At 75.8% G+C, this 57,671-nt stretch carries 43 protein-coding genes (1 of these 43 running past the window's edge); 9 read left to right on the top strand and 34 right to left on the bottom strand.

Annotated elements, in window-relative coordinates; translation table 11 throughout:
* The 10 genes from PUR56_RS30380 to PUR56_RS30335 form a co-directional block, all read right to left on the bottom strand.
* Positions 1–390: the 5' end (the start) of a N,N-dimethylformamidase beta subunit family domain-containing protein gene (locus PUR56_RS30380; protein ID WP_329951320.1), read on the bottom strand. 1,602 nt of this gene lie to the left of the window's left edge; the window shows 390 of its 1,992 coding nt (coding positions 1–390); its start codon is at positions 388–390; its stop codon lies beyond the left edge, outside the window.
* A complete protein-coding gene (locus PUR56_RS30375; protein WP_329951319.1) occupies positions 387–1,877 on the bottom strand; it encodes a condensation domain-containing protein in 1,491 nt (496 codons plus the stop codon). Before PUR56_RS30375 ends, PUR56_RS30380 begins: the two co-directional genes overlap by 4 nt.
* On the bottom strand, positions 1,874–2,155 hold the full coding sequence (locus PUR56_RS30370) for an acyl carrier protein (RefSeq protein WP_329951318.1): 282 nt from the start codon (positions 2,153–2,155) through the stop codon (positions 1,874–1,876). The genes PUR56_RS30375 and PUR56_RS30370 overlap by 4 nt, the downstream gene beginning before the upstream one ends.
* On the bottom strand, positions 2,152–2,376 hold the full coding sequence (locus PUR56_RS30365) for an MbtH family protein (RefSeq protein WP_329951317.1): 225 nt from the start codon (positions 2,374–2,376) through the stop codon (positions 2,152–2,154). The genes PUR56_RS30370 and PUR56_RS30365 overlap by 4 nt, the downstream gene beginning before the upstream one ends.
* A 3-nt stretch (positions 2,377–2,379) precedes the next feature.
* Positions 2,380–5,448, bottom strand: coding sequence for a non-ribosomal peptide synthetase (locus PUR56_RS30360; protein ID WP_329951316.1), 3,069 nt, complete (start codon positions 5,446–5,448; stop codon positions 2,380–2,382).
* Positions 5,445–6,971, bottom strand: coding sequence for a class I adenylate-forming enzyme family protein (locus PUR56_RS30355; RefSeq protein WP_329951315.1), 1,527 nt, complete (start codon positions 6,969–6,971; stop codon positions 5,445–5,447). Before PUR56_RS30355 ends, PUR56_RS30360 begins: the two co-directional genes overlap by 4 nt.
* Positions 6,968–12,682 (bottom strand): non-ribosomal peptide synthetase/MFS transporter, encoded by a 5,715-nt coding sequence (locus PUR56_RS30350; RefSeq protein WP_329951314.1) that lies wholly within the window; start codon positions 12,680–12,682, stop codon positions 6,968–6,970. The genes PUR56_RS30355 and PUR56_RS30350 overlap by 4 nt, the downstream gene beginning before the upstream one ends.
* Positions 12,679–16,044: an amino acid adenylation domain-containing protein gene (locus PUR56_RS30345; protein WP_329951313.1), complete on the bottom strand. Its 3,366-nt coding sequence runs from the start codon at positions 16,042–16,044 to the stop codon at positions 12,679–12,681. The genes PUR56_RS30350 and PUR56_RS30345 overlap by 4 nt, the downstream gene beginning before the upstream one ends.
* Positions 16,045–16,482: 438 nt before the next feature.
* On the bottom strand, positions 16,483–20,685 hold the full coding sequence (locus PUR56_RS30340; RefSeq protein WP_329951312.1) for a CHAT domain-containing protein: 4,203 nt from the start codon (positions 20,683–20,685) through the stop codon (positions 16,483–16,485).
* A 129-nt stretch (positions 20,686–20,814) separates the two neighbouring features.
* On the bottom strand, positions 20,815–20,946 hold the full coding sequence (locus tag PUR56_RS30335; protein WP_443034590.1) for a DUF397 domain-containing protein: 132 nt from the start codon (positions 20,944–20,946) through the stop codon (positions 20,815–20,817).
* Between the two features lie 245 nt (positions 20,947–21,191).
* On the opposite strand from PUR56_RS30335, the gene PUR56_RS30330 reads away from it, so the two are divergent.
* The 4 genes from PUR56_RS30330 to PUR56_RS30315 all read left to right on the top strand — a co-directional run bounded on the left by PUR56_RS30330 (position 21,192) and on the right by PUR56_RS30315 (position 23,988).
* Positions 21,192–21,437 (top strand): hypothetical protein, encoded by a 246-nt coding sequence (locus PUR56_RS30330; protein ID WP_329951311.1) that lies wholly within the window; start codon positions 21,192–21,194, stop codon positions 21,435–21,437.
* Positions 21,406–21,930: a DUF6879 family protein gene (locus PUR56_RS30325; protein WP_329951310.1), complete on the top strand. Its 525-nt coding sequence runs from the start codon at positions 21,406–21,408 to the stop codon at positions 21,928–21,930. Before PUR56_RS30330 ends, PUR56_RS30325 begins: the two co-directional genes overlap by 32 nt.
* A 27-nt stretch (positions 21,931–21,957) precedes the next feature.
* Positions 21,958–22,806: a helix-turn-helix domain-containing protein gene (locus tag PUR56_RS30320; protein WP_329951309.1), complete on the top strand. Its 849-nt coding sequence runs from the start codon at positions 21,958–21,960 to the stop codon at positions 22,804–22,806.
* Between the two features lie 621 nt (positions 22,807–23,427).
* Entirely contained in the window at positions 23,428–23,988 is a 561-nt protein-coding gene (locus PUR56_RS30315) for a hypothetical protein (protein ID WP_329951308.1), read from the top strand.
* Between the two features lie 91 nt (positions 23,989–24,079).
* Here the strand turns inward: PUR56_RS30315 and PUR56_RS30310 are convergent, their stop codons facing one another.
* From PUR56_RS30310 to PUR56_RS30285, 6 genes are all read right to left on the bottom strand, one after another.
* Positions 24,080–24,205, bottom strand: coding sequence for a hypothetical protein (locus PUR56_RS30310; RefSeq protein WP_329951307.1), 126 nt, complete (start codon positions 24,203–24,205; stop codon positions 24,080–24,082).
* 160 nt (positions 24,206–24,365) lie between these two features.
* Positions 24,366–27,893 (bottom strand): protein kinase domain-containing protein, encoded by a 3,528-nt coding sequence (locus PUR56_RS30305; protein ID WP_329951306.1) that lies wholly within the window; start codon positions 27,891–27,893, stop codon positions 24,366–24,368.
* Between the two features lie 29 nt (positions 27,894–27,922).
* On the bottom strand, positions 27,923–28,540 hold the full coding sequence (locus PUR56_RS30300; protein WP_329951305.1) for an FHA domain-containing protein: 618 nt from the start codon (positions 28,538–28,540) through the stop codon (positions 27,923–27,925).
* Positions 28,528–29,283, bottom strand: coding sequence for a 4Fe-4S single cluster domain-containing protein (locus PUR56_RS30295; protein WP_329951304.1), 756 nt, complete (start codon positions 29,281–29,283; stop codon positions 28,528–28,530). The genes PUR56_RS30300 and PUR56_RS30295 overlap by 13 nt, the downstream gene beginning before the upstream one ends.
* Positions 29,280–31,445 (bottom strand): AAA family ATPase, encoded by a 2,166-nt coding sequence (locus PUR56_RS30290; protein ID WP_329951303.1) that lies wholly within the window; start codon positions 31,443–31,445, stop codon positions 29,280–29,282. Before PUR56_RS30290 ends, PUR56_RS30295 begins: the two co-directional genes overlap by 4 nt.
* 4 nt (positions 31,446–31,449) lie before the next feature.
* Positions 31,450–32,931, bottom strand: a complete 1,482-nt coding sequence (locus tag PUR56_RS30285) for a hypothetical protein (RefSeq protein ID WP_329951302.1) — start codon at positions 32,929–32,931, stop codon at positions 31,450–31,452.
* Between the two features lie 299 nt (positions 32,932–33,230).
* Here PUR56_RS30285 and PUR56_RS30280 point away from each other — a divergent pair, with 299 nt between their 5' ends.
* Positions 33,231–33,875 carry a hypothetical protein gene (locus tag PUR56_RS30280; protein WP_329951301.1) on the top strand — a complete coding sequence of 215 codons (645 nt, stop codon included), beginning with the start codon at positions 33,231–33,233 and terminating at the stop codon, positions 33,873–33,875.
* A 4-nt stretch (positions 33,876–33,879) separates the two neighbouring features.
* The gene (locus PUR56_RS30275; protein WP_329951300.1) at positions 33,880–34,545 is read left to right on the top strand and encodes an RES family NAD+ phosphorylase; all 666 of its coding nucleotides are present in this window, start codon (positions 33,880–33,882) and stop codon (positions 34,543–34,545) included.
* 65 nt (positions 34,546–34,610) lie between these two features.
* Here the strand turns inward: PUR56_RS30275 and PUR56_RS30270 are convergent, their stop codons facing one another.
* A complete protein-coding gene (locus PUR56_RS30270) occupies positions 34,611–35,243 on the bottom strand; it encodes a hypothetical protein (RefSeq protein ID WP_329951299.1) in 633 nt (210 codons plus the stop codon).
* 109 nt (positions 35,244–35,352) lie between these two features.
* Between PUR56_RS30270 and PUR56_RS30265 the strand changes: the two genes are divergently transcribed.
* Positions 35,353–35,637 (top strand): hypothetical protein, encoded by a 285-nt coding sequence (locus PUR56_RS30265; RefSeq protein ID WP_329951298.1) that lies wholly within the window; start codon positions 35,353–35,355, stop codon positions 35,635–35,637.
* A gap of 73 nt (positions 35,638–35,710) precedes the next feature.
* Here PUR56_RS30265 and PUR56_RS30260 read toward each other — a convergent pair whose 3' ends face one another.
* Together PUR56_RS30260 and PUR56_RS30255 are read right to left on the bottom strand one after the other, a co-directional pair.
* Positions 35,711–36,595 (bottom strand): siderophore-interacting protein, encoded by an 885-nt coding sequence (locus tag PUR56_RS30260; RefSeq protein WP_329876901.1) that lies wholly within the window; start codon positions 36,593–36,595, stop codon positions 35,711–35,713.
* Between the two features lie 150 nt (positions 36,596–36,745).
* The gene (locus PUR56_RS30255) at positions 36,746–37,288 is read right to left on the bottom strand and encodes an MOSC domain-containing protein (protein WP_329951297.1); all 543 of its coding nucleotides are present in this window, start codon (positions 37,286–37,288) and stop codon (positions 36,746–36,748) included.
* 488 nt (positions 37,289–37,776) lie between these two features.
* Here PUR56_RS30255 and PUR56_RS30250 point away from each other — a divergent pair, with 488 nt between their 5' ends.
* Positions 37,777–39,015, top strand: a complete 1,239-nt coding sequence (locus tag PUR56_RS30250) for a glycosyltransferase (RefSeq protein ID WP_329951296.1) — start codon at positions 37,777–37,779, stop codon at positions 39,013–39,015.
* Between the two features lie 80 nt (positions 39,016–39,095).
* Here the strand turns inward: PUR56_RS30250 and PUR56_RS30245 are convergent, their stop codons facing one another.
* Both PUR56_RS30245 and PUR56_RS30240 read right to left on the bottom strand, forming a co-directional pair.
* Positions 39,096–40,061, bottom strand: a complete 966-nt coding sequence (locus tag PUR56_RS30245) for a metallophosphoesterase (protein ID WP_329951295.1) — start codon at positions 40,059–40,061, stop codon at positions 39,096–39,098.
* A gap of 141 nt (positions 40,062–40,202) precedes the next feature.
* The gene (locus PUR56_RS30240) at positions 40,203–41,450 is read right to left on the bottom strand and encodes an MFS transporter (RefSeq protein WP_329951294.1); all 1,248 of its coding nucleotides are present in this window, start codon (positions 41,448–41,450) and stop codon (positions 40,203–40,205) included.
* Positions 41,451–41,578: 128 nt separating this feature from the next.
* Between PUR56_RS30240 and PUR56_RS30235 the strand changes: the two genes are divergently transcribed.
* Positions 41,579–42,568, top strand: coding sequence for a LysR family transcriptional regulator (locus PUR56_RS30235; protein ID WP_329951293.1), 990 nt, complete (start codon positions 41,579–41,581; stop codon positions 42,566–42,568).
* 96 nt (positions 42,569–42,664) lie between these two features.
* On the opposite strand, the gene PUR56_RS30230 is transcribed toward PUR56_RS30235, so the two are convergent.
* The 13 genes from PUR56_RS30230 to PUR56_RS30170 form a co-directional block, all read right to left on the bottom strand.
* Positions 42,665–44,032, bottom strand: coding sequence for a carotenoid oxygenase family protein (locus tag PUR56_RS30230; RefSeq protein ID WP_329951292.1), 1,368 nt, complete (start codon positions 44,030–44,032; stop codon positions 42,665–42,667).
* A gap of 98 nt (positions 44,033–44,130) precedes the next feature.
* Positions 44,131–44,586, bottom strand: coding sequence for an SRPBCC family protein (locus PUR56_RS30225; protein ID WP_329951291.1), 456 nt, complete (start codon positions 44,584–44,586; stop codon positions 44,131–44,133).
* An 87-nt stretch (positions 44,587–44,673) separates the two neighbouring features.
* The gene (locus tag PUR56_RS30220) at positions 44,674–46,227 is read right to left on the bottom strand and encodes an MFS transporter (RefSeq protein WP_329951290.1); all 1,554 of its coding nucleotides are present in this window, start codon (positions 46,225–46,227) and stop codon (positions 44,674–44,676) included.
* Positions 46,228–46,381: 154 nt separating this feature from the next.
* Entirely contained in the window at positions 46,382–46,948 is a 567-nt protein-coding gene (locus PUR56_RS30215; protein WP_329951289.1) for a TetR/AcrR family transcriptional regulator, read from the bottom strand.
* A gap of 79 nt (positions 46,949–47,027) precedes the next feature.
* Positions 47,028–47,906 carry a metallophosphoesterase family protein gene (locus PUR56_RS30210; protein ID WP_329951288.1) on the bottom strand — a complete coding sequence of 293 codons (879 nt, stop codon included), beginning with the start codon at positions 47,904–47,906 and terminating at the stop codon, positions 47,028–47,030.
* Complete coding sequence (locus PUR56_RS30205; RefSeq protein WP_329951287.1) at positions 47,903–49,951, bottom strand: ABC transporter ATP-binding protein; 2,049 nt, start codon at positions 49,949–49,951, stop codon at positions 47,903–47,905. Before PUR56_RS30205 ends, PUR56_RS30210 begins: the two co-directional genes overlap by 4 nt.
* Entirely contained in the window at positions 49,948–50,919 is a 972-nt protein-coding gene (locus PUR56_RS30200; protein ID WP_329951286.1) for an ABC transporter permease, read from the bottom strand. The genes PUR56_RS30205 and PUR56_RS30200 overlap by 4 nt, the downstream gene beginning before the upstream one ends.
* A 6-nt stretch (positions 50,920–50,925) precedes the next feature.
* Entirely contained in the window at positions 50,926–51,915 is a 990-nt protein-coding gene (locus tag PUR56_RS30195; protein WP_329951285.1) for an ABC transporter permease, read from the bottom strand.
* A 110-nt stretch (positions 51,916–52,025) separates the two neighbouring features.
* Entirely contained in the window at positions 52,026–53,702 is a 1,677-nt protein-coding gene (locus PUR56_RS30190; protein ID WP_329951284.1) for an ABC transporter substrate-binding protein, read from the bottom strand.
* Positions 53,703–54,001: 299 nt separating this feature from the next.
* Complete coding sequence (locus tag PUR56_RS30185; RefSeq protein ID WP_329951283.1) at positions 54,002–54,412, bottom strand: nuclear transport factor 2 family protein; 411 nt, start codon at positions 54,410–54,412, stop codon at positions 54,002–54,004.
* Between the two features lie 127 nt (positions 54,413–54,539).
* Entirely contained in the window at positions 54,540–54,959 is a 420-nt protein-coding gene (locus tag PUR56_RS30180; RefSeq protein ID WP_329876870.1) for an ester cyclase, read from the bottom strand.
* Positions 54,960–55,039: 80 nt separating this feature from the next.
* Positions 55,040–55,807 carry an SDR family NAD(P)-dependent oxidoreductase gene (locus tag PUR56_RS30175; RefSeq protein ID WP_329951282.1) on the bottom strand — a complete coding sequence of 256 codons (768 nt, stop codon included), beginning with the start codon at positions 55,805–55,807 and terminating at the stop codon, positions 55,040–55,042.
* 141 nt (positions 55,808–55,948) lie between these two features.
* The coding region (locus PUR56_RS30170; protein ID WP_329951281.1) for an alpha/beta fold hydrolase at positions 55,949–57,671 on the bottom strand (1,723 nt) is incomplete at its 5' end.

Here is a 57,671-nt window from a genome sequence, read left to right as displayed (position 1 = left end):
GGTGGCGAACGGGATCGAGACCAGGGTGCCGGAGACGGCGCCGGGCCGGGCGGCGCGCACCACGAACCAGACCTCGTGCTCGGCGTCCCGCTCGGGAGCGGGCTGCTCCGGGCGCTCGTCGTGGAAGCTCGCCCGGTAGAGCGAACTCGGCCAGCCGACGGGCACGGTGAGGTCGAAGAGCCGCCCGGTGACGGCCGTCTTGAGCCGGACCTCGCCGGTCACCGCGTCGGTGACGACGACCCGCCCGCGCAACGGCCGGCCGCCCCGGCCGCCCTCGCCCCCGTCGTCGCCGTCGTCGCCGGGGGCGAGGTGGAAGCGGAGCCGCCCGCCCTGCACGCACGAGGTGCCCTCCGCGCGGGCGAGCGGCCTCGGGACCGGGCCCGCCGTCACGAGTCCGCGTCCCGGTACCCGGCGAGCAGCCCGGGCAGGTCGGCGAGCCGGGGCGGCCGGCCGGCGGCGGAGGCGACGACGACCTCCTCGATCGCCCGCAGATGGGCGTGGACGGCGTCCGGGGGCAGGTAGGCGGTGTCGGCGGTCAGGGTGACGGTGAGGGCCGTGTCGTCCCCGGTCAGGTGGAGGCAGTAGCGGCAGGCGACCCGCTCCTGGGTGGCCGGGAAGTCGAGGACGGTCCGCCGGCGGAGCGCGGCCAGCTCCTCCCCGGCCGGCAACGCCCCCTCGCGGAGCGGCCGTTCGACCAGTCGCATGTCGTTGAAGCAGCAGTAGGGGTGGACCTCGGTGCCGCGCTCGCGGGCGATCCCGGCGAGCAGGGCGTCCCACTCCACCGGGTCGTAGGCGGCGGCCCGGTAGCCGGCCAGCGCGGCCCGCCAGGCGGCCGGGAGCAGGTCGGTGAAGACGATCCGGCCGTCCGGGTCCGCCGGCAGGTCCAGGACGACCAGGGCGTCCTGGGAGAGCGTGCCGACGAGGTCGCGGTGGTCCCGGGCGGCCCGGTTCCCGGCGATGGGCAGGACGGCCGCGGCCGGGTGCCCCTGGTCGGCGGCGACCAGGACCGCCGAGGCGGCGAGCAGCACCGTGGAGCCGCTGACCAGGTGGGCGGCGGCCAGCGCGTCGACCGCCGGCGGAAGGGCCGCGGAGACCAGCCGGCCGGTCCAGAACCGGGGCGTGCGCGGCTCGGCGACCGGCTCGGCGAACATGGTCGGCGGCACCCGGCGCAGGTCCGCCTCCCAGCGGGCCAGCGCGGCGGCGCCCCGGCGCCGGCCGGCCGGTCCGTGCTGCTCGTGCGCGAGGTCGAACGGGGTGTCGGCGCAGGGCCGGCCCGCGGAGCCGCGCCGGACCAGCAACCGCAGGTCCCGCAGCAGCACCTCGGCGCCGTGGCCGTCGGAGGCCAGGTGGCAGAGGGCCAGCACGGCGTGGGTGATCCGGCCGCCGCTGCGGACCGCGCCGATCCGGACCGGCCACTCCTGCGTGTAGTCGAACCGCCGCCCGGCGAGCACGGCGAGCAGGTCCTCGGCGGCCTGCCCGGCTCGGGCCGGATCGGGCTCGTCGTGGACGGTCACGCCGATCTCGCCGCCGTCGAGGAGGTGCTGGCGCGGTTCGCCGTCCTCGTCCAGGACGAGTCGGGTGCGGAGCGCCTCGTGCCGGGTGAGCAGCGCGGCGACGGCCTCGGCGAACCGCGGCACGTCGACGGGGGCTCCCCGGTCGGCGAGCGGGAGCACCCGGCCCAGGTTGAAGTAGTGGTCGTTGGGCACGGTGCGGCCGATGGCGTGCCAGATGGCGCGCTGGCCCCAGGTGAGCGGGGCGAGGCCGGTGCGGGTGCCGGTGAAGGCGACGGTGAGGTCGCCCGGACCGGCCGGGGGCGGGTCGGTCACGGCCGACCCGTCCACGTCCACGGCCGGCCCGGCTTCGGCGGGTCCGCTCATCCGGTGGGCTCCACCCCGAGTCGGCGGAGGCGTTCGGCCAGGCCGTCCAGGCCCTCCGCGTGGAGCGCCGGGTCACCGAGGTCGATCAGCACCTCGTACTCCTCCTCCAGGCCGTCGGCGAGGCGCAGCAGTGCCAGCGAGGAGACCCCGAGGGCTGTCAACGAGGCTTCGGAGGCGAGGAGTTCGTCCTGTCCGAGCTGCCCGTCGGTGGCGTCGGAGAGCAACGCGGCGAGGCGGCGACGCAGGGCGTCGGCGGGGGCGGGCGCGGCGGCGTTCACCGGGCGGCCCCGCCGGTGGCGGCCGCCTGCTCGGCGAGGCGGCGGCGCAGGCTGAGCGGGCGGATGTCCGGCCAGACCCGGTCGACGTGGGCGGCGCACTCCTCCTCCGTCCCGACGAACCCCTCGGCACGCCAGCCGGCGGGCAGCGGGGCGCCGGACGGCCAGAGGGCGTGCTGCTCCTCGTCGTTGACGACCACCTGGTACGCGGTTGCGGTGCTCACGGGCTACTCCTTGCGAAGGTCGGCGACGGCGGCGACGACGCCGCGCACGGTCGGGGTGTCGAAGAAGACGTCCAGCGGGACGGTGACGCCGAGCTGTCGGCGGATCCGGGCGGCGATGGACGTCATCAGCAGCGAGTGGCCGCCGAGGTCGAAGAAGTCCTCGTCCGGCCCGAGGTCGTCCAGCCGCAGCACCTCGCGCCAGATGGCGAGCACGGCGGCGGTGGTGTCGTCGGGCTCGTCCGGCCCGGTGGCCGGGGCGGCCGGCTCCGGCCGGACGGTGACCGGTTCGGGCAGGGCCGCGCGGTCCAGCTTGCCGTTCGGGGTGAGCGGGAACGCGGCGAGCACGACGTAGGCGCTCGGCAGGACGGCGGCGGGCAGGGTGGCGGCGAGGTGGGCGCGCAGTTCGTCCGGCCCGGGCGGAGGACCGGCGGGACCGGCGGGGACGACGTAGGCGGCGAGCCTGCGGTCACCGTCGGGGCCGTACAGGGTGGCGGCGGCCCGGGCCACGGCCGGGTGTTCGGCCAGCCTGGCCTCGATCTCGCCGAGTTCGATCCGGTGGCCGCGCAGCTTGACCTGCGTGTCGGCGCGGCCGACGTACTCCAGGGCGCCGCCGGGGTGCAGCCGGACGAGGTCGCCGGTGCGGTAGAGCCGGGCGCCGGGCGGCCCGTACGGATCGGGGAGGAAGCGGGTGGCGGTGAGGCCGGGGCGGCCCCGGTAGCCGTGGGCGACGCCCGCACCGCCGAGGTACAGCTCGCCCGCCAGCCCGGAGGGGACGGGGTGCAGGCGTTCGTCCAGGACGTGGGCGCGGGTGTTGGCGAGCGGCTCGCCGATGCTGACCCGGCCGTCGGTCTCGACGGGTTCGGCGAGGGTGGACCAGACGGTGGTCTCGGTGGGGCCGTAGACGTTGACCAACCGGGCGGTGGCGGCGGCCAGTTCGGCCGCCAGCGGGGCGGGCAGCGCCTCGCCGCCGGTGAGCGCGGTCAGACCGGGCGCCGCACCCCGGAGGCCGGCGTCGAGCAGGACCCGCCAGCCGCTGGGGGTGGCCTGGACGTGGCTGATCCGCTCGCGCCCGATGAGCCGGAGCAGCGCGGGCCCGTCCCGGTGGGCGCCCTCGGGGGCGAGGACGACCCGGCCGCCGGTGGTCAGCGGGAGCAGCAGCTCGACGGTGGAGATGTCGAAGGAGAGCGAGGTGAGCCCGAGCCAGCGGTCCTCCGGGCGGCTGCCGAGCCGGTCGCGCAGGGCGGCGAGCAGGTTGGCGAGCGCGCCGTGCGGCACCTCGACGCCCTTGGGAGTGCCGGTGGAGCCGGAGGTGTAGAGGACGTAGGCGGGGTGGGCGGGCGAGGGGCCCGCGGGCAGCGCGGGCCCCTCGCCCGGTCCGGGGGCGCCCGCCGGTGCGGGGGCCAGGTCGCCGGGCGCGAGGTCGCCCGGCCCGGAGGGTTCGCCGGTGACCCGGAGGGCGAGCCCGGCGTCGGCGCGCAGGAAGGCGAGCCGCTCGGCCGGGTACTCGGGGTCGAGCGGCAGGTAGGCGGCGCCGGCGGCCAGCGTGGCGAGGACGGCGACCAGCTGGTCCCGGCCGCGCGGCAGCGCGATGCCGACCAGCGTGCCGGGGCCGGCGCCGTGCCGGGTGAGCGCGGCGGCGGCGTGCGCGACCAGGGCGGCGAGTTCGCGGTAGGAGTGCGCGACGCCGTCGGCGACTAGGGCGACGGCGTCCGGGGTGGCCGCCGCGCGGGCGGCGAACAGGGCGGGGACGGTGTCCTCGGCGAGCTCGGGACGGGGCGCCGGTGCGGCCGGCCGGACGGCCCGTTCGTCGGGGCCCAGCAGCGGCAGGTCGCCGACGGGGGTGGCGGGGTCGGCGACCACGCCGTCCAGCAGGGTGGTGAGGTGGCCCGCGATCCGTTCGGCGACACCCGGTGTGAGGGCCTCCGTCCGGTACTGCAGGCTTCCGGTCAACTCGCCCTCGGAGTCGACGAACTGGAGGTGGAGGAGGTTGCGGGCGGTGCCCGCGAAGCCGGTCCAGCGGACCGTCGCGGCGAGGTCCCCGGCCGTGGTGCCCGCGGCGGCGAAGCCGGGGCCCGCGGTGCCGGCGGGCCGGCGGCGGTAGCTGAGGGAGAGCGGGGTGAGCGCGGTGCGCGGGGTGAGGCCGCGGACGGCCCGGCCGAGCGGCACGGTGCGGTGCCGGTACAGCGTGCGCAGTTCCCCGCGCACGGCCCGGGCGAAGGCGGCGAACGGCTGCCCGGCCGACGGCTCGGTGAACAGCGGCAGTTCGTTGACCGCCAGGCCGACGGCGGTCTCCTCGCCGGGGCGTCGGACGGAGAGTTCGAGGGCGGTGGCGGGCGCCCGGTTGCCGTAGCGCAGCAGCAGGGCGTGCCAGGCGGCGGTGAGCAGCTCGAAGCGGGTGACGCCCAGCCGGTCGGCCGTGCCGGCCAGCGCGGTGTACCGGGCGCCGGTCAGTCGGAAGGGGACGGCGGCGCCGGGCCCGGGGGCGGTTCCGCCGTCCGCCGGCTGCCGCAGCCCGGGCAGGACCGGCACACCGGGCTCGCGCCAGCGGTCGGCCCAGTACGCGGTGGCGTCCGCGACGTCCTGCGGCGCCGGTTCGGCCGCGGCGGGGGCGGGCGGCGCCGATTCCCGGAGGTCACCGCGGTAGGCGGCGGCGAGGTCGGCGACCAGCCGGTCCTTGGACTCGCCGTCGAAGGCGAGGTGGTGGACGGTCACCAGCAGGACGTGCCGGCCCGGCCCGGTCCGGTACAGGCCGAACCGGGCGAGCGGCCCGGCGACCAGGTCGAAGCGGGCGGCCGTCTCGTCGGCGAGCAGTTTGTCGAGCTCGTCCTCGCCGCAGTCGGCCACCCGCAGCTCGGGCGCGGGACCGGCCAGGACGGCGGTGCCGTCGGGGGCGATCCGGCTGCCGAGCGCGGGGTGCCGGCGGGCGACCGCGGCGCAGGCGCCGGCCAGCGCCGGGACGTCGAGCGGGCCGTCGAACCCGACGGTGACGGCGAGGTGGTAGGCGGCGCTGGCGTCGAGGGTCTGCTCGGTGAGCCAGATGCCGTGCTGGGCGGGGCTGAGGGGGGTGCTCATCGGGGTGCCTCGGGGGACTCGTGGGTCGTCAGGAGCCGGCGCAGTTCGCGTTTGAGGACCTTCCCGCCCTCGTTGCGGGGCAGTGCGTCGCGGAACAGGACGGTGGCCGGAAGCTCGTGCGCGGCGAGCCGGTCGAGCAGGAAGGCGCGCAGCTCGGCGGGGGTCGGTGCCGCGTGCTCGGGCCCGGCGCCGGGGGCGAGCACGACGACGGCGGCGACCACGCTGCCCAGCACCGGGTGCGGGATGCCGAACGCGGCCGCGTCGGCGACCAGCGGGTGGCGGTGCAGGGCGTTCTCGACCTGGAGGGTGGACACCTTGTGGGCGCCGGACTTGATCACGTCCCTCTCCCGGTCGAGCAGGTGGAGGAAGCCGTCGGCGTCGATCCGGCCGAGGTCGCCCATCCGGACCCAGCGGCCCTGGAACACCGTCGTGTCCCGCTCGCCGAGGTAGCCGCGCGGGGCGGTCGGCGAACGGAGCCAGAGCTCGCCCGGTTCGCCGGGCGGCAGCGGCCGGCCGTCGGCGTCGGTGATCCGCAGGTCGGCGAGCGACGCCGGCTGCCCCGGCGACTCCGGGTGCTCCGGGTCGAAGAGCAGGGTGACCTGGGCGGGCGCGGCCTCGGTGGAGGTGTAGTAGTTGGCGATCTGGGCGTGCGGGAAGGCCCGGCCGAGGGCCAGCGCGACCGCTTGTGGGAGGGCCGCGGCGGTGGAGCCGACCAGCTTGACGCCGTCCAGCGCACCGGGGGCGTCCGCCCCTGCCTTGGCGAGGGCGGCCGAGCCGAGCAGTTCGATCGCCGTCGCGGGGACGAGGAAGACGCTGCCGACGTCGTGTTCGGCGATCAGCCGGAGGAACCGCAGCGGGGTGAACTGGGGGGCGGCGATGCAGGCGGCGTGCGCGTTGAGCGCGTTGACCAGCATGGTCTGGCCCGCGTTGGTGCCGACGGGGAAGGAGTGCAGGAACGCCGTGGAGTGCCGCAGCGGGCGGCGGCGCTCGTCCAGGGTGCAGCCGTACGCCAGGTTGGCGTGGGTGGCGGTGACGCCCTTGGGCGTGCCGGTGGTGCCGGAGGTGTAGAGGATCTGGGCGGGGGCCGCCGGATCGGCGGGCGGGAGGCCGGGATCGGCGGGGTGGCCGGCGGCGTCCGCCTCGGTGAGGGCCGTCACCCCGTCCGCGGCGGCGGGGGCGTCCGCCGCCGCGTGCACGAGGAACCGGGCCCCGGAGTCGGCGAGGGCGTGCGCGGTGACGGCCGGGGCGAGCCGGTCGGAGAGCGGGACGGCGACGCCGCCGGCCCGGAGCACGGCCAGGTGGGCGACGGCGTAGGCCGCCCAGTCGGCGGTGCCGTGGCGCAGGCCGACCCGGTCGCCGGAGCGGAGTCCGGCGGCGCGCAGCGCGCCGGCGAGCGCTCCCGAACGGGCTTGCCAGGCGCCGAAGTCGAGCCGGTCGGGGCCGTTGACGATCGCGGTCCGCCCGGCGTGGGCGGCGGCCCGGTGGGCGAGCAGCTCGGGGAGGGTGGCGGGGGCGCGGTTCACGCGGCGCCCGCCTTCGCCCGGTCCGCGGCTTCCGTCGCGGCCCGGCGGTCGGCCGCGAGGCGGGCCCGCTCGCGCAGCCCGACCAGGTCGTCCGGTTCGGCGTCGGGCACGTCCCGGTCGAAGCGGGCGAGCGCGGGCAGCCGCAGTCCGACGGCGACCAGGACGAGCATGGCGAGGCCGAACAGCACGTACATCAGGGCGATGCCGCGCCCGGGGCCGGTGCCGATCAGCGGGCCGAAGACCGGGGCGAGCCCGCCGCCCGGCTCCATCAGCGGGCCGAACACGGCCGAACCCAGCGGGGCGATGACGCCGTGACCGAGCGGCAGGGTCGACCACGCGACCAGGGTGTTGAGCGCGAAGACGCGGCCGTGGAACCGCTGCGGGACCTTGACCTGGACGATCGTCGAGTAGACGCCGTTGACCAGGGAGAGCGCGAAGGACATCCCGAACGCCCCCGCGGCGATCACCCAGAGGCCGGCGTTCAGGCCGGTGACGGCCCCGGCCAGGGCGAGCAGGGCGGCCAGGCCCAGCATCCCGCGCAGCCGGTGCCGGCGCGGTCCGCCCCAGAAGCCCATGGTGACGCCGCCGAGCAGCGCGCCCGCGCCGCCGGCCACCGCCACCCGGGCGGCGCCGTCCAGGTCGTCGAAGGCGAGCACCATGGGCGTGATGAGCAGGAACAGCGGGGAGAGGAAGACGTTCAGCCCGGCGAACCAGAGCAGCATGGCCCGGAAGCCCCGGTTGCGCCAGGACCAGCCGAAGCCCTGCTTGATCTCCGCGGTGAGGGACTCGCGCCGGGTCCAGGGCAGCGTGCGGGGGAACCGCACCGCGAGCAGGATGCCGATCGCCAGGACGTAGCTGGCCACGTCGATGATCAGGATGCCGCGCAGGCCGATCGCCGCCATCAGCGCCACGGCCACCAGCGGCACGACGAACTGCGCCGTTCCGAAGGCGAGCTGGACGATCCCGTTGGCATGGCCGAGGTACTGCTTGGGGACGATCTGCGGCACCGCGGAGGCGTAGGCGAGGCGTTGGAAGGTGAGTGCGACGGAGAGCACGCCGAGCAGGACGTACACCTCCCACGAGTGCAACTGCCCGGCGAGCAGCAGGGCGAGCATCGCGGCCTGGGTGGCCCCGGCCGCGACGTCCCCCGCGAGCATCACCTTCCGCCGGTCGAGGCGGTCGACCAGGGCGCCGGCCAGCGGGCCGACCAGGATGCCGGGGAGCATGGCGACGACGGCGTAGAGCGCGTACCGCGCCATCGAGCCGGTCTCCAGCAGGATCCAGATCGGCAGGGCGAACTCGGTGAGCGCGGAGCCGGTGATGGAGGCCAGCTGGCCGGTGGCGACGGCGAGGAAGCGGCCGAGGCCGGGCTGCGGGCCGTCGGGCTCCGCCGGGGTCGGCGCGGCCTCGGGGGCGAGCGGCGTGTCCGGGTCGACCGCGGCGTCGGGGGCGACCGGCGTGAGCGGGCCGGTCTCGCCGTGGAACCACCAGGAGTTCTCCGGCGCCCGGGCGGGCAGGTCACCGGTCTCCCCCGCCAGCACCGCGCGGTGCACGGTGGTGACCGCCTCCGCGACCTCGGCGGCCCGGTACTTGACGAAGAAGTGACCGCCCTGGTCGAGCACGGCCACGGCGGAGCGCTCGGCGAGCAGCAGCCACTCGCGGTAGCGCTCCTGGTAGAAGTCCGCGGCCGGGTCGTGGTCGCCGACCAGCGAGACCAGCGGCGCCCGCAGCCGGGGCGCGCCCGCGGCCACCTCCGCGATGGCGCGGGTGAAGTACGCCTCGGCGGCCTTGGAGTCCCGGCGCATGTTGCCGACGATGAACCGGATCTGGTCCTGGTCGAGCTCGGAGGTGTCGACGCCCATGCCGGTGAGCCAGTTGACGTAGACCCGGTCGCCGAGCAGCGGCTCCAGCGAGGCGAGTCCGCTGAGCGCGGTGAGCACGCGGCTGCGCGGCTTGGCGAACGGGAACTGGGCGCCGGCGTAGACCGCCTCCAGCTCCCGCCCGGAAGCCTCCAGCAGACGGGCGGTCGCGACGGCCAGCGCGGTGCCGACGCCGCAGTGCCCGTAGACCACGACGGGCCCGTCGACCCGTTCGCGGACCTCCGCGGCCAGTTGCTCGGCCAGTTCGTCGAAGGGCAGGTGTTCCTCGGTGACGCCGATGTCGTGGCCGGGGATGGCCACCGCCCACAGTTCGGTGTCGGCGGGCAGCAGGTCGGCGACGGGCTGGTAGACGACGGCGCTGCCGCCGCCGTACGGGACGCAGACCAGGGTGAGCCGGCGGCGGTCGGCGGGGACGGGCCGGGTGAGCCGGTGCAGCAGGCGGCGCGGGCCGCGGTCCTGCTCGTCGAGGGCGGCGAGCGCGGCGAGGTCGCGGACGGTGCGGCAGGTGAAGAGGTCCATCACGCTGACCGGGCGGGCCCCGGCCTCGGGGAGCCGCCGGCGGGCCTTGGCGACCACCTGGGTGGCGAGCAGCGAGTGGCCGCCGAGGTCGAAGAAGTCCTCGTCGGTGCCGACCTCGGGCAGGCCCAGCACCTCGGCCCAGATCTCGGCGAGCACCCGCTCGGCGGGTGTCCGGGGCGCGGTGGCGCCGGCGTCGCGGCGCAGGCGCGGCGCGGGCAGGGCCCGGCGGTCGAGCTTGCCGTTGGGGGTCAGCGGCAGCGCCGGGAGGACGGCGAAGGCGGTGGGCACCTGGTGGTCGGGGAGGGTCCGCTTGAGCGCGGCGCGCAGGGCGGCGGGGTCGGGCTCGTCGGCGCCGGGCTCGGGGACGAGGTAGCCGACGAGCCGCTTGTCGCCGGGCCGGTCCTCGCGCACGACCACGGCGGCGTCGGCGATGCCGGGCCGGGCGCGCAGGGCGGCCTCGGTCTCACCGGGTTCGATCCGCAGGCCCCGGATCTTGACCTGCTGGTCGATCCGGCCGAGGTGTTCGAGGGCTCCGTCGGGCCGGCGGCGGGCGAGGTCGCCGGTGCGGTACAGGCGGGCACCCGGCGGGCCGTAGGGGTCGGGGACGAACCGGGCGGCGGTGAGGCCGGGTCGCCGGTGGTAGCCGAGGGCGACGGCGGGGCCGCCGATGTGCAGTTCGCCCGGGGCGCCGGGCGGCACCGGCCGGAGTGCCTCGTCCAGGACGTAGAGGCGGGTGTTGTCGATCGGCAGGCCGATCGGGACGGTCTCCAGCGGGCCTTCGCACTCCCAGGCGGAGACGTCGACGGCGGCCTCGGTGGGGCCGTACAGGTTGGCGAGCGCGCAGCCGGGCAGGCGGCCGGTGAACTCCCGTGCGGTGTCGGGCGGGAGGGCCTCACCGCTGCACACGACGCGGCGCAGTGCGGTGCACTCCTCGATGCCGTCCTCGGCGAGGAAGACGGTGAGCATGGCGGGGACGAAGTGGGCGACGGTGACGCCGGCCCGCACGATCAGGTCCCGCAGGTAGCCGCTGTCCTTCTGGCCGCCGGGCTTGGCGAGGACGATCCTGGCGCCGGTGGTGAGCGGCCAGAAGAACTCCCAGACGGAGACGTCGAATCCGGCCGGGGTCTTCTGCAGGACGGCGTCCCCGGGGCCGATCCGGTAGGCGTCCTGCATCCACCGGATGCGGTTGGCGATGGCCCGGTGGGTGTTGGGGACGCCCTTGGGGCGGCCGGTGGAGCCGGAGGTGTAGATCAGGTACGCGGTGTCGTCGGGGGCCGGCCCGACGGGACCGGCGGGACCGCCGGTCCGGGTTCTCGCCCGGTGCCACTCGGCCGGGTCGTCGAGCAGCAGGACGCGCGCGGTGCAGCCGTCCGGGACGGGGAGCCCGCGCTGGGTGAGCAGGACGGGTGCGGCGCTGTCCGCGAGCAGGAAGGCGAGCCGCTCGGCCGGGTACTCCGGTTCGAGCGGGGTGTAGCCGGCGCCGGCGCGGAGCACGCCGAGCAGGCCGGCGACCAGCTCGGGCGAGCGTTCGGCGCTGACCGCGACCAGGCTGCCGGGGCCGATCCCCTCGGCGGCGAGGCGGGCGGCGATCCGGTCGGCGGCCGCGTCTAGCTGACGGTACGTCAGGACGGGCTTGCCCTCGAAGGCGACGGCGACCGCGTCCGGGGTGCGGGCGACCTGTTCGGCGACCAGGGCGGTCAACGTGGTGGCCGGGCGGTCCACGGCGGTGTCGTTGAACTCGTCGATCTCGAAGCCGCGTTCGGCCTCCGGGAGCTCGCCGAGGGCGGACAGCCGGGTGTCCGGATCGGCGGCGACGGCGGTGAGCAGCCGGCCGAGGTGTCCGGCGAGGCGGGCGATGTCGCCCTCGGCGAACAGGTCGGTGTTGTAGTTGAACGAACCGAGCAGGCCCTGCGGCCACTCCTGGAGGAAGAGTTCCAGGTCGAACCGGGTGCCGCTGGCCCGCACCCCGAACGGCTCCACCTCCACCGGCAGTCCGTCGATCCCGTCGCGCTGGGTGGCGTAGTTCTGCACCGCGAGGACGGCCTGGAAGACCGGCGGCCGGGTGACGTCGCGGGGCACCTTGAGCTCGGTGACCAGCTGGGCGAAGGGCAACTCCTGGTGGGCGTAGGCCTCCAGGCAGGTCTCCCGGGTGCGGCGGAGCAGCTCGGTGAAGGCCGGGTCGCCGTCGAGGCGGGCGGGCAGGGCCAGCACGTTGACGAACATGCCGACCAGGGCTTCGAGTTCGGGCTCGGTGCGGCCCGCGACGGGCGAGCCGACCGCGAACTCCCGCTGCCCGCTGTACCGGGCGAGCAGGGCCTGGAAGGCGGCCAGCAGCACCATGTGGACGGTGGCGTCGTGCTGCTTGCCGAGCGCGGTGAGCCGGTCGAGCAGGTCCCGGTCGACCGCGAAGCCGTAGCCGGCGCCGTCGAAGGTCTGGCGCGGCGGCCGGGGGCGGGAGAAGGCGAGCTCCAGCGGTTCGACGCCGGCCAGCTCCCGGCCCCAGTGCGCGACCTCGGCGGCGAGCCGACCGCCGCTCAGCCGCTCGCGCTGCCAGATGGCGAAATCACCGTACTGGACGGCGAGTTCCGGCAGCGGGTCGGGCCGGCCGGCCGCGTACGCGGCGTAGCCGCGGAGGATCTCGCCGAGCAGTACCTCGCTGGACCAGCCGTCGCCCACACTGTGGTGGACGACCAGCAGGAGGACGTGGTCGTCGTCGGCGAGCCGGATCAGCAGGGCACGCAGCAGCGGGCCGTTCTCCAGGTCGAACGGGACGGCGGAGGTCTCGTCGACCAGCCGTTCGGCGTGCGCCTCGCCGTCGGCGTCGGTCACCGTGAAGGCGGCCGGGCCCGCCGGGTCGACGGCCAGCAGCGGGCGGCCGTCCTCGGTGGCCGGGTACCGGGAGCGGAGGGTCTCGTGCCGGGCGACGGAGGCGTCCAGGGCGCGGCGCAGGGCTCCGGCGTCCAGCGGCCCCCGCAGCCGCCGGACCACCGGGATGTTGTAGGCCGCGGTGCCCGGTGCGAACTGCTCCATGAACCAGAGGCGTTCCTGGGCGAAGGAGAGCGGTACGGGCGCGTCGGCGGCGCGGCGCGGGATCGCCCCGCGCGGGGCGGTGCGGGCGCGCAGCCGCCGGCTGAGCAGCTCCCGCTTCGCGGCGGTGAGACCGGCGGCCGGCGGCTCGGCCGCCCGGGCCGGGACGGTGACCGCAGGGGCCTCGCCGGTGGGCGACGGGGCGGTGGGCGACGGGTCCGCCGGAGGCGCGCCCGCAGCGGGCGCGTCCGCCCCGGCGGCGGAGATGGTGATGTCGGTGCTCATTGCGGCGTTGCGGTCCCTTCCAGGGCGTCCTGCGCGGCGAGCAGTTCCTCGACGGCGTCGTCGGACAGCGCGGCGAGCTCGGCGACCAGGGCGGCTTCGACGGCGTCGGCGAAGGCGGCCACCGTGCGGTGGGTGAAGAGGGTGCGCAGCGGGACGGCGAGGTCGGCCGTCCCGCGGATCCGGGCGATGACCCGGGTGGCGAGCAGGGAGTGGCCGCCGAGATCGAAGAAGTCGTCGTGGACGCCGACCCGGTCGAGGCCGAGCACCTCCTGCCAGACCTCGGCGACCAGCTCCTCCGCCTCGGTGCGCGGGGCGAGGTAGGCGGCGCGCAGGTCGGGGCGGGTGTCGGGGGCGGGCAGGGCCCGGCGGTCGAGCTTGCCGTTGGGGGTCAGCGGCAACGCGTCGAGCGCGACCAGGGCGTTGGGCACCAGGTGGGCGGGCAGGGTGGCGGCCAGGGCGACCCGCAGCGCGGCCGGGTCGGGAGCCCCCGCGCCGGGCGCGGGCACGACGTAGCCGACCAGGCTGTCGCCGCGGGCGACCACCGCGGCCTCGCCGATGCCGGGCCGGGCGAGCAGCGCCGACTCGACCTCGCCGGGCTCGATCCGGTAGCCGCGCACCTTGACCTGCGCGTCGATCCGCCCGAGGAACTCCAGGGCGCCGTCGGCGCGGTGGCGCACCAGGTCACCGGTGCGGTAGCGGCGGGCGCCGGGCGGGCCGTCCGGGTCGGGGACGAAGGCGCGGGCGGTGGCCCCCGGCCGGCCGAGGTAGCCGTCGGTGACACCGGCCCCGCCGACGACCAGCTCGCCGGGAGTGCCGGGCGGTACGGGCGCGCCGTGGCGATCGAGCACGGCGACGGTGGTGGCGCCGATCGGCCGGCCGATCGGCGGGCGGTGTCCGGCGTCCGCGGCGGTGAGGTCGGCGGTGGTGGCGATGACGGTGGTCTCGGTGGGGCCGTAGGAGTTGACCAGCCGGACGCTGTCGCCGAAGCGGGCCCGCCAGGCGGCGACGGCCTCCGGGGCGACCTGGTCGGCCCCGAGGATCAGCAGCCGCAAGCCGGGCGGCCAGGGGGTGGCGTCGAGGTCGGCGGCCAGCCGGTGCCAGTACGGCGTGGGCAGGTCGAGGACGGTGAGGCCGGCGGCGGACGGCTCGGCGAGCTGGTCGGGCAGTGCGGCTCCGGCATCGGCGACCACCAGGGCGGCGCCCGCGGCGAGGGCCGGGAACACCTCCTCGGCGCAGGTGTCGAAGGAGAGCGAGGCGTACTGGAGCACCCGGTCGGCGGCGGTGATGCCGTAGCCCTCGCGCATCCAGGCGACCCGGGCGGCGAGCGCGCGGTGCGGGACGAGGACGCCCTTGGGGGTTCCGGTCGAACCGGAGGTGTAGACGAGGTAGGCGGTGTCGTCCGGGCCGGCGGCGGCCCCGGCCGCGAGCGGCGCGGGCGCGACGTCCGGGGCCGGTCCGCCGCGGCCGTCCGCGTCGGCGGGGAGGACCGGGCGGGCGGGGAGGACGGGGATCACCGGGACCGCGGTGGTCAGGCCGTCGACGGGCGCGCCGTCCGTGGTGACCAGCACCGCGGCGCCGCTGTCGGCGAGCATGAAGGCGAGCCGGGCGGCCGGGTACTCCGGGTCGAGCGGCAGGTAGCCGGCGCCGGCCCGCCAGGCCGCCAGCATCGCGACCACCGCGCGCGGCCCGCGCGGCAGGCAGAACGCGACCAGGTCGCCGCGCCGCACACCGTGGGCGGCCAGCCGGGCGGCCAGGGCGCGGGAGGCGTCCGCGAGCTGCGCCCGGTCGAGGGTCTCGTCGCGTCCGACCAGCGCGACGGCCGCCGGTTCCGCCGCCGCGGCGAGGTCGATCGCGTCGAGCACGGTGGCCGGGTGGTCGGGCAGCGCCGGTCCGGTGGACTCCCCCGCCCGGGCGGCGCGTTCGTCCGCGTCCAGGAGCGGCAGCCGGTGGACCGGGGTGTCCGGGTCGGCGAGCGCGGCCCGCAGCAGGGTCTCGAAGCGGCGGCCGAGCCTGACGACCCACTCCTCGTCCAGCAGGTCGGTCCGGTAGCCGAACACGGCCTGCAGGTCGGCGCCGTCCGGCCGGACGTCCAGGGCCAGTTCGAACTTGGCGGCGGTGTGGCCGCCGTCCGTCTCGGCGCAGACCAGGTCCGCGAAGGCGTGCTCGTCCAGCGCTCCGCCGCGCTGGGTGTGCACGGTCAGCAGGGTCTGGAAGAGCGGGGTCCGGCCGGGGTCGCGGTCCGGCCGGAGCTCCTCGGCGAGCTGCTCGAACGGCACCCGGCCGTGGCCGAGCGCGCCCAGCCAGTCGCTGCGGACCCGGCGCAGCAGCGCGTCGAAGGTCGGCGCGTCGGCGAGGTCCGCGCGCAGCACCAGGGCCGAGGAGAAGTAGCCGACCGTCGACTCGCTCTCGACGGTGGTGCGGGCGGCGGTGGGCACGCCGACGCAGAAGTCGTCCTGGCCGGTGCAGCGGTGCAGCAGCGCCTGGTAGGCGGCGGCCAGCACCATGAACGGGGTCATCCGGCGAGCGCGGGCGAAGGCCTCCAGTTCGGGGCCGGCGCCGCGCAGGATCCGGGTGTGGAAGGCACCCGTGCTGCCCGGCCCGGTGGGCCGGGGCCGGTCCAGCGGCAGCTCCAGGGCGGGCGCGCCGGCCAGCCGCTCGCGCCAGTACGCCACCGCTCCGGCGGCCTCCGGGCCGGCGAGCCAGGCGCGTTCGGCGGCGGCGTGGGCGGCGTAGGAGGGCGGGGCGGGCAGGTCGAGCGGCCGTCCGGCGCGGTGCGCGGCGTAACGGTCGGCGAGTTCGGTGCGGAGCAGGCCGAGTGACCAGCCGTCGGCGGCGATGTGGTGCAGGACGAGGCAGAGCACGTGCTCGCGGTCGGCGGTGCGCAGCAGGGCGGCGCGCAGCAGCGGTCCGGCGGCCAGGTCGAAGCCGCGGTTGGTGCGTCCGGCGAGCGCGGCGGCCGTCTCCTCGGTGGGGCGTCCGCGCAGGTCGATCTCGTCGAGCGGGACGGGCGCCGCCGCGTCGACCAGGGCGACCGGCCGCCCGTCCTCGGCGGGGAACCGGGTGCGCAGCGCCTCGTGGCGGGCGACCAGCCCGTCGAGGGCGGCGCGCAGCGACTCCGGGGCCAGCTCGCCGGTGAGGCGCAGCGCCAGCGGGATGTTGTACGCGGGGTCGCCCGGGTCCATCTGGTCGAGGAACCAGAGGCGTTCCTGCCCGACGGTGAGGACGGTGGACGTGGCGGTGGCGGTGGCGGTGGCGGTGGCGGTGGACGTGGCGGTGGCGTTGACGGCGTCGGTGGTGGTCGGGCTGCCGGGCGCGGACGGCTGGGCAGGCCGGTGCTCGGGCTCCTGGACGGTCCTGGACATGGTGCTCCTCGGTACCCGCCCCGCAGAGGGGACGGCGGGTCTGGGACATGGCTCGGCCGCGTGCCCTGTGTGGGTGGGAGGGAGCTGCGCGCTCGGCGAAGGCGGCGGGCCCCCGTATGGCCGCCGCAGTGCGGATCATGCTAGGGAGCCCCCAAGGGGGCGTCAATGGTCTGGACCAGCTTGACCGGTGGGACCAGTGGGACGGGTGGGACAGCCAGGGCGAAGGGGTTCGATCCGGGCGTGAACGGCGGAAAGCCGCCCGAAACACAGGTCTGGACGGCCCCGCCGCGGACGCCGCCCCGGTGCCGCGCGCCCCTCCGCCCGGCCCTTCACGCCGTCCACAGCCGCGCCCCGCCGCCGCACCCCCGGCCCTCGGAACGGGTCAGGGCCGGGCCCGCCGGGCCTGACGGGCGGTCACCGACGGGCCGTGACCGCCCGTCACGCGCCCTGGTACGCGAAGGCCGCCCACACGTCGAGGGCAGCCGTGTCGCGGCGGGCGAGCGCGACGAGCTCCGCCGGGGCTCCCGGCGGAAGCCGGCGGTCCGGTCGGAGCGCCCACAGCTGGGTGCGGCGCAGCGCCTCGGCCGGCGGATCGCCCTCCGCGAGCCGGCCGTGGAACACGTACATCAGCACGCACACCATCTCGTCGACCACCTCCCAGCGGGAGCCGATCACCCCGGTGGCCCCGGCGGCGACGAACGCGGTGGAGAGGGTGAGCGCCTCGTCGAGGTCGCCGCCGGTGTGGTCGCTGACGCAGGCGTCCAGCACCACCAGCCCGCCCGGCGAGCCCGGCGGGCGGCCCTGGGCCTGCCGCAGGATGTCGCCGACCGGCAGCCGGCCGCTCCGCGCGGGGTCCTGCCCGTCCTGGCCCGCCGCCCGCCCCGCGTCCTCCGCGCCGGACCGGACGGGCCCCGGTTCGGGCGCCAGGCCGAGGTAGGCGTCCAGCGGGGAGCCGCCCGACGGCAGTGCGTGGCAGGCGAGGTGCAGGACCGACGCCCCGGCCCGCCCCGGGGCGGGCAGCGCGGCCAGCACCTCGCGCGCCGTCCCCGCGCCCTCGGCGCCCTCGACGTAGCCGAGCAGGGTCCCGTGCGGGTAGTAGTCGGCGTGCAGGTACTCGGCCTCGACCTCGGCGAACATCAGCTCGCGGGTCGGGTCGCCGACGATCACCGGCCGCTCGCCCAGGGGCAGCCGGGGCCGCCCGACCACCTCGCAGAACTGGCGCGCCGAGGCGGCGTACGACAGCACCGCCCGCTCCAGGGCGCGGACCGGCCGGCTGCCGTCGCGCAGTCCGCTGCTCAGCAGCGCCGCGTGCCAGGGAACGCCGCCGAACTCGCCGAACGGCACCAGGACCAGCCGGGGCAGCCCGCCCGCCACCCCACCGCTGCCGGCCGATCGCAGCGCCGGGTGCCGGAGCAGCGGCCGGAGGACGGCGGTGCCCGACCAGTCGCACAGCTCCGCCAGGGTGGCCTGCCAGCGGCGCCGGGCGGCGATCCGGTCCGGGTGGCCGGCCGGGTGGTCGCCCAGGGTGGCCTGCCGCTCCACGTGTGCCCGCCGGTAGGCGGTCAGCGGACCGCGCGGGCCGAGCGCGTCCGAGCTCACCAGGCTGAGCGGCACCAGCTCGACACCGCCCGTGCCCGCCGCCGTGACCAGCAGCGCCTGACCGCTCCGGCCCTCGCCGGGCGGCAGCAGGTAGACCAGGCCGTCGGCTCCGGCCGCACGCAGGCTCCGGGCGATCTCCTCGACCGACGGTGGTGCCATGAGCAGGGTGCCGGCCGGGGAGTCGGCCAGCGCGGCGACCGCGCGGCGGCGCAGGTCGTCCGGCATCGGGACGGCAGCGCCGCCGGGCAGCGAGTCGAGCAGCGTGCCGGGAAGGCCGAGCAGGGCATCGAGCGAACCGACGGAGGCGATGTCACCGGCTTCACCGCCCACCGCCCAGGCGGCGGCGAGATCCTCGCGGCCGGCGGCCCGCAACAGGTCGGGGACGTCGGTCGTGGTGGTGGAGGCGTGCAGCACCAGGCCCCGGCCGAGCTCCAGCACCTCCACGGCGGCCCGCAGGTGGGGCGTCGCGGCGTCCGGGCCGGACGGCTCCCCTGACTCCTCTCCCGTCCCCACCGCATCGAGGTCGGCCAGGCACCAGTGGGCGATCGACAGGGCTTGGGCGGCGGCGTCCCTGGCCACCACGAGGGCCGGGGCGGCGGCGGCCTGGAGCAGCGTGGCGGCGGCCGTCTCACGCAGCGCGGCGAGGCCGAACTCGCGGCCCAGCCGGCGGTCGTCCGGGCCGAGGCGCTGCCGGTGGACGCGGGCCACCAGCATCGTCGCCGCGGCGAGCAGCTGGGTGGGACTCCCGCGCCGGAGCCGGTCACGGACGGCCCCCGCGGCGGCCAGCGCCGCGACGGCGTCGGCCGGGAGCCGCGCGTGGCGGTGCCGCATCATCAGCAGCATCGCCCGCAGCAGTTGTCCGCGCGTGCCCTCCAGGCTCGCCGGGTCGACGGCCCTGTCGAGCTCGTCGAGGTAGGTCAGGGCGCCGCCGACGCGGTGTTCCGAGTAGACCGGGTAGAGGGCCAGCAGACCGAGCGCCGACGCCGCCCGCATGGTCAGCACCGCCTTGTGCAGATGCCCGGCGGGCGTCTCCTCCGCCGCCTCCACCATCAGGCCGACGGCCTCGACGATCCGGTCCGGGGCCGTGAAGAGGGCGTGCATGAAGGTGACCGCGCCGAGGTCGCCGCGTGCGAGCAGGTACAGCGGGTCGTCCACCGGGACAGCCGCGACCAACGGCTCCAGCTCGGCCACCACCCGGCCCATCCGCCCGGTGTCCCGGCCGGTCATCGCGTCCTGGAACTCCAGCATCAGCCGGGTGCGCTGGAGGGTCGGCAGCTCACGCGCCACCAGCCGGTCCACCCCGGCGTGCTGCGAACGGGACAGGAAGGCCAGCACCTCGGCGTGGTAGCGGCGGGAGGCCTCCAGGTCCTGGTAGTCGCCGCCGAGCAGGAAGCGCTGGTAGAGGCTGACCGAGAGGTTCTCCAGGTAGACGGCCCGGTTGACGTCGTCCGGTGCGGCCCGGCGGAACGCGGCGCGCTCGTGCCGGATCGCGGCGTCCAGGTCGGCCATCTCGTTGGTCAGCGCGAAGCGCTTGCTCATGGCCGCCGCCAGCGAACCGTGCAGGTGGTCCTCCGACCACTGGGTGCCGGAGGGCTTCGCCCGCGACTCGTCCAGCAGTCCGATCACCCGGTCCACCGCGCCCAGGTCGGTCGAGAACTCGCCCTGCACGATGGAGGCGTGGGCCAGCTGCTGGAGGATGTCACTGCGGCGGATCCCGTGATCCTCCTCCTGCATCGAGTCGACGGCCACGGTGAGGTGGTGGGCGGCCTCCTCGGTGCGGTACGTCTCCGGGTCGTGCTCGCGCATCGCGTTCACCATGGTGCCGAGCATCGCGTGCGAGGCCGGCCGCACCGGGTCGTCCCCGGCCATACCGGCCAGGCCCTCGCGGAGCACCTCCACCGACTCCCGCGCCTCCTCGGTCGCCACGTAGCGGTCGAGCCGGGCCAGTCCGGCCAGCGCGCCACCGAGCAACCAGCGCACCGTGCCGCCCAGTTCGTGTTCGGGCGGGAGCAGTCGGCGCAGATCGCGCAGTCGGGCCAGCCGGTGGTCCACGTCCTCCGGCCGGATCGTGCCGTCGCAGCGCTCCCAGTACCGGTCGATCAGGCTGAGCGAGGCCCGCAACCGGTAGGGGTCGTCAGGCGCGCTGGTCGCCGCGATCAACTCCAGGTGCATGACCGCCCGTTCGACGCGCAGTTCCTGCTCGGGCGTGGCGGCGCGACGCTCGTCCCCGACCAGCAGGAGGGCGAGGCGTTCCCGGACGGCGAGTTCGAGGGGCTCGGCCAGGTCGACCGGGCCGGGCTCGGCGTCCGGGGCCGGACGGAACGGCGGGCCGTCGGCGTCCGTCCACGGCGGCGGGCGCAACCCGCCGAGGACGCCCTCCAGGACGGCGCTCGCGGCGGCGAGGTCGGCGGGGTCGAGGTCGCGGTCGTGCCGGTCGGCGAGCGCACAGCCGAGGTTGGCCAGGAAGCCCGGGTCCTGGTCGTCGTAGTCGGCCTCGTCGGACGGATCCCGTCCGGCGAGTGCCCGCCAGGGACCGGGCGGGACCGGGACGGGGCAGGCGAGCCGCAGCGCCTCGACGGCCCGGTCGAGGTCGTCCGCGCGGGCGTCCCCGTCGGCCGAGGCATCGGCCAGCACGTCCTCGTGGCGTACGTGCAGCAGCAGCCCCAGCCGACCGGCGGCCTCCGCACGCTCCGGCGCACCGGGATCGAGGAGCGCCACGGCGAGCGTCAACAGCTCGACGGCAGAAGTCCGTTCGGCCAGCACGGCGGACCTGATCTCCTGGTCCTCCGCGAAGTCCGGCTGCGCCGCGGCCCGCCAGTACCGGACGGAGAGGGTGAGCCCGAGCAGGAACCGCACCTCGGCCGACGCCTGTGTCGGCGCCGCCGCCCCGGCCCGCTCCAACAGCCCGCGCGCGGAGGCGAAGGCGGTCAGCGCACCGGAGAGAAGGACGGACTCGCGCCTCGGATCCGCCTCGGCGTCGTACTCGTCCAGCAGTCTCCGCCCGCGTGCGACCGACGCCGCGGCCTCGTCGAGCACCGTCACCGGAACATGACCTCCCCCGTCGCCCACCCGTCCACGGCAGACAACCGCACCACCCGCCCCCGGTCAACAACAAGCGGCACGGAGAGGCCCGGCCGCCCGGCACACCGGACGGCCGGGCCGGGGCACTGCTCAGATACCGCCGAACTCGCCCGCCCGGACGGCGGCGACGAAGGACCGCCAGGCATCGGCGGGGAAGCGGAGAGCGGGCCCGTCGGGGTCCTTCGAGTCACGGATCTGGAGCCGATCGTAGCTCTTGCCCACCGGAAGACTTCCTCGACGGCCATACCCTCCCCGGCGGAGCCGCCCGCAGCTTCGCCGCCCACCGCTGGGGCAACCGCATCCGACCACCCCAGCACACCAGCCCCGGCCGGCCGACGAATTGGGCGGTCGGGGCCTTCGTCGCTACTCGGCTCCCGGCTTGCTCGCGCGCCCTCTTGACGCCCTGGCCTTCAGCAGGAGTGACTGTATTGCAAGAAGACGCAACTACCTGGACGCAGGAGGGCGCGGTGGCACTACGGTTGATCTGGAAGGACGACAAGTCCCCGGATGGAAACTCCCCGACCATCTTCGTTGACGAAGAGACCAGGGATCTGGTGATCCAGGGCTACCGCCTCGATACCAGGACCGAGGAGGAGGTCCATGCTGCGGGCAACGTCCCGGACTACGAGAACGTCGTCCGGGTGCCTGCGCACGTGGTGGATGCAATCAGGAAGGCGTGCGATGTCTCGGACGGCGGTGACCAGGCCCGATGAGTTGCTGAAGGCAGCTCATCACTCGGCAGTGCACCTGGAGATGCGCGACGGGTACATGCTTGGTGATCCGGCGCTCCACGCATGGCGACAGGGTGTTCGGCATGATCCGGCAGACCGGCCGGCATGGTGGCGGCCCTGGCTCGACGTCGTCGTCGAGGCAGTCTCGCGCGGTGTGGAGATCCGTCGGGCCCGGATCGTGTCCGAGCCGGTCAGCGAGTACATCCGGTACGAGTACGACGTGACGTTCCCCAACGTCGCTGCGGGCGAGCAGGTCCGGTGGCTTCCGCGCCGCCTGGCATCCACGCTCGCCCTTCCTGGCAATGACTTCTGGTTGATCGACGGCCAGCTTGTCGTATGGGGTCACTTCGCCGGTAACGGCGACTGGCTGGAGAACGAGGCCACCGAGGACCCGGCGGCCGTCGAACTCTGCTCCCTCGCCTTCGAGGCCGTGTGGGAACGGGCCACGCCGCACGACCAGTACAAGATCACTTGATTCCAGCGGACACCGGGCAGTCAGCACATGTCGTCGTCGCCATCGTCCAGCGTTGTCGCTGCTCGAAAGGCCCTGGCCAACCGCCTCACGGAGCTCCGAAAGGATGCGGGACTCAAGGGCGAGGAGTTGTCTGCCCGGTGCGGTTGGCACCCCGCCAAGACCTCCCGGCTCCAGAGCGGCAAGGCTGCGCCGTCCGAGGACGATCTCCGGGCATGGTGCCGCGCTTGCGGCGCGGAGGGCCGGATCCCGGACCTGATCGCAGCCGCGCGGGCCGTGGACTCGCTGTACACCGAGTGGCGGCGCATGGAGCGCACCGGGTTGCGAGCCGCCCAGGAGTCGGTGTTCGACCTGTACGAGCGCACGCGGCACTTCCGGGTGTACGCCAGCAAGGTCGTCCCCGGCATGGTGCAGACCCGGGAGTACACGGCGGCCGTCCTGCGGGCGATCCAGCGTTCACGAGTCGCCATTGACGATGTGGAGGCCGCTGTTGAGGCTCGAATGGAGCGTCAGCGGATGCTGTTCTCCGGCCCGCGTCGGTTTGCCTTGGTGCTGGAGGAATCAGTCCTACGCGGGGCGGTGTGCGACGGGGATACGTTGGCTGGCCAGCTTGGGCATCTGATAGCCGTCAGCACCTCTCCGAGCATCAGCCTGGGAATCATTCCGACACGGCCGGACCGTGCGCGGTCTCCAGCCGAAGACTTCTACATGTTTGATGACGCCTTGGTCTCCGTCGAGCTGACGGTGGGCTATCTCAGGCATACGGAGCCAAGGGAGGTCAGAGACTACGCAGCCGCGTTCCTGGCCCTGTCGCAGATGGCGGTCTACGGCGGCGAAGCGCGCGCACTGCTCACCAGCGCGATAGACGCCCTGCGCTGATCCCGGCGCAATTGGGCGCAATTTCCTGGCACCGCCTGTAGCCGACTCCCTACGGTCTATCACGCACCCCCCACCGCCACGGCGAAGGAGACCCCCGGCTGCGCTGATAGACCCCTACGCCGCCCCGGTGTTCGGCATCGGCGGCCTGTGGGCGGGCCAACGCCGCGCGCGGGACGGCTTGCCGCCGCCCGTGTCCCTGGTGGGCGCAGAACCGGCCCTTGTGGGCCTCTCAGATTCCCGCTCCGGCCGCCGTCCCTGGCAGGCAGCCGGCCGAAGCGGGATCCGCAACACCGGACGGCCCGGGCACCTGCCGGTGACCGGGAACCCCGCAGTGTGAGGAGGTACCAGTATGAGCACGCCCCCGCCCGAGCGTCCGCCCGGTCCCACGACGCCGGACAGCGCCAACACCGTCCCCGCCGAGTAGGAGGAGCCCGCCCATGCCCGTCGAGATCATCGTGTCCAAGCACAAGGGCAACGAGAAGCCCCCGCCGAAGCACGCGGGCAAGCCCGCCGAGGAGAAGCCCGCGCAGCCGTCGAAGTAGTGGCTGCCGGCACACTGGCAGGCCCCTCCTGCGCGCTAGCGAGGGGCCTGCCCCCCCCCCACTGCAAGGGAGAGCACCGATGGCCGACCGTCTGGTCATCTCGTACGAGTCGCGCCACTTCGCCGACGCGGACTGGTCGAGGAACGCGGACCGGTGGCGGGCCAGCTTCTACGAGAACGGAGCCAAGATCTTCGGTACCGCCGACATCACCCGTGTCATCCCTGGTGTCACGCCGAATCCCCGCGAGGCGCTGGGGGTGGACCCGGGACTTCTCGACCGCATCCCGCGGGTGATCTTCACCGAGGACGGCGGGCTCTCTCCGTCGCTGGCCGAGCTGCGGCCGTCGCTGCTGCTCCTGCTGGAGTCGGTCGAGGTCTCGGCCGAGTGGCGGGGGAAGGGTGTCGGGATGCGCTTGGCGGTCGAGGCCCTCCGCCGCCTGGCTGTCCCGGGGACGCTCGCGCTCTGCTACCCGGCTCCGATCCACGACCACGGGCCTGACGAACCGTGCAGCTTCGAGTCCGAGGACCCCGAGGTCCGCAGGCCCGACGAGGAAGCCGTGGCCAGGCTCCGGCGCGCCTGGGAACGCCACGGGTTCGGGCCGCTCGGCGAGGGCGTGTACGTCCGTCTCATCGAGCCTTAGGACCGGTCCTCTGCCGCAGGCGGGCCGGGGGCAACCTCACCTCCGGGACCAACCATGTGGGCCAGCACCGAGCCCGACCGGCAAGCCGTGATCAGACAGTCTCGTCGCGGAGGGGGTCGAACTCCGCGCCGGCGGCGTACGCGGGCGGCGGGCCGGAGCGGAGCGCCGCCCCGGCCTGCACCGCAGCCGCGTCGCCCGGCGGCTGGAGCAGACCCAAGACCCTGGGCTTCCAACTCACCGAACCGGCGGGCCTGTTGCGGGCCACCCTCGCCCTCACCGCCTGGCGGCTGCTCGACGACCGAGGGGACGGCGGACGTCAGGCCGGGGGGCCGCCGGCGCTTCGGGACCTCACCTCACGTCGTGCGTGATCCGGTGGTTCACTCCGCCACCCGGCGGACCGTCCAGAACCCGACGTAGCAGGCGAGCGGCAGGGCGACCAGCAGGGCGGCCCAGAAGGCGGCGTGGCCCCACACCTCGGCGATCGAGGAGAACCAGCTGCCGAGCACCGGGATGCGCAGGGCCTCCAGCGGGCCGAGCGGGGGCGGCCAGGCTCCCAGGACCACCACCCCCAGGGCCGAGCCGGCCAGTATCCGGGGCGCGGTCCGGGGGACGGCCACGGCGCCGAGGAGGGCGAGGAAGGCCAGCAGCAGCAGGTAGTCCGCCTGGTAGGCGGCGCCGGCCTGGCCGGTGCCCCAGGACTCCGGGGTGGGGTGGTGGGGCTGCCCGACGACGAGCCGGACCTCGACGGCCGCCCAGAGCAGCAGTGTCAGCACGAGGGTGCCGCCGAGGGCGAAGAGCAGCCGGTCGCGGAGGCCGGCGCGGCCGGTCCGCCAGCGGTTCGGGCTGCCGCCGCGGGCCCGGCGGCGGGCGGCGAGCCGACGGCGGTCGCCCGCGGCCCGTTCCTCGGCCTCGTTGGCGGGGTTGAGCAGCCAGCGGTTGGAGCGGCCGTTGAGGACCAGGGCGAGGACGACCCCGGCCGCCGCCCCGACACCCGCCCAGCTGCCGAGGCCGCCTTCGAACATCACCACCCGCTCGACCACCGCGGCCGGCGGCCTGAGCACCGTCATGGGCGGCCCGAGCCGCAGGTAGCCGACGGCGAAGGCCGCGGCGACGACCAGGAGGAGCACCCGCCGGCCGATCCGGGCCGGGAACGCGGCCACCGCGACGGCGGCGACCAGGGCGGCGCCCAGCTGTCCGACGGTCTCCCGGGCCGCCGTGTCCCCCGCGGTCCGCAGCGGGCCGCCGAACGCGCCGTCGGGCAGGAAGGCTCCGCCCGCTCCGGCGTCGACGGCGATCCGCCAGACCGCGCCCGCCCAGAGCGTCACGGCGAGGCCGAGGAGCAGCAGCACGGCCGCGGCCGCGCGCCGGGGAACTGCGCTCCGGGCGCCCCGTCCCCAGGCGCGCGCCGTCGTCTTCCAGGCGCCCCGGTCGGCTCCGCGCCGCGCCCCCTCGGCGCGGACCCTCCGCACGTGCAGCACGGCGGCGGCGGCCAGCAGCGCCCGGCCCTCGGCCGTGGTCGGGGAGGCGGCCAGCGCGCGGCGGCGCAGCTCCGACCAGGCGCGCCGGAACCGGTCCCGCTCGCCCCTCAGCACGGCCGCACGGGCGGTGCCGGCCGTGTCGGCAACGACGGTGGCGGCCGTGTGCGCGGGCGCCGGCAGCCTGCGCAGCGGGCCCGGCAGTGCGGAGACCCGCCGCACCACCGCGAGACGCTGCGCATCGGGCTGGACGGTGAGCAGCAGGGCCCAGCGGTGGGCCGTCGCCAGCTCGTCGGCGGTGAGGCGTCCGTCGCGGCCTCCGCCGCCGCGGCCACCGCCGCGACCGCCGAGGTCCCGGGCCTCCCGCCCGACGGCCTCCAGCACGGCGGGCAGTTCGGTCAGCGCCAGCAGCCGGCGGCAGGCCCCGTCCGGGCAGGCTTCGTGCCCGCAGCGGAAGCGGGCGGCCAGCGCCGGCAGCCCGGCGGCGATCAGCTCGTCGACGAAGGCGGCCGTGCCGTCCTCGCCGGCCGTCCGGGCCAGCCCCGTCGCGTCCACCCGGCGGTCCCGGACGTGCGGGACCGCCTCCGGCGCGAACACCGCGCCCAGCGCCAGCACCGCGCGCGAGGCCGCGCGCGACCTGTCCGCCGGGGTGCCGCGGTCGACGTCCTTCAGGTAGTGGAGGTCGAGGGCCGTGTCCTTGACCTCGTCGCGCAGCCAGTCGCGCAGCCGGCGCGCGCCTCCGCTCATCAGCCAGGCCGCCGCGTCGCCCGATTCCGCGAGCATCCGCACCGCCAGCGCCGTCGGGTCGTGGAAGTCGGCGCCCCGGTAGGCGATCGGGCGGTACGCGGGCCCGGTCTCGACCTGGGGGGCCTCCGGGGCGACCCGGGTGCGTACCACCTCCGGGCTGCCGCCGGCCAACCAGTCGCGGACCTGCGGCGCGGTCCAGCGGTCGGCCGGCTCCTTGGTGAACAGCCCCTGGAGCAGCAGCCTCCGGCGCTCGTCGGTGACGGCGGCGAGGTCCACCACGTCCTCCATCACCAGCCGGTACTGGAGGGCCTCGTCGCTGACCAGCCCGCCGTCCGCCCGCCGGTAGCGGGTCCCGCCGGTGAACACCTCGTACAGGATGGTGCCCAGGGCCCACCACGGGCCGGCCCGGTGGTTGTGGCCGGCGAGTTGCTCGGGCGCCATGAAGGCGACGGTGACCTGCATGTCGGCGGAGAACCGGCGGCTGGCGGTGAGTTTGGCGACGCCGCCGAAGTCCGCCACCACGAACTGGGGCGCGGCCGGACCGCCGCGGCCGGACCGGCCGCCCTCGCGGACCAGGATGTTGGCCGGCTTGAAGTCCACCGGGTTGCGGTCCACCGTGGTCTGCCAGAAGTCCAGCAGCGCGACCAGTTCGCGGATGATCCGCTCGGTCTCGCCGGGCCGGTCGAGCCTGCCCCGGCGGCGCAGCTCGGCGACGTGGTCGGCCAGGGTGACCGGCAGGTACTCCATCGCCATCCAGTCGCAGAGCGCGCCCGCGTGCTCGATCCGCCCGTGGCCGAGGATCTCGGGGACGTGGCGGCGGAAGGCGGCATCGCCGAGGTGGGTGAGGAGTTCGGTGTCGGCCTGGACGCCGGGGTTGCCGACCTTGACGGCCGCGTCGCCGCCGCCGTCGGCGCGGCGGACGTGCCACACGGTGCCCTCGCTACCGGAACCGGCCGGGCCGACGGGGTGGTAGCGGTCGGTCAGGGCGGTGGGGAAGGCTCCCGCCTGGTCGGCGGAGGGACCTGCGGAGGGGGCGGCCGTCGGGCTCGCCGACCCGCCGGGGGCCGGCGGGGGCTGGGTCGCGCCGGGGCGCTGGACGCGGGTGGGCGCACCGGGCGCGGGGGTCCGCGCCGGGGCGGGAGCGGGGGGCTTGCCGCGCTGGAGCCGGGTGGCCGGCGAGGGGACGGCGCTCCCGGCGGCCGGGGTGCCCCCGCCGGTGGGCGCGCCGTCGGTCGAACCGGTGGTCGCGCCGGTGGTGCCTCCGGTGCCGTTCCCGGTCCGCCGGGGACGGCTGCCGCCCTGGACCCGGGTGGGCGGGCTCGCGGCCGGGGCTCCCTGCGGGGTGCCGGACCGGGGGTTGGTCGGGGTGCCCGTCGGGGTGTCGGACCGGTGGCCGGCCGGTGCCCCGCCGCCCTCGGTGCCGGTCCGGCCGTCGTTCGCGGGCCCACCGGAGCGCTGGACCCGGGTGGGCGGGCTCGCAGCGGTCGGGCCGTCGCCCGACCGGCCCTGCGCGGGCGTCCGGCCCTGGCCCTGGCCCTGATTCCGGCCCTGATTCTGGCCCTGGCTCTGGTTTCGGCCGCCGCCCCGGGCCTGGTTCGCCCCCTGTCCCGTGCCCTGCCCCGTCCCCTGCCCCCGGCCCTGCTTGCGGGTGGGCGGACTCGGTTCCGGTGGTGTGTCGGCCATCGCGCCGTTCTCCTCCTCGCGCCCCCGGGTCACCGGGGAGCGCCGAACTCGTCGATCTCGATCACCTGGACGTCGATGTCCTGCGCGAACCGCAGCCGGTGCCCCGGCCAGACCACGGTCGGCCCGGTGACCGGGCGGTCGTCGACGAAGGTGCCGTTGGTCGACCCCACGTCCCTGACGTGCAGCACCCCGTCGATCCAGCTCAGCTCCGCATGGTGCCGGGAGAGCTGGTTGAGGTCCGCCAGGCCGGGGATCGCGGCGCAGTCGCGGTCGTCGCGGCCGATGGCCAACCCGCAGCCCCCGCGCCGGCGTTCACCCCGGATCGGCAGCAGCGCCCCGGCGATCACCAGCGCCAGCCGGACCACCGGACGGGCGGCCGGCTCCGGCCGCCGCCCCTGCTGTGCGGGTGCGGCGCGGGCCGGCCGCGTCGCCGCCTCGGGTGCGGCGGCCGGTACGGTCGCGGGCGACCCGGCGGCCGACGCGGTACCGGGCGCGGACGGCGCGGGCCCGGGGGGCGGGGGCGCGTCCTGCTCCGGGTCGTACCGTTCGAGCTCCACGAAGAAGTGCACCTGGCAGTACCCCCGGGTACCGGAGGTCGGGCACTCCCCCGGCGCTCCCACCGGGCAGCAGTAGATCACGGTCGCCACGAGGTCTCCCGGAGAGTCACGCCGCGCCGGACCAGGTCTCGTTCGATCCGGCCCAGGTCACCGGGGCGCGGCACCCCGATCACCCGGACCTCGCCCTCGGTGACGTGCACCTGGAGTTCCGGCCGCTCGGGGCGGTGGTCCAGGTGGGGCGTGTAGCGCTCGCGGCCGAGGGCGGTGCGGATCACCAGCCGCTGGTTGGCCGATCCCCGCCAGACCAGCCCGGTCGGCTGCCCGGCCCGGTAGCGGCCGGTGACGACCGCGTCGGCGCCGGCCAGTGCGGAGGCGGTCGCCGGGTCGGCGGCCAGTTCCTCCGGCTCCCAGCCGGTGTACACCAGCAGGTCGGCGGCCCGGCCGGCGCGGCGGCGCTCCTCGTCGGCGGCGCCGAGGAGGGCGGCGAGGGCCGGCGCCTGTTCCAGCGGTTCGCCGCCGCTGACGGTCAGGCCGTCGATCCCGTCGGCCAGGGCCGCGCGCCACAGTGCGGCGAACCGCTCCGTCGTCAGCTCCCGCCCGCCGGAGGGCTCCCAGGTGTGTCGGGACATGCAGCCGGGGCAGGCCAGGGTGCACCCCTGGAACCAGACGCCCATCCGCCGGCCGGGGCCGAGCGAGGTGACCGGCCGGTAGACCTGGCTCACCCGGGCCGCCGGCGGGCTCTCCGGGGCGACGGCCGGTCCTGCACCGTGCCCGACGGCCGGGTCGGCGACGCGCCCGCCGCCCGGCCCGCCGTCCGTCGACTCCTCGCTCACCCGGGCCAACGGTTCACCTCGACGCGGTAGCCCTCGCCGTCCCCGTCGCCCTCGACCGAGGCCACCTCGATCCGCTCGCCGCGCTTCGGCAGGGTCCGGAAGACCTCCTTGGCCAGCGGGTTGACCAGCGCCGACTCGACGGCGGTCAGGACCCCGCGACCGCCGTGGTCCAGCCGCCGGGTCGCCTCGACCCGCAGCACCTCCCACGCGTCGTCCGCGACGGTCAGTTCGGCGCCGTGCACGTCCCGGATCCGGCCCGCCACCGAGGCGATCGCCTTGTCGAGGATCTGCGGCACCCACTTCTCCTGCATGAAGTCCATCGGGATGAAGTTGTCGCCGAAGCGGTTGCGCAGCTCGGGACGCCGGATCTGGTCGTTGAAGAAGGTGTCGAAGGCCTCCCGCAGCGCCTGGCGGACGATCACCGGGTCGTCGTGCCGGGTGAGCTGACGCCGGCCGCTGCGGGCGGGCGCCGCCTGCGCCGGCTCGCCGGCCTGCGGTACCGGTTCGCCGCCCGGGCCGCTGTTCTCCGCCGCCGCCCGCCCGCCGTCCCGGGACTGCTCCGCCACCACGGTCGCCGTGATCCCGAGGTTGGACGTGAAGATCAGCACGCATTCGGTGAAGTAGACGGTGGCGCCGCGTCCGTCGGTGAGCCGGCCGTCCTCCAGGATCTGCAGGAAGAGGTCGAACAACCGGGGGTTGGCCTTGTCGATCTCGTCGAAGAGCAGCACGCTCATCGGGTTGGCGCGAACGGCGTTGGTCAGCTCGCCGCCCGCGTCGTGGCCGACGAATCCCGGCGGAGCGCCGATCAGCCGGTCCCGGGCGTGCTCCTCGGCGAACTCGCTCATGTCGAAGCGGATCGGCCGGGCATCCTTGCCGAGGATCATCTCGGCGACGCCCTTGGCGAGTTCGGTCTTGCCGACACCGGTCGGGCCCGAGAGGAAGAGGGTGCCGCGCGGCCGGCTCGGCGAGCTGGACGACTGCGCGCCGTTCAGCCCCGCCGCCGAACGCATGAAGATCTCCAGCGTGCGGCGGACGGCGTATGGCTGGCCGATCACCTTGCCGTTGAGGAACCGCTCACCGTCCGCGATCCGCTCGCGCAGCGCCGCGGTGGCCCACGGGTTGTCGAGCACGCCGATCCGGTAGAGGCGGGCCGCCTCGTCCAGGCGCTGCACCGGGAGGCCGCGGTCCAACGCCATTCGCCCGATCGCCATCACCTCCGAACTGCCCATGCCGTGGGAGGAATCGGCGAGTGCCTTGGCGGCGGACACGGTCTCCGCCGCGTCGAGCAGCCGGCCGCCGGTCGCCGCCTGGTAGCGGGCCAGCCCGCCGACCACGTGCCGGGCGGCGGCCAGCCGCTGGTCGTGCGGCGGCTGCGGCACGTTGATCACCCGCACCGCGCGACTGCCGACCGCGAACTCCATCGGCAGGTCCTCCTGCCGTTCCACCACCCAGAACACCGTGTTGTACGGCGTCACGACCGTGCTGCCCTGCACGGGTCGGGCGGTGTGGCCCAGCTCCTCGGCGGCGGCGAACAGCCGGGCGGCCTCGCCCGCGACGGGTGCGCGGGCCGAGCCGAGCCGGGCCGCGTAGGGGACGACGAGTCCGATCGGCGGGCCGGGGTGGCGGACCACGCCGACCATCGCGTCGCGCAGCCGGTCCAGCAGCTCGGGCTCGTCCTCGTCGTCCGCGTCCGGCGCGCCGTTGCCCGCGCCGCCGCTGCGGCGCCACCGCTCGTCGCGTTCGGCGAACTGCCGGATCACCTCCGGGACCTCCTCGACCGTGGCGCTCAGCCTGAGCAGGGCGATCCGGTCGTTGACCTGGTCGACGAAGGCGAGCGCGCCGTAACCGCGGGCCAGGCAGAGCGATTCGATCACCCCGCCCAGGGTGTACGGGGCGAGCGTGGTGCTGCTGCCGGCGGCGTGGTCGTCCGGCAACAGGTACTGGTCACGGACGTTGCCCGTCAGCAGCACCTGCGGGTAGACGGTGAGCGCCATGTCCAGCTCACGGATCCAACTGGGCGTCGCCGAACGCGGACCGTCTCCCGCCCCGGCGCCGTCGGGCCCCTCCGCACCGGACGAACCGGCCGCACCGGCCGCCGCGTCCTTCCGGAGGTCCGCCCTCCCACCGTCCGCGTTCCCACCGCTCGTGTCGTCCCTGCTCACGTTCTCACCGCTCACGCTGTCGCTGCTGCTGTTGCCAGGCCTGGGCGGCGTTCGCCGAGGCCTTGCGGCCCGGCTTCCTCGTCCCGCGGCGCGGGAGGGCGGCGGCCGGCGGCGGCCACGAGCCGTTCGGCACCACGCCGGCGGCCATCGTGCCCGGCGCCATCGCGGACGTCCGCTCCAGGCGCACGCCCTTCTCCCGGACGGCCTCCTCGATGGAGGGCAACTGCTCGTCGCAGAACCACTGCTGGACCAGCTCGTCCTGCTCCTCGGCGAGCTCCTCGTCCACCCCGTCGCCGGCCGCACCGTCGGCCGTACCGTCCCCGGCCGCACCGTCGGCCGTACCGTCCCCGGCCGTCGGGCCGCCGGACCGCTTGACCACCGAGGTCGAGAGCGTCGCCCGGTCCGGCGACAGCACCAGCCGCAGCCCGTACCCGGCCACCGGCGCCTCGCCGCCGGCCGCGCCACCGGGTTCGGGGTCGCCGAACGGCACCACCACCTCCCCCTCCTCGGCCAGCAGGTCGGTGAAGTCCTCGCCCACCAGGTAGTCCCGCTCGCGCAGCACCTCGGCGAGCGCCACCGCCACCGGCCCGCGGTTGCGGTGCGCGTCCGCCCGGGCCACCGCCGCCTCCACGGCGGGGCGCAGGTAGGCCGGGTCCTCCGCGGCCGTGAGGTCGGCGACCAGCCGGTCGCGTTCCCCCGGCTCCGCCTCCTGCGCCAGTTCCACCAGTGCGGCCCGCAGTTCGGCGCGCTCCTCGTCGCGACCGCGGCGCAGCACCGAGTGCTGGACGAGCGCCGCCAGGTCGGTGAGCGTCGTCCGCACCTCGGAGACGGTGCCGGCCGCCTTCAGGGACCGCACCAGCCCGGCCACCCGCTCCAGGTCGGCGGGGTCGCAGCGGGGCACGTCCCGGTCCAGCACGGCCTGGGCCTCGGCGAGCGCACCGGCCCGGACACCGTCGGTCCGTTCCGCCAGCTCGCGCGCCGCCTCCTCCGCCGCTGCCGCCGCCGTGGCGGCGTCCCCCGCCGCGTTCCGGACGGGCTTCCTCGGCGGGCGCGGCCGTTCCGGTTCGACCACCGCCTCCGGCAGCACCGCCGCCCACACGTCCTGGACGGCCTCCGCCAGCTCGCGCGCCGCGCGGCCGTTGGCCGCCCGGGCCCGCTCGATCGCCCGGGTCAGCTCGGCCTCGTCCGCCCCGGCGCCGACGGTGACCGTCTCGACCCGCACCTTCCCGGCCCGGTACGCGCGGCGCAGCTGCCCGGCCTCGCCGCGCAGCCCCTGCGCCTCCTCGTTCAGCTCGCCGAGCCGGGCGCGCAAGTCCGCCCGCCGCTCCTCGGCAAGGAGCCGGGCGCGCAGCTCCGCCCGGCGTTCCTCGGCGCGCCGCAGGTTCTCGGCCCGCTGGGCCTCGGCGGCCAACTGCGCGCGCAACCGCCGACGGCGCTCGGCCTCCTGGTCGACGTAGGACCATCCGTATCCCGCGGAACTGCTCACCGGCCGCCTTCCGAGCGCGAGTCGTGACGTACGGTGCGGACCGGGGGCTCGGCACCGGTCGGAACACCCTACGCGCGCCGTCAGGGCCGGTGCGGGCCGAGTCGTCGGACGACCACGCGTGGACCGGCACACCGCCCCCGAGGTGCTGCTGAGGGCCCATCATGCCGCAGATCGTGGAGGGTTGTTCCCGCCTTGCGGGAATCGGTGATCACCGCCCGCGGTCGACACCGGCACGCTAGATTGCCCCTCGGCGGATCGTGGATCGCGAACGCGGGTCGGGCGGACGGAGGTGACGGGCGATGGAGCTGGCCGAGGTGCTGGAGGCCCTGCGGGAACGCTGGGACGAGGTGCAGGAGTTCCTCGACGAGTCGGCCCGGGCCCGGCTGCGGGAGCTGCTCACCGCGCCCTCCGGGGACCCCGAGCGGATCGCACGCAGGATCGTCCGGCTGCTGCTCGCCTCGGTTCCCGACGGTCACCCGGTCCGGGCGGTGTTCGAGGACTCGGTCCGCTACGCGCGCGGCGCCCGGGCCGAGCAGATCAACCGGGAGGCGGTCCTGAGCGCGCTGGCGTTCTTCGGCCGCCGACCCGCGGCGGCGCAGCCGCCCCCCGACGCCGACGACTGGCTGCTCGACGCCGGGAACGTCACCGCCGCGGAGTACCGGGCCGGCGGACACGACCCCGCCGACCCCGACCTCATCCGGCTGACCGACCGCCAGGGCACCGTCCGGCTGCCGTCCTTCCAGTTCGACGGCGCCTCCGGCCTCCCGCTCCCGCTGGTCGTCGAGGTCAACCGCCTGCTCGACGCCGACGACGACCCGTGGGGCGTCGCCGACTGGTGGCTGGGCGCCAACGCCTGGCTGGACGCCGTCCCCGCCCGCCTGCTGGGCACCCCCGGCGAGCACTCCCTGCTCGCGGCGGCCCGTGCCGAGATCGCGGAGTGGTGACCGGATGCCCGACGTGAAGGTCCCCGCCCCCACCGTGCGCGCCGTCCCGCACCGCGAGCTGCTGCCCGCGGGCACCGTGCTCCACCGCGTCCACCTGGCCGCCTACCCGGCGACCGCGTTCAACCCGAACCCCGCCGACGCGCTCTACGAGGGCGGCCGGTTCTGCTCCTTCCAGGGCGACGGCGAGCAGTTGCCGTACCTGTACGCCGGGTTCTCGGAGCGGACGGCCGTGATGGAGACGCTGGTGCGCGGCATCCCGTTCGACGAGAAGGGCTGGCGGAGGATCCGTAGGGTCGCCGTCCGGGGCAGGGTGCTGTCGCAGATCGAGACCACCTGCGACATCCCCCTCGTCGGCCTGATGACGCTCGACCAGCTCGCCGCCGTCCACCAGGACGAGTGGCTGATCCACTCCACTCCCGAGGCGTACGCCCGGACCCGCCGCTGGGGCGCCTGGATCCGCGGCCAGGCGCCGTGGGCACGCGGGCTGAAGTGGCCGTCCAAGCGCGACCTGTCGAGCGCCGCCTGCGTCCTCTACGAGCGCGAGGGCGCCGCCGGGCTGGTGAAGCCGGCCGGGACCGAACCCGTGCCCCTCGACACGGCCGCCGGCGCCGAGCTGCTCAACCGGCTGCTCGCCCCGGCCCGCACCAGGATCGAACCGCCCCGGCGGTAGCACCGGGGCGGAGGCCGCCGCGCCGCCCCGGCCGGGACCCGCGGCGAGGAGTCGGCGGCGGGTGCTCAGTACAGCTTCTTCACCGCGGTGTTCAGGGTGTTCTTCCACGGGATCACAGGCGGGTCGCCCCAGTAGCTCTGCCACAGGACCAGCGTCACCGTGTCGCCGTCGCGGCCCACGCCCCACAGGTAGTTGTAGTCGGGGCGCTCGGTGGCGTTGGAGTCGAAGGTGTGCATCCCCTGAAGGGTGGCGCCCTCCTCGACGTTGATCACCCCGTGGTCGAGGTAGGTTGCGCTCACGCCGGGCCGCTGCGGGGCGTGCGCGCAGGCGACGTAGTCCTGCCGGGCCTTGTCCGCGAAGGCGATGGCCTCGGCCTCCGTGTCGAAGACCGCCACCTTCTGCTGGGCGAACGCGGTCTCCGCGGTGGTGAAGTCCCGGTGCCATACGTTGACTTCGGCCGGCTCGGCGGGCCAGCCCACCGGACAGTCGAAGTCGTCGCCCCACCCCCGGGCGGTCGGGTTGGCGCGCCACGACTCGGTCTTCGGCAAGTCGGAGATGTACAGGGTCCCCGGCTGCGGCCGCCACTGGTCGGCAGCCGCCGCCCGACCTGGAGCCACCCCGACCCCCAGGGCCCCGACCGCCAGCACCGCGGCCCCCGCCGCGACCGCGCCCCCGCGCAGCCGTGCACGTACCCCCATGGCTTTCCTTCCTTCGTGCGCTTCGATCACCCCGTTCCGCCCCGGACCGGGGCGGACTCCCTTCCACGGTAGGGTGTCAGCGCCCGTGCGGCAGGGCCTTGGGGTCGGAATGACCGGGAAATCACCCGTCAGGAACGCGAAGGCCCGCCCCGGCTTCCTCTTCCGCAGGTCAGGCGCAGGAGGGCGGCGCCGGGCCGCCACCGAGGCGGCCGACCAGGCCGCGGCGCAGACCGGCGTCACCGGCGGCGGCAGCAGCCGGGCCCGGGTGGAGAGGGCCACCGCGTCCGGGCTCAGGGCGGGCAGCAGGGCCCACACCTCGGTGACGACGGCACTGATCGCCAGCAGCCACCCGGTCAGCCGTGTCCACACCGTGCCCACGGCCCCCCGTCCGTGATCGGAGTGCGATCGTAGCGACCGGCGAGGGGCCCGTCCCGGGCCGGGGGTCGCCCGGGGGTGGCCGGGTTCCGTCAGTCGTCGTCGACCGCCGGGCCGTCCTCGGCCCGCTGGTCCTCCGTCCGCCCGGCCCGCCAGTAGCCCATGAAGCAGACGGCGCGCCGGTCGATCCCGCGCTCGCGGACCAGGTGGCGGCGCAGCTCGCGGACGCTCGCCGCCTCGCCGGCGATCCACGCGTACGGCTCGCCGGGCGGGAGTTCGGCGGCCCGGACGGCGGTGGGCAGGACCGGGTCGACGTCCTCGCCCCGGTGCAGCCAGGTCACCTCGACGCCGGGCCGGCCGGTGGGCAGGTAGCCCTCCTCCCCCGGGCCCTCGACCTCGGCGAACACCCGCACGGGCAGCCCGGCCGGCAGTTCGTCGAGGATGGCCGCGACGGCCGGCAGCGCCGACTCGTCCCCGGCCAGCAGGACCCAGTCCGCGCTCGGCGGCAGCCGGAACTCGACGCCGCCGGCCTCCTCCACCGCCGGCCCGCAGACGATCACGCGGTCCCCGGGGGCGGTCTTGACGGCCCAGCGGGAGCCGGGCCCGTGGTCGCCCTGGACGGCGATGTCGATGTCGATCTCGTCGGGGTCCCGGCGCTGCGCCCGGACGGTGTAGGTGCGGAGCACCGGCCGGACGGCCGGGTCCATGGCCCGCCAGCTCTGGTACCAGCCGAACTCGCCCTCACCGGGCGGGGTCAGCGGTTCGGTCTGGCCGGGCTGCGGCAGGAGGAGCTTGATCCGCTGGTCGAGGCCGCCGTTGACGAAGCCGGCGAGGCTCTCGCCGCCGAGCGTGATGCGGGCCAGGTGGGCTGTGATGCGGGTGCTCCGGACGACGTGGAGCGGGAAGAGCACGAAGCGCGCGGGGGCGGTGGTGCTGGTCAGGGCCCTCTCTCCTCTCAGCGGGCGGGTCGGCGGCACGTCGGCGGACGGCAGCCGGTCCCGTCGAAGCTTAGGTTAGGCTAACCTATCTGTTCGCGCCCTGCCCATCCCGCCTCCGGGCCGCGCCCGCCTACGGACCCGCCCCCGCCCGCGCGCCCGCCCCGGCGCCCGCCCCGCGTCCGGGACCGTTCAGACCCGGTCGAGCGGCCGGTGCGGGCCCTCGGGAAGCTCGACCTCGATCACGTCACCGGGGCGCACCACGCCGCCCTCCCGGACGACGCCCATGATCCCGGCCTTCCGCACGACATTCCCCTCCGCGTCCCGCCCCACGACCTGCTTCAGCAGCCCGCTGCTGAAGGCGTCGATCTGCAGGCAGGGGTTGCGCAGCCCGGTGACCTCCACGACCGCCGCGTCCCCGATCCGCAGCAGCGTCCCGACCGGCAGGCCGAGCAGGTCGATCCCGCCGGTGGTGATGTTCTCCCCGAGCTGGCCGGGTGCCACCTCGAAGCCCATCTCGCCCACCTCGGCGAAGAGTTCCTCGTGGATCAGGTGGACCTGTCGCAGGTTCGGGAGCGTCGGGTCCTGCGCGACCCTCGACCGGTGCTTCACCGTGACGCCCGCGTGCACGTCCCCCTCGACCCCGAGGCCGGCGAGCAGCGTGATGCCGTCCCGGTTGGGCTTGGTGAACGTGTACTCGCCGCTGCTGCTGACCGCCGTGACCGTCCCGCCCATGGTGCGCGGACCTCCTGTTCGGACCTGATGATTCGTCCCGAGCCTATCGAGCGCCGCACGACCGCCGGCCGGCACCCTCGGCGGCCCCGGCGGCCCCGGCGGCCCCGGCGGCCCCGCCTCAGTACGCGGGGAAGGCGTAGCCCCCCGGGGTGGAAGGGCTCTCCCGGACGCCGTGCAACGCCGCCGAGGCACGGGCGTGCGCGCCCCGCCGGAACTCCTCGACCCGGCTGGCCGGCCGCTCGGCTCCTCGTGCACCGCGTACCGCAGGGCGCCGGCTCCCCGCGCGCCTGCGGGGCGTCCCGGAGCGGGAGGGGGGCCACCGGCAGGTCGTCCGCCCGCGGCGGGCGTCGAGGGGCGAAGGGGGAGAAACCCGCTCCCCCCGCCACTCTGAACCTACAGCGCATCAGGGGCCTTGCGGCAAGGCCCCCGTGATGCCGCAGAATGTCCGGCCGTAGCCAGGTCGACCTGCGAATTCACGGGAGTCATGCATGCGTGTGGTGTTGTCGGCGTACGGGTCGCGCGGCAGTGTCGAGCCGATGGTGGGGCTCGCGGTGCGGCTGCGGGAGCTCGGCGCGGAGGTGCGGGTGTGCGCGCCTCCGGACGAGGAGTTCGCGGAGCGGCTCGCCGGCGTCGGCGTCGAGGTGGTGCCGGCCGGCGACCCGGTACGGCCGCTGGTGACCACGGTGACCCCGGGGTCGGCGGCGGGCCTGGCCCGGCGGGTGGCCGACCTGATGGACGCGCAGTTCGACACGCTCGCCGCGGCGGCCGAGGGGTGCGACGTGCTGGTGGTGACCGGCCCGTTGCCGGCCGCGGCCGGTGCGCGGTCCGTCGCCGAGAAACTGGGCATCCGCTACGTGCACGCGAGCCACCAGCCGGTCAGCCTGCCGTCGCCCCACCGGGCGCCGCCCGCGCGGCGGGGCCGGCCGCTGCCCGAGGACGAGGGCGACCGCCGGGCGCTGTGGGACCTCGACGCCCGGATCGCCGACGAGATGTTCGGCGGGGAGCTCAACGCCCGCCGGGCGTCCGCCGGGCTGCCGCCGGTGACCGGCGTCCGCGACTACGCCTTCACCGACCGGCCGTGGATGGCCGCGGACCCGTTCCTGGCCCCGTGGCAGCCGACGGAGCTCGACGTGGTGCAGACCGGTGCGTGGGTCCTGCCGGACGAGCGCCCGCTCCCCGCCGGGTTGACGGCCTTCCTGGACGCCGGTACTCCGCCGGTGTACGTGGGCTTCGGCAGCACGCCCGTGCCGGATCCGGCGGGCGTCGCCCGGGCGGCCGTGGACGCGGCCCGCGCGCGGGGCCTCCGGGTGGTCCTCGCGCGCGGCTGGGCCGGCCTGGCCCCGGTCGACGACCGGGACGACTGCTTCGTCGTCGACGAGGTCAACCAGCAGGCCCTGTTCCGGCGGTCGGCCGCCGTCGTGCACCACGGCAGTGCCGGCACCACCACGACCGCCGCCCTGGCCGGCGTGCCGCAGGTGGTGGTGCCCCAGGGGGCCGACCAGCCGTACTGGGCCGGGCGGGTCGCCGAGCTCGGCATCGGTGTGGCCCATGACGGCCCGACACCGACCGCGGCGTCGCTGTCGGCCGCGCTCGCGGCGGCGCTGGCCCCCGCGACCCGCGAGCGGGCGGCGGCCGTGGCGGGCACGGTCCGCACCGACGGCGCGGCGGTGGCCGCGCGGCTGGTGCTCGACGAGGTCGACCGGGAGGGGTCGCCGCAGCGCGCGTGAGTCACGCGGGCCCGCCCGATCGCCGGACCGCCCGGCGGTCCGGCCCGGCGGCGGCCGGACCCCGGGCGGCCGGGGCCCGGTCAGCGCATCGGGCGGGGTTCGCCGTAGCGTTCCTCGAACTCGGCGTCGCCCAGGGCCTGGAGCTCCTCGCCGGTCGTCCGGCCCGCCAACAGGTCCGCCAGGAAGCCGGGGAGGGACGCGGCCCGCATGGCGTCGGTGATCCCTCCGGACACGGTCCGGACCTCGCTGTCGACGCGGCCGTCGGGGTGCAGGGTGTACGTGCGGTAGCCGGGGCCGTCGAGGCCGTGGCTCGCGTGGTCGATGCTGTAGAAGGTCGACGGGCACACGTACACGGGGCGGCCTTCGAACTCGCCGGACAGGTCGCCGTGCAGGTGGCCGGCGCCGATCGCCCGAATCTTGGGGAAGTCGCGCACCAGCAGGGCGAGTTCGCTGTCCCCCTGGGCATCCGGAGCGGTCCGGGGAAGCGGCGGCTGGTGCATCCAGACGAAGACGTGGTCGGCACCGGTGGTCGTCAGGATCGCACGGGCGCGTTCCTCCTCGACCGGGGTGAGGCCCGGTTGGGCGGCTGCGTGCACCCGGTCGTCACGGTCGCGGTAGGTGCCGTCGGCGGCGGCCTCGCGGCCGTGCGCGTTGCTGTCGAGGAACAGCATCAGCCAGTTCCCGACCCGGACGGCCGGTTCCAGGTGCACGTTGGGGCGGGGCAGGCAGGCCTGCAGCGCGTCCTGCCGGTCGTGGTTGCCGGCGAGGCAGTAGACCGGGGCGGGCAGCGCGTCCAGGACCTCGCCCATCCGCTCGTAGGCGCCCGCCTCGCCGGTGTCCGCGAGGTCGCCGGTGGCGACCACCAGGGCGGCCTCCCCGATCGCCCCGGCCGCTTCCGCGAGAACGGCCGCGAGACCCTCGTCGGGGTCGTGCGCGACGAACCTCCGGGCGACGGGGGCGTCCTGGAAGTGGAGGTCGGAGATCTGGACGATGCCGACGGCTCCGGTGCCCGGGGCTGCCGGGGTCGGGTCGGTGTGCTGCTTCATGGGCCCTCGCTCGCTCGGTGGGAAGGGTCGCGGGTCGGACGGACGCCACCCAAGGTAGGGAAGTGGCAGAACTGCCACATGGCAGTCGTGCAAACTTCTGCCGAGCAGCGTCGGGCGGTCCGGGGCCGCCGCCCGGTGCGCTCAGCCCGCCCGGCCGGCGCCCTGCGGTGCGGCGTCCGGGAGCCGCGGCGCAGCGGGCCGGCGGGGAAGGAGCAGCGGGGTGACCAGGAGCAGGAGGCCGGCGAGGGCGATGGCCCGGCGGAGGCCGACGAGGACCGCGAGCAGGCCCCAGAGGGCGGTCAGGGCGGCGACGGCGGCCTTGGCCGTGACGGACCAGGCGGTGAGGACGCGGGTCATGTGGTCGGGGGCGACCTCCTCCAGACGGTGGGTGGCCAGCACCGGGTTGAACACGCCCAGACAGGTGATCAGCGCGAACTCGACCGCCGTCACCAGGACGAGCCCGCCCGTGCCCGGCCCGACGAAGGCGAGGCCGACCGGCCAGCAGGCCCGCAGGCTACCGGCGACGAGCAGGACGCGGTGCCGTCCGAAGCGGGCGACGGCGCGCCCGGCGAGCCGTGAGCCGACGAGCCCGCCGAGACAGGGAACGGCGAAGGCGAGACCGTACTGCCACGGGGCGAGGCCGAGCCGGCGCAGGAGGAGGACGGCGAGCAGCGGCTCGACCGCCATGATCAGGGCGTTGACGAGGACGGTGTTGAGGAACAGCGGCCTCAGCACCGGGTGGGCCAGCAGGTGGCGCCAGCCCTCGAAGAGGTCGCGGGCCCGCGGCGGGGCGACGGGGGCGGGCGCGGGGCGCGGCTCCCCACCCCCGATCGCGCGCAGGCCGGCGGCCGAGAGCAGGTAGCTGCCGGCGTCGGCGAGCACGGTCACGACGGGGCCGAACAGTCCGATCGCGACGCCGCCGAGCGGCAGCCCGAGGACGATGGCGGTCCAGCTCGTGGCCTCGAACCGGGCGTTGGCGGTCAGCAGGTCCTCGGGCCGGACGAGCGCCTTCAGGCAGGCCCCGGCGGCGGCACCGAAGGTGATGTCGGCCGCCGCGACGAGCACCGACACCAGCAGGAGCTGGGGGAAGGTGAGCAGACCGAGCGCGTACCCGGCCGGGACGCTCAGCAGCGCCGCGCACCGCAGCAGGTCCATGGTGATCATCACCGGCCGCTTGCGGCGGCGCTCCGCCCACGGGCCGAGCGGCAGCGCGACCGCCGCACCGACGGCCGCACCGGCGGCGGCCAGCACCGACACCTCGGCGGGGCCCGCCGCCAACACGTCGATCGCGATCAGCGGAAGCGCGTTGAACGCGAGCCGGGTGCCGAGCGCGCTCACCGCGTACGCCCCCCACAGCCAGCCGAACCGCCGTCCCAGCGACACCCTCACCGCACTCCTCCTCCGACCGGCGGTCGACAGCCGCCATCAAAGCGGGACGGCGGACCGGGGATCAAACAACCGCAGGCCGGCCCGCCACAACCGGTGGTTGTGTCCCGCGGATCCCTAGGATGGCGGCCATGGATCTCGATGCCGTGCGCACCTTCGTCGCCGTCGTGGACGCGGGCCGCTTCCAGCACGCGGCGGCCGAACTCTCGGTCAGCCAGCAGGCGGTGTCGAAGCGGGTCGCCGCGCTGGAGCGGGATCTCGGGGTACGGCTGTTCACCCGCACGCCGCGCGGCGCCCGGCTGACCGTCGACGGGCAGGCGTTCCTGCCGCACGCCCGCGCGCTGCTCCGGGCCGAGGAACGCGCGACCGCCTCGGTGCAGGCCGGGCGGCGGGCCCTGCGGGTGGACGTCATCGGACGCCGGCTGGCCCCGGCGGCGCTGCTGCGGGGCTTCCACCGCGCGCACCCGGAGGTCGCGCTCGACGTCGTGACGCGGTTCGACGTGGACGCGGCCGTGGCCGAGCTCCGGGCCGGGACGATCGACGCCTCGTTCCGCGCCGTCACCATGCCGGGCCGCCGGCTGCCCGAGGACATCGGGGCGGTGCCCGTGCTGGACGAGCCCCTCCAGCTCCTGACCGGACCGTCCCACGCGCTGGCCGACGCCCGCGCGGTCACGCTCGCCGCGCTGGCCGGACACCGGATCTGGGTGCCCGGCATCGTCACGGGCACCGAGTGGGCGGCCTACTACGAGGACCTGGCGGCCGCCTTCGGGCTGACCGTCGAGGTGACCGGGCCGGACTTCGGTGTCGAGCCGCTGCTCGACACCATCGCCGAGGTGCCGGAACTGGCGACCTTCGTCAGCGCGCAGACCCATCTGCTCTGGCCCGCCGGCCACGACCTGCGGCGCATCACCGTGCACGACCCGACCCCGGTCTACCCGCACGCGCTGCTCTGGCACGTGGACAATCCGCACCCCGGGCTCGCCGCGCTCCGCGAGCACCTCACCGGGGCGGACGGCGCGGACGGGGCGACCGGCGCGGCCGGGACGGCGGTCGCGGAGGGCGTCGGGGGCGGTGGCGAGCACGGCGGCGGGACGTGGGTGCCGGACTGGGCGCTGCGGTAGCGGCGGTACGGCGGACGAACGGGCGCGCCCGCCCCGACCGCACGGGGGTCGCGGTCGGGGCGGGCGCCGTCCGGGGCGGCCCGGGCGGGCCGGTGGTCAGCCGAGGTCGGCGTCCGGGATCCAGGAGCCGTGGATCATCGCCGGCACCCGGCGCGGCAGGTGGACGGTGGCGACCGGCGGGAGCGCGAGGTCGGAGGCGTCCAGGACGAGGAGCCGGGAGGCGTCGGCGTTGAGGTCGCTGACCACGGTGAGCAGGTAGCCGGCGTCCTCGTCCGCGTCCGCCCGCCCGGCGGCCGGGACGAACAGGGCCTCGCTGGGCAGTTGCCCGGTGCCGACCGGCAGGAGCTGCCGCCCTCCGGTGCGGCGGTCGTACTTGACCAGGGTGTGGTTGCCGACGCCGCGGTCGTCGGGGAACGACAGCGCGTACTGGTAGCGGTGCTCGCGGCCGAGGTACGCCTCGTTGATGGTCGGGAACTCGACGGTCAGGTCGTCGGTCTGCTCCTCGCGGACCCGGCCGGCCGCCAGGTCGACGGTCCAGCGGCGACTGCGGGAGCCGGAGTTGGGCTCGGCGCCGCGGTCGGGTGCACCGATCCACCAGTTCCAGGAGCGCTGCCAGCCCTCGCGGCCCACGGCCGGGCCCTCGATCACGACGCGCCCGGCGGCGTCCTCGTAGGCGTTGGCGAAGTGCATCGCGTAGCCGGCCTCGATCGGGAACCAGCGGATCTCCGACGCCCGGCCCTCGCCGCGCGGCATGACCCCGACCCGCGCCGCCCGGGCGTCGTCCCAGCCGTACGGGATGCCCGAGTGGTCGGTCGGGTCGAAGGTGACCGAGCCCTCCAGGAAGACCACGTAGTGCTCGGTGATCACGAAGTCGTGCTTCAGGGCGGCGCTCGCGCCCGGCACCTCCTGGCTGGCCAGCACGGTGCCGTCGGGCGAGGAGACGTGGTGGATCAGGTACGGCGGGAACGGGGAGGAGGCGAAGAAGTGCAGTTCGCCGGTGACCGGATCCTCCCTGGGGTGGGCGGTCATGGCGGAGGTCAGCCGGCCGTTCCAGTCGTAGGCGCCGACGGTCTCCAGATCGGCGGTCAGCTCGAAGGGGAGGGCCGACTCGCAGAGGGCGAGCAGCCGGCCGCCGTGCTCGATGACGTGGGTGCCGGCGGTGGAGACGGTGAGGTCGGGCCCGTGCTCGGTCAGGTAGGGCGCGCCGTCCAGGGCGGGGGTCCGGACCCAGCGGTTGCGGTACCACTCGGCGCGGCCCTCGCTCAGCCTGATGCCGTGGACCATGCCGCTGCCCTTGAACCAGTGGGTGGGGGTGACGCCGGGCTTCGGGTTGTGGCTGTTGCGGATCAGCCGGCCGCTCAGCTCGGGCGGCAGGTGCCCCTCGACGGTCAGCCCGGTCGCGGTGATCTCGTCGGCGACGGGGGCGTAGTGGCCGGTCAGGTAGGGCTTGGCGGTGGCGGTCACGGCAGGAACCTTTCGCGGGCTGGTGAGCGGGTGAGCAGGTCGGGCGGGGTGCGGGGCGGGCGAGGGAGCAGGGCGGGCGGGCTGCGGGGCGGGTCGCCTCAGCGGGTGCGGCGTTCGGCCTCGGCCTTGAGGTGACCGAGCCAGCGCTCCAGGGACTCCCGCAGCGCCTGCTCCATCGCCTCGGGCATGGCGTCGACGGGCGCGCCGCTCCAGGACTCCTCGGTCCGGACCGTCACCCGGCCGTCCCCGGTCTCCTCGAACGTCCAGACGTGGATGCCCTCGATGCCGTTGGCCGGGCCGCCCCAGACGATCCGGGCGCCGGGGACGAGTTCCCGGACGGTGGAGAGGATCTCCAGGCCGTGGGTCCGCCACGTGAACGAGGTGCCGGGGGCGACCGGCGGGCCGTCCTGCCGGGCCGTCTCGATGTCCGGGTTCCACTGCGGCCAGGCGTCGATGTCGGTGTGGACGGCCCAGACGGTGGCCGGCGGGGCGTCGACCGTGACGGCGAGGCGGACGATGACGGGGGCGGTGGTGTCGATGGTGTGCGTGGACACGGGAGTTCCTCTCCTCGGCGGGACTGCGGTGCGGTGGAAACGACGGTGAACGCGGTGGGACGGGCTGCGCCGCGTGCTGCGGGGTGGTCAGCGGGGGTCGGGCAGCGGCGCGGCGGCGGCCGGGGCGGGCGGGACCGGGGCGGGCGGGGCCGGGGTCCGGGCCGGCCGGCGGAGCAGGACGAGCGCGAGGCCCGCCGCGACCGCGAGGACGAGCGCGCCGCCCAGGAACGCGACCCGGTAGCCGGCGGTGAGGGCCTCCGGACGGGGCAGCCGGCCCTCCTGCCCGGCGGTGACGGCGGCGGCGAGGGTGCCGAGGACGGCCAGGCCGACCGCGCCGCCGACCTGCCGGGTGGTGTTCACCAGGCCGCCGGCGAGCCCGGAGTCGGTCGGCGGGACGCCGGCGACGGCGATGCCGGTCAACTGGGCGAAGGCGGCTCCCAGGCCGAGGCCGACGGCGATGCTCGGGCCGAACACGTCCGTGAGGTACCCGCCGTCGGCGTCGATCCGGGAGAGCCAGAGCAGTCCGGCCGCCTCGGTCAGCAGCGCGGCGGCCAGCACCGGGGCGGCGCCGAACCGGCGGGCCGCCCGGGGGACCAGCGCAGCGCCGAGCATGTTGGCGGCGGCGAGCGGGAGCTGGCCGAGCCCGGCGGCCAGCGGACCGTCCCCGAGGACCTGTTGCTGGTACAGCGGCAGGAGGTAGAACAGCGCGATCCAGACCGAGCCGAGCAGGACCATCAGCAGGTTCGCGGCGGCGACCTGTCCGGTGCGGAACAGGCGCGGCGGCAGCAGCGGGCTCGGGTGGCGGCGCTCGGCCAGGAGGAAGAGCCCGAGCAGGAGGACGGCCGCGGCGAGGGCGGCGAGCACCAGGGGGTCGGTCCAGCCGGCACGGCGGGCGGCGGTCAGCGCCCAGACCAGGGCGGTCAGGCCGAGCGCGGCCGTCCCGGCGCCGAGGACGTCGAACCCGCCCCTCCCCCGCCCCGGCGGCTCCGTACCCGGCGCGGGAGCACCCGGCGCGGGGACGGCCTTCGCGGAGACGGCCTTCGCGGGGACGGCCGGCAGCAGGGCGACCGTTGCGGCGAGGACGAGCGCGGCCCCGATCGCCGTCGCGTGGAAGGTCCACGGCCAGCCGAGCCCCTGGGTGAGTGCGCCGCCGAGCAGGACCCCGGCGGCGCCGCCCGCGCCGGAGACCGCACCCCAGACCCCGAAGGCCCGGCCGCGCCCCGGACCGGGCGGGAACACGTCCGTCACCAGGGCGAGTGCGGCGGGGGCGACGGCAGCGGCGGCCAGGCCCTGCGCCGTCCGGGCCGTGATCAGCGCCGCCCCGCTCGGCGCCAGCCCGGCCGCTGCCGAGGAGGCGGCGAACAGGGCCAGTCCCCCGAGCAGGACGCGCCGTCGGCCCAGGAGGTCCGCGAGGCGACCGCCGGCCAGCAGGAGTGCCCCGAAGGCGAGCCCGTAGGAGTTGACGACCCAGGACGCGCCGTCGTCGGTGAGGCCGATGCCGTCCCGGATGCTCGGGAGGGCGACGTTGACGATCGAGGTGCTGAGGATGACGACGAACTGCGCCCCGGCCAGCGCCGCCAGCGCGGTGCCCGGGCCGCGGCCCTCGCGGACCGGAGCGGGTCGGGTTCCCTGCGGACTCATGACACCCTCCTTCCATTCTATGAGTGATAGACCACTCACACTCGCGGCCAAGGAAACGACGGTGCCGTCCGGGCCGCTGCGCGCGGACCTCCGGCCCCGCCGGTGCCTCACCAGGGGGATCGAGCGGCCACCGGGTCGCCCCGGGGGCGGTGGGTCAGTAGTGGGTGATGCCGGCCGCGAGGGTCCGCGTCCACGGCGCGTCGACGGCCTCGACGCCCAGCGAGACCAGCAGGTGGCAGAGCATCCCCGTGGCGAAGAACTCCTGGACCTGCCGGTCGTCCCCGCCGGACGCGCCGCGGACGTACTCCACCAGCCGGGCGTACCCGCGCCGGACCGCCTCCCGGACGGCCGGCTCGGAGACCGCCGCCGCCTGGGCGTGCAGCTGGAGCAGCATCAGGTCGTGGTCGCTGATCAGCTTGGCGTAGGCGTCACCCATGGCGGCGAGCACCAGCTCGGACGAGCTCCCCTTCGCCTCGGCCGCACCCCGCTCCAGACTGCCCCGCACGCGGACGAAGCAGTGGTCCACCACCGCCACGAACAGGGCTTCCTTGCTCGGGAAGAGCCGGTAGACGTAGGCCTGCGAGATGCCCGCGGCCTTCGCCACCTCCGTGGTGGTGGTGCCGAAGTACCCCCGCGCGGCGAAGGCCCCGATGGCGGTGCGCAGCACCGTCTCGCGACGCTCCTCGGCGGTGGACAACTGGCGGGGTCGCTCGTTCTGCATGTGAGTACTCAACCACTCACACTTCCCGGCCGTCAACCCCCGTCAACCGCAGTCAACCCTCGCCGGCACCGCCCGGCCCCTACAGGCGGACGGCGAAGCGGGGGGCGGGGCGGACCGCGACGGGCGGCGCGGGGGTGGCGGGGAGGATGCGGCGCAGCGGACTGGGGGCGCCCCGCGGGGCCCACTCGCGCGGGTAGCCGAGGGAGACCTCGTGGAACGGGACGCCGTCGGTGCGGGTGGTGCGGGGGATGTGGAGGTGACCGTAGACGACGGCCGCCGCGTTGAAGCGGCGGTGCCAGTCGGCGGTGTGCTCGGTGCCGCACCAGAGGGCGAACTCGGGGTGGCGGAGCACGTAGGTCGGGTCCCGCCGGAGCGGGAAGTGGTTGACCAGGACGGTAGGCACGGCGGGGTCGAGGGCGGTGAGGCGGGCCTCGGTGACGGCGAGGCGGGCGCGGCACCAGCTGTCGCGGTCGGGGTACGGGTCGGGGTGGAGGAGGAACTCGTCGGTGCAGACGACGCCGGCCGCGTAGGCGGCGGCGAGCGCGTCGGCCTTGGTCGTGGTGCCGCGCGGGCGGAACGTGTAGTCGTACAGGACGAAGAGCGGGGCGACGGCCACCGGGCCGCCGGGGCCGGTCCAGACGGGGTACGGGTCCTCGGGGGTCGAGACGCCGAGGCTGCGGCAGAGTTCGACGACGGCGCGGTAGCGGGCGTCGCCGCGCAGCTGGACCGGGTCGTCGGTCGGGGTCCAGAGCTCGTGGTTGCCGGGCGCCCAGACCACCTTGGCGAAGCGCTCGCTCAGCAGGCGGAGCACCCGGGCGATGTCCTCGAAGCGCTCGGCGATGTCGCCCGCGACGATCAGCCAGTCGTCGGCGGAGCCGGGGTACAGGCGGTCGACGACCGCCCGGTTCTCGGCGTAGCCGACGTGCAGGTCGCTGGTGGCGAGGAGCGATCCGGTCATCGACGTGCCTCCACGAGGTTGGTGGCGTCCAGGAGTTGACGGGTGTAGGGGTCGGCGGGGCGGTCGAAGAGCTGGTCGACGGTCGCGGTCTCGACGAGCCGGCCGTCCTTCATCACGGCGACCCGGTCGGCGAGGTGCTGGACGACGCCGAGGTCGTGGGAGATGAAGAGCAGTGCGAGGCCGAGGTCGCGGCGCAGGTCGGCGAGCAGGTCGAGGATCTGCGCCTGGACGGAGAGGTCGAGGGCGGAGACCGGTTCGTCGCAGACCAGCAGCGTCGGGGCCGGGGCCAGTGCGCGGGCGATGGCGACGCGCTGGCGCTGGCCGCCGGAGAGCGCGGTCGGGCGGCGGTCGAGGAGGGTGGCGGAGAGCCCCACCTGGTCGAGCAGTTCGGTCACCCGGCGCCGTCGTTCGGCCCCGCGCGGCACGCCCGTGCGGGCGACGGCCTCCGCGACGAGGCGTTGCACGGTGAACCGCGGGTCGAAGGAGCCCAGCGGGTCCTGCTGGACGGCCTGGATGCGGAGGCGGTCCGCACGGCGGCGGCGTTCGGGCAGCTCGCTCCACGGGCGGCCGGCGAGGTGGACGGTTCCGGTGTCGGGGCGTTCCAGGCCGAGGACGATCCGGGCCGCGGTGGTCTTGCCCGAACCGGACTCGCCGACCAGACCGAGCGTCTCTCCGGCGTGGAGCCGGAAGGAGACCTCGCGGACGACCTGGCGGCCGGCGAAGGACTTGGTGATCCGGTCGACGTCGAGGAGCGGGGCGCCGGAGGCGGACGCGTCGGACGCCGAGGTGGCGGGGGCGGACTCGGCGAGGGCGGACGCGTCGGAGGTGGACGTGGCGGGACCGGGCGTGGCCGGGCCGGACGCGTCGGGACCGGCCGGCGTGCCGGCGGACCGCGCGGTGAGACCGAGGAGGACCGGTTCGCGGACGGTGAGCGCCACCGTCCCGGGGTGCCAGCAGCGCGCGCCGAGCGAGTCCACCGGCGGGAGGGTGCTCCGGCAGGTCGGGTCGGCGGCGGCGCAGCGGGCCGCGTACGGGCAGCCGCCGGGTTCGGGGGCGGCCTGCCGGAGGGGTTCGGGGGCGAGCCGGGTGCCGCGGGTGCGGGCGCCGGGGACGGCGTCGAGCAGAGCGTGGGTGTAGGGGTGGCGGGGGTCGCGGAGCAGGCGCTCGGTCGGGCCGGTCTCGACGATCCGGCCGCCGAACATGACGGCGACCCGGTCGGCGAGCCGGGCCACCACCGACAGGTCGTGGCTGATCAGCAGCAGGGCGGTGCCCTGGCGGCGGAGGCCGTCGAGCAGGTCGAGCACCTGGGCCTGGACGGTGACGTCGAGGGCGGTGGTGGGTTCGTCGGCGATCAGCAGGTCGGGTTCGGCGGCGAGGGCGGAGGCGATCAGGGCGCGCTGGCGCAGGCCGCCGGAGAGCTGGTGGGCGTACTGGGCCGCGCGCCGTCCGGGCTCGGGGACACCGGCGCGTTCGAGGAGCCCGCGGACCCGGTCGGGGATCTCGTCGCGGCCGGCCAGGCGGTGGACCCGCAGCGGCTCGGCGACCTCGGCGCCGACGGTGCGCAGCGGGTCGAGCGAGACCAGGGCGTCCTGGAGCACGAGGCCGATCCGGCGTCCGCGCACGCCGCGCCACTCTGCCTCGGTGAGGGCCGTGAGGTCGCGGTCGTCGAAGACGAGCCGGCGGGCGGTGACACCGGCGGGCGCACGGGTACCGGGACCGGCGGCGGCGTCGGTGAGGCCTACCAGGGTGCGGGCGGTGACGCTCTTGCCGGAGCCGGACTCGCCGACCACGGCCAGGCACTCCCCCCGGTCGAGGGTGAACGAGACGTCCCGGACGGCGTGCACCGCGCCGAACCGCACGTCGAGCCCGTCGACGGTCAGCAGGGGCGCCGGCCCGGCGGCCGACGGGGCCGGCGCGTCGGTCCGGGCCCGGTCGGTGGCCTGCTTCGAGGTGGGTGCGGCGACCTTCGCGGTGGCCGGGGCCGGGGCGGTGGCCGGTGCGGTGGCCGGTGCCGCGGTCTGCTTCGGGGCCTGCGCGGACGTCATGCCTCGGTCCTCCGGGTGAAGCGGGCCTGGGCGCGACGGCCGAGGACGTTGACGACGAGGGCGGCCGCGGTGATCGCCGCTCCCGGGAAGACGCCGATCCACCAGGCGGTGGCCAGGAAGCGCCGCCCCTGGGAGAGCATCGCGCCCCACTCGGGGCTGGGCGGCTGCGGGCCGAGGCCGAGGAAGCTGAGCCCGGACGCCGCGATGAGCGCCGTGCCGAAGCCCACGGTGGCGAGGACCAGCATCGGCCCGACGGCGTTCGGCAGGACGTGCCGGACGATCAGCAGCGGGCGCGGCAGGCCGAGTCCGACCGCCGCCTCGACGTACCCCGAGCGGCGGACGACCAGCGTCTCGGCCCGGACGATCCGTGCGTACCCGGGGACGAAGGCGATCGCGATGGCGAGCATCACGTTGAGCGAGCCGGTGCCCAGGACGGTGACGGCCAGCAGCGCGAGCAGGATCGGCGGGAGGGCGAGCAGGACGTCCGCCAGCCGCATCAGCACCTGGTCGGCCCAGCGTCCGCCGAGCGCGGCGGCGAGGCCCAGCGCGGTGCCCCCGATGACGGCGAAGACGGAGGCGCCGAGGCCCAGGAGCAGGGACGGCCGGGCGCCGTGCAGGACCCGGGCGAACAGGTCGCGGCCGAGCTGGTCCGTGCCGAACCAGTGCTCGGCGCCCGGAGGGGTGAGCGCCTCGACCGGATGGGTCTCCACCGGCGAGACGGAGGTGAGCAGCCCGGGGGCGAGGGCGGCGAGGACCAGCAGGGCGAGCACGGCGACGGCGAGGGCGAACCCGGTCCGGCGGACGAGCGACGCGGCGGAGCCAGCCGACGGGGAGGTGCGGGCGGTCCGGCCGCCCGGCTTCCCCGGGCCGGGCCGGCCGTCCGGACCTCCGGGACCTTCCGGACCTCCCGGTCCGGCCGGGTCGCCCTGCTCGGCCGGATCGGCGGTGGCAACGGTGTTGTGGGCCATGGGAGTTCAGCCGTTCCTCAACCGTGGGTCGATGACGAGGTAGAGCAGGTCGACGAGGGTCGAGATGACCACGAAGACCAGCGCCGAGAGCAGGACCAGCCCGATCACCAGTGGCAGGTCCTTGTTGGTGGTCGCCTGGAGGGTGAGCGCCCCGATCCCCGGCCGGCCGAAGACCGACTCGACGAGCACCGCGCCGCCCAGCAGCGACCCGGTGAGCCAACCGGTCAGGGTGACCACCGGGACGGCGGCGTGGCGCAGCGCGTGCCGGAGCACCACGGCCGCCGACCCGAGCCCCCGTGAGCGGGCGGTGAGCGCGAACGGCCTCCCGAGGGCGGCCTCCAGTCCCTCGCGCAGCACCTGGGCGAGCATCCCGGCCACCGGCAGCGCGAGCGTGACGGCGGGCAGCACCAGGGCGGCGAACCCGTCGTCGCCGGCGACCGGGAAGATCCGTAGCTGGAACGAGAAGGCGGTGAGCAGCAGGATGCCGATCCAGTAGGACGGGCTGGAGACGGCGAGCAGTTCGGCGAGCGAGCTGAGCGCCCGCAGGGCGGGCCGCCGGCCGGCCGTGACCACGGCCGCACCGACCGCCAGCAGGACGGCCAGCGCCAGGGCGGCCAGGCCGAGCCGGACGGTCGGACCGAGCTGATCGCCGATCAGCTCGGCGACCGGCCGCTGGAGCTGGAAGGACTCGCCGAGGTCGCCGGTCAGCAGGTGGCCGAGGTAGGTGACGTACTGGACCGGCACGGACCGGTCGAGTCCGTACTGCTCCCGGATCGCGGCCTTGACCTCGGGGGTGGCGGCGGTGCCCGGCCCGAGCATGACGGTGACCGGGTCACCGGGGATCAGCTGGAGTGCGGCGAAGGCCACGGTGGCGGCGCCGAGCAGGACGGCGAACGCCCCGAGCAGGCGGCGCAGCACGGCGCGCAGGACGCGGACGGCGGCGGGCTGGCGGACGGCCGCCGGGGTGGCGGCGGCCGTCGGTCGGGTGGTGGTCATCCCTCAGTTCCAGGAGTTCGGGCGGTGGGTCCGGGAGTCCGTGTGTCGGCTCCGGGCCCGGCTTCGGCTTCGGTTTCGGCTTCGGGTGTCCGACCGGCCCGTGCCGGTGCTCACTGGGCGAGCCAGGCGCCGTGGAAGGCGAGCCAGGTGTTGGGGTCGGCCTTGAGGCCGCGCACCTTGGCCGAGGTGCCGACCACGGCGGTGCGCACGTACAGCGGGACGATCAGGCCGAGGTCGACGGCGCGCTGCTGGGTCTTGCCGTAGACGTCCTGGCGGACGGTCTTGTCGAACGTCCCCTTGCCCGTCGTGGTCCACTCGTCGAGCTGGGCGTCCTGGTAGAAGGTCGCGTTCTGGCCGCCGGTGGACGGCTTGCTGGCGCTGTGGAAGTACAGCCGCAGGACGTCCGGGTCGAACCGGGCCCAGCTGTAGTCGGCGATGTGCTCCTTGCCGCCGTAGACGTTCCCGATGTAGGTGCCGATGTCCAGGCGGGGCCGGGTGATCTCGACGCCGATCTTCTTGAGGTCGGCCTGGATGGCCTGGCCGAGCGTCTCACGCTGCTCGCGGACGAACTCGGCGGGCGGCAGCGGCCACGACAGGGTGAGTCGCTTGCCGTCCTTGGTGCGGTAGCCCTCGCTGTCGCGGGCGGTCCAGCCGGCCTCGTCCAGGGCCTTGTTGGAGGCCGCCTGGTCGTACGGCCAGGACTTCTCCAGCGCCTTGTTGTAGTACGGGGTGGTGGGCGAGACCGGGCTCCAGGCGCGCTTGAAGACGCCGAAGTAGACGGACTGGATGTCGGTGTCGAGGTCGATGCCGCGCTGCACGGCCTTGCGGACCTGCGGATCGTCCAGCGGGGCCTTGGTGGTGTTGAGGACGAGCGCGTAGTTGGCGCCGGGCGCGTCGGTGGTGACGGTGCGCAGCTTCGGGTCGCCCTGGACGGTCTTGACGTCGGTCGGCGGGATCGGCTCGGCCACCTGGACCTGGCCGCTGTTCAGCGCGCCGACCCGGACCGAGTCCTCGGTGAGGAAGCGGATGGTGAGCTTCTCCAGGTACGCGGGCCCCTGGTGGTTGGCGCTCGACGGGGCCCAGTTGTAGTCGGGGTTGCGGGTGAAGACGGCGCTCTGGCCCTTGGTGTAGCTGCTGAACACGAACGGGCCGGTGCCGACGTCGGCCGCGCCGCCGGCGCCCAGCTTGGGACCGTTCTCCTTGATCGTCTTCGGCGAGTAGAAGCCGAGGTAGGCGGTGCTGGCCGCCTGGAGGAACGGCGCGAACGGCTCGCTGAAGGAGACCTTGACGGTGCGGGTGTCGACCACCTCGGTCCCGGTGTACGGGCCGAGCAGGCTCGCCGCGTACTGGGACTTGGTCTCCTTGGCCACGATCCGGTCGAAGTTGGCCTTGACCGCCTCCGCGTCGAAGGGCGTGCCGTCGGTGAACTTGACGCCGTCGCGCAGGTGGAAGGTGTAGGTCTTGAGGTCCGGCGTGATCTCCCACGAGGCCGCCAGCCAGGGCTGGAACTCGCCGCTCGCGTCCTGGTGGACGAGGGAGTCGAAGACGTTGCGCTGGATCGCGCCGGTGATGTCCTGCTGGCTGACGTGGATGTCGAAGGAGATCGGCTCGACGTCGGTGGCGTAGGTGAGTGCCCCGCCCTGGACCGGCTTGTCGGCCGAACCGTCCTGGGCCGCCCCCGGTCCGCCGGAGCCGGCTCCGGAGCCTGAGCTGCAGCCGGCCAGGAGCAGCATCCCTGCGGTGAGGGCGGCGAGCAGCGGGAAGGGCCGGGGCCCGGTGATGGGCATGCTGATGACTCCGTCTTGGTGGGAGGGGACGAGCTGGGGAATGCCGAGAAGCTATCGGCGGGCGCACCCCCGCGGACCCCTACCGGACCCCTAACCCACCCTTAGGACGGGCCCTGAGCGGCACCCGGACCGAAGGCCGTCCCGGCACCCCGGCCACTGCCCTGACCTGCACCGCGACCCGTTCGGCGGCCGGCCTCGGGGTGCCCGGGGCCCCGGACGGGCCGCGGCACGACGCGGCCCGGGCGCAGGACGCCCGGGCCGTCGGACAGGCCGCTCGGCCGCACCCGGCGGCCCGCCGGTCAGGCGTGGTGGTGGCGGCGCGGGTAGCGCGGCACGGAGCGGCGGTGGGCGATCCGCCAGCCGTCCGCCGTGCGGGTGTAGACGTCGAAGTAGTCGCCGTTGTGGACCGATCCGTCGGGCAGGATCGCCAGGTAGCGGCTGCGGCCCCGGACGGTACCGTCCTCGTCCACGGTGAGGACGGAGTCGAGGGTCTGGTGGTCCGGGTGGTCCTGTCCCAGGTCACGGGCGAACACCCGGATCTTCTCCAGGCCGGTGAACACGGCTCCGGTGCGGGCGAGTTCGATCACACCGTCCTCGGCGAACACCCCGGCCAGCGCATCCGCGTCCGCGTTGTCGAAGGCGTGGGAGAAGCGGGCGAGCAGTTGGCGCAGCTGTTCGGCGTCGGCCGGGCTCAGGTCGGCGGCGGTCATGGGGATTCCTCCTGGCGGATCGGTTCCGGGGTCGGGTTCGGCCGAGCGCCCCCGGGCCCGGCCGACGGCGGCGCCGGCCGGGCCCCGGGGGCCGGAGGGGGCGGCGGTGCGCCCCGGTCACGCAGGGTCAGACGGTGGCCGGGGCCAGCTGCTGGACGATGCCCAGGCGGTCGGGCAGCACGTTGTAGCGGACCACCTTGTTGTCACGGACGGTCAGCCAGCTGATGCTGTGCCCGACGAAGGACCGGCCGGTGGCGGGGACGCCGAAGACCGGGCCGACGTGCACGCCCTCGATCCGCCAGAAGGCGATCACCCGGTCGCCCTCGGCCACCAGGTCCTCGACCGTGGCCTTGACGTCACGGACGTTCTCCCAGAGCCAGCGCAGGTGCTCGCGGAAGTCCTCCCGGGTCCCGCTGCCACCGGGGCCGACCCTGGTCTCGTCGGCGGCGTCCTCCGCGACCAGCTCCTCCAGCAGTTCGACCCGCTGCCCGGTGACCAGCTCGTGGTAGTACCGCTCGACCAGGGCCTTGTTCGCCTCGATGCTCATCGGTGTTGCTCTCCTCGTCAGTTGGGATAAATCGGGGGTACTTCGGTCGGTGCGGTACGGCGGCGGGCCGCCGTACCGGGTCAGCGGCCCCGGGCCGGCGGCGGCAGCAGGATGCCGCCGTTGGCGCTCAGGCCTCCGTCGACGGGGACGGTGACCCCGGTGACGTAGGAGGCCGCCGGGGAGGTCAGGAACCAGACCACCTCGGCCTGTTCCCGCGCCTCGGCCCAGCGCTGGGCGGGGATCCGGCGGGTGATGAACGCCGAGAACTCCGGGTCGGCGACCTGTCCGGCGGTCAGCCCGGTGACGGTGCCGCCGGGCGCGATCGCGTTGATCCGGATCCCCTCGGCGGCGTAGTCGATGGCCGTGCCCCGGACCAGGTTGATCACGGCCGCCTTGGTCGCGTTGTACGCCCAGGTGCCCGGGTCGCCGCGCAGGCCGGAGACCGAGGAGGTGGCGACGATCGCCCCTCCCCCGGCCTCGCGGAGCGCCGGCACCGCGGCCCGGATCCCCAGCACCACGCTGCGCACGTTGACGGCGAAGAGGCGGTCGAACCGCTCGATCGCGCCCGGGGCCTCCAGCGGACCGCCGCCGCCGGTACCGGCGTTGAGCACCGCGGCGTCCAGCCGGCCCCACCGCTCCTGCGCGAGGGCGACCGCGGCGACGTTGGTCTCCTCGGACGACACGTCGCCCACCAGGGTCGCCACGCCGTCCAGCTCGGCCAGCGCCTCCAGTCCCGCCTTGTCGACGTCCACGGCGACCACGCGGTGGCCGCGCTCCGCGAACAGCCGGACCGTCGCCTCGCCGATGCCCGACGCCGCTCCGGTGACCAGCACTACCGGATCCGTCATGCCTGTTTCCTTCCTCTCGTTGCGGCTGCCGCGCCGCTCGCCCGGGTTGTCGTACCCGGCACGGGCGGCGGGGTCGGCCGTGTTCCTCGTGGGCGGTCCCGCCAGGTCGTACGGTCCCGCCCGGGGCCGGCAGGCCCGTCGTCAGCCCTGCCGGGTGCGCTCGATGCGGTCGATCCACCCGCGGACGGCCTCGGCCGTGGTCGGGGTGTGCTGCTCCAGCACGGTGAAGTGGTCGCCGGGGATGTCCAGCACCTCGTGCGGCACCGGCCAGTAGGCCCGCCAGTCCTCGCGCTCCGCCGTGTCGACGACCATGCCGCGCAGCGGCGTGTCGGCGCGCAGGGCGAGGATCGGCGCCGCGACCGGGCTGGGCTCCCAGCCGGCGAAGACGTTGTTGTACCCGCCCATCGAGGTGAGGCTGGAGTCGCTCCAGATCATGTCGTACTGCTCGATCCGGTCGATCATGCCGCCGAGCATCGCGTGCAGCCACCACTCGCCCATGCCCTCGCGGGCGGCGCTGTCCATCGGGTACGAGTCGACCAGGACCAGCCCGGCGACCGCCCGGCCGCGCGCCTCCAGCCGCTCGGCGACGGCCTGCGCGACGCAACCGCCCATCGAGCGCCCGACGATGACGAACGGCCGCTCGTCGCCCAGCAGTTCGAGCACGGTCTCGGTGTGCATGTCGAGGTAGGTGTCGAGGTGGTCGGGCAGGAGGTCCGACGGGTCCCAGCCCGGGGACGGCACGACGAAGACGTCCCGCTCGCCCTGGAAGGAGTGGCCCAGCCGGGCGTACTCGTGCGGCCCGGAGATCGCGCTCAGCGCGGGGAACGCGACGACGGCGAGTTCGCCGCTGCCGGAGGCCAGCCGGATCGGCTTGAGGACGTGCCGGGCGCGCTCCTCGGCACCGAACCTGGACCGCAGGTGGGAGGCGACACCGATCAGCGCGGACGCCTCGGGGAAGCTGCCCTGGGCGGCCAGCCGGCGGTAGAGCGTGGAGAGCGGGTGGCGCGGGTCGTCCACCGGCGCACCGCCACCGCTCCCGTGCACGGCCGCCACGCTCCCGGCCGCCGTTCCGGCCGCCGCCCCTGCCGGGGCGGTGCCGGCCGGCGCCGCCCCGCCGGAGGCCAGCAGCTCCGTGATCAACACGGCCAGGTGGTCGGCCAGTTGCGTCGGGTCCGGGTGGTCGAAGGTGATGGTCGGGGCGAGCCGCAGACCGGTGACCGCGGTGATCCGGTTGCGCAACTCGACCGCGCTCAGGGAGTCCAGACCCAGTTCGTTGAACGGCCGGGCGGCCGGAACGCCGCCGGGGTCGCTCCCGAGCACGCCCGCCACCTCGGCGCGGACCAGCTCCAGCACGGCGGCCGGCCGCTCGGCCTCGGCCAGCACCGCCAACCGGGACAGCAGCGCCGGTGCCCCGCCGTCGCCGGTCGCCGCCCTGGCGGCCCGGCGCGGCGCCGGAGCGAGGGTCCGCAGCACCGCCGGGACGGGCTGCTGCGCCCGGACGGCCGCCAGGTCCAGCGGCGCGGCCACCAGGTAGCCGGCGTCCACACGGGCGGCCGCCTCGAACAGGCGGGCGCCGCGCTCGCCGGAGATCGTGCGCAGTCCGGCGCGGGCGGAGCGGCGGAGGTCCGCGTCGGTCAGGTGGCCGGTGATGCCGCTGGCCTCCTCCCACTGGCCCCAGGCCAGGGACTGACCCGGCAGGCCGATCGACCGGCGGTGCGCGGCCAGCGCGTCCAGATAGGTGTTCGCCGCCGCGTAGCTCCCCTGCCCCGGACCACCCAGGACGGCGGCGACGGAGGAGTACAGGACGAACGCGGCCAGGTCGTGGCCACGGGTCAGCTCGTGCAGGTGCCGGGCCCCGTCCGCC

The organism is Streptomyces sp. BE303 (genome assembly GCF_036290945.1).
Taxonomy (GTDB): domain Bacteria; phylum Actinomycetota; class Actinomycetes; order Streptomycetales; family Streptomycetaceae; genus Kitasatospora.
This window is presented reverse-complemented; position numbering and strand designations above follow the sequence as displayed.

What these genes read in the sequence shown, in the direction of transcription:
- PUR56_RS30255 (WP_329951297.1), bottom strand. Translation starts at nt 37,288, where the DNA reads ATGGGCGGGACGGTCACGGCGGTCAGCAGCAGCGGCGAGTACACGTTC.
- PUR56_RS30265 (WP_329951298.1), top strand. Translation starts at nt 35,353, where the DNA reads ATGACCGGGAAATCACCCGTCAGGAACGCGAAGGCCCGCCCCGGCTTC.
- PUR56_RS30250 (WP_329951296.1), top strand. Translation starts at nt 37,777, where the DNA reads ATGCGTGTGGTGTTGTCGGCGTACGGGTCGCGCGGCAGTGTCGAGCCG.
- PUR56_RS30245 (WP_329951295.1), bottom strand. Translation starts at nt 40,061, where the DNA reads ATGAAGCAGCACACCGACCCGACCCCGGCAGCCCCGGGCACCGGAGCC.
- PUR56_RS30360 (WP_329951316.1), bottom strand. Translation starts at nt 5,448, where the DNA reads ATGAGCACCCCCCTCAGCCCCGCCCAGCACGGCATCTGGCTCACCGAG.
- PUR56_RS30220 (WP_329951290.1), bottom strand. Translation starts at nt 46,227, where the DNA reads ATGAGTCCGCAGGGAACCCGACCCGCTCCGGTCCGCGAGGGCCGCGGC.
- PUR56_RS30275 (WP_329951300.1), top strand. Translation starts at nt 33,880, where the DNA reads ATGCCCGACGTGAAGGTCCCCGCCCCCACCGTGCGCGCCGTCCCGCAC.
- PUR56_RS30210 (WP_329951288.1), bottom strand. Translation starts at nt 47,906, where the DNA reads ATGACCGGATCGCTCCTCGCCACCAGCGACCTGCACGTCGGCTACGCC.
- PUR56_RS30235 (WP_329951293.1), top strand. Translation starts at nt 41,579, where the DNA reads ATGGATCTCGATGCCGTGCGCACCTTCGTCGCCGTCGTGGACGCGGGC.
- PUR56_RS30200 (WP_329951286.1), bottom strand. Translation starts at nt 50,919, where the DNA reads ATGGCCCACAACACCGTTGCCACCGCCGATCCGGCCGAGCAGGGCGAC.
- PUR56_RS30195 (WP_329951285.1), bottom strand. Translation starts at nt 51,915, where the DNA reads ATGACCACCACCCGACCGACGGCCGCCGCCACCCCGGCGGCCGTCCGC.
- PUR56_RS30185 (WP_329951283.1), bottom strand. Translation starts at nt 54,412, where the DNA reads ATGACCGCCGCCGACCTGAGCCCGGCCGACGCCGAACAGCTGCGCCAA.
- PUR56_RS30315 (WP_329951308.1), top strand. Translation starts at nt 23,428, where the DNA reads ATGGCCGACCGTCTGGTCATCTCGTACGAGTCGCGCCACTTCGCCGAC.
- PUR56_RS30280 (WP_329951301.1), top strand. Translation starts at nt 33,231, where the DNA reads ATGGAGCTGGCCGAGGTGCTGGAGGCCCTGCGGGAACGCTGGGACGAG.
- PUR56_RS30180 (WP_329876870.1), bottom strand. Translation starts at nt 54,959, where the DNA reads ATGAGCATCGAGGCGAACAAGGCCCTGGTCGAGCGGTACTACCACGAG.
- PUR56_RS30215 (WP_329951289.1), bottom strand. Translation starts at nt 46,948, where the DNA reads ATGCAGAACGAGCGACCCCGCCAGTTGTCCACCGCCGAGGAGCGTCGC.
- PUR56_RS30205 (WP_329951287.1), bottom strand. Translation starts at nt 49,951, where the DNA reads ATGACGTCCGCGCAGGCCCCGAAGCAGACCGCGGCACCGGCCACCGCA.
- PUR56_RS30350 (WP_329951314.1), bottom strand. Translation starts at nt 12,682, where the DNA reads ATGAGCACCGACATCACCATCTCCGCCGCCGGGGCGGACGCGCCCGCT.
- PUR56_RS30320 (WP_329951309.1), top strand. Translation starts at nt 21,958, where the DNA reads ATGTCGTCGTCGCCATCGTCCAGCGTTGTCGCTGCTCGAAAGGCCCTG.
- PUR56_RS30270 (WP_329951299.1), bottom strand. Translation starts at nt 35,243, where the DNA reads ATGGGGGTACGTGCACGGCTGCGCGGGGGCGCGGTCGCGGCGGGGGCC.
- PUR56_RS30175 (WP_329951282.1), bottom strand. Translation starts at nt 55,807, where the DNA reads ATGACGGATCCGGTAGTGCTGGTCACCGGAGCGGCGTCGGGCATCGGC.
- PUR56_RS30375 (WP_329951319.1), bottom strand. Translation starts at nt 1,877, where the DNA reads ATGAGCGGACCCGCCGAAGCCGGGCCGGCCGTGGACGTGGACGGGTCG.
- PUR56_RS30345 (WP_329951313.1), bottom strand. Translation starts at nt 16,044, where the DNA reads ATGTCCAGGACCGTCCAGGAGCCCGAGCACCGGCCTGCCCAGCCGTCC.
- PUR56_RS30325 (WP_329951310.1), top strand. Translation starts at nt 21,406, where the DNA reads ATGTCTCGGACGGCGGTGACCAGGCCCGATGAGTTGCTGAAGGCAGCT.
- PUR56_RS30190 (WP_329951284.1), bottom strand. Translation starts at nt 53,702, where the DNA reads ATGCCCATCACCGGGCCCCGGCCCTTCCCGCTGCTCGCCGCCCTCACC.
- PUR56_RS30305 (WP_329951306.1), bottom strand. Translation starts at nt 27,893, where the DNA reads ATGGCCGACACACCACCGGAACCGAGTCCGCCCACCCGCAAGCAGGGC.